This is a genomic window from Chryseobacterium ginsenosidimutans (genome assembly GCF_039536845.1).
Classification (GTDB): Bacteria; Bacteroidota; Bacteroidia; order Flavobacteriales; family Weeksellaceae; genus Chryseobacterium; species Chryseobacterium ginsenosidimutans_B.
Window position 1 is genome coordinate 57,672 of record NZ_BAAAZJ010000009.1, and the last position, 57,671, is coordinate 115,342.

Below are 57,671 nucleotides of genomic sequence, written 5' to 3' on the forward strand. Positions count from 1 at the left end.
ATCGAAGCGGTGTACATATTTCCGATTTCGGAAGATGCTCTTTGTGATTTTTCAATTTTATCATTAATAAATTGGATGTAATCTTCAGATTTTGCCACTGATTTTTGCTCTTCAGGAGTTTCATAAGAAAGTCCGTTTTCTAAGCTATAAATTTCCGTGAAAACCCTTTTCCCATGAAAAGCATACGGAAGGTGGAAAATAAGATATTTCCAAGCTTCGTAAGGCTTGTTTTTTCCTGTAATTTCTTTATAGTGATTGTACGCTTCCTTAATTCTGTCCTGATAACATTGGTTGGAATATTGTCCGTCAAAAACCGGTTCATCCGTAAAAACTTCAATTTTTTCAGGGAAATTTTCAGGAGCATCTGTTAAATTTTCTTTTTTGAAATGACGTCTTGGTTTGAAAAAATCAAAAACACTTTCTGTAGCAATCCCCCAATTGTTTTCAATTTCAATCAAGTCGGGTTTTGAAGAAACCAAAACAGCTACTGCTCCACCGCCTTGCGTATATTCACCTGAAGAAGCCAGTTCGTATTTTGCATAATCACTTGCAATGACAACCGCTTTTTTATCAGGATTTACTCTTACAAAATCCAACGAATTGTGAAGCCCATCAACTGCTCCGATACATGCAAAAGTAAGATCTACAACATCACAGTTTTTGAAACATCTTTCACCAAATTCTGCTTCCAAAACTTTCTCAACCATCTGCATAGCATAAGAAGCCGTGGGTTTTGCTGCATCGAGCGCACTTTCCGTTCCCAGATAAATCCTTGAAATTTCTTTTGGATTGAGTTTATAATCTTTAACCAGTTTTAACAAAACTTCTGCTGCAAAAGTTGCGGCATCTTCATGTACATCAGGAAATCCCATTTTATGCAATCCCAAACCTTTTTCCAGTTTTGCAGGCTCAATACCTCTTTTTTCTGCTAAATCCTTAATTTCCAAGTATAATGAAGGTACATAAAAGCTCGCTGCTTCAATTCCAAAAGTCATATTATTTTAATTTTAATACGAATTTAAAAAATGTAAACGTTTAATCATATATGATTTTTACCAAATTTTTACAATTTTTTATATTATGTTGATGCAATCAAAAAAGGTACCTCGTAAAGAGATACCTTGGTGTAAATTATTAATTGAAAGAAAAATCTAGACAAAAGGCTTTTAGTTCTTAATCACTTTAAATGTTTCTGTTCCTTTTTCAGTTTTGCCGGAAATGATGTACATTCCGTTATTCAGGGCAGAAACATCTATTTTTCCCTGATCTGAATTCGCTTTGTGAGATTGGACTATTTTACCGGCTGCATCATAGACAGTTATTTCCTGTACTTTTTCTTTACTTGTATAATGTAATACATCTTTCACAGGATTTGGATAATATTTAACTGATGATTTTGCAGGATTTAAAACATCATTAACACTTAAAACATCATTACTGATCGTAAAATTATCAACCAATGTAGAATATCCCTGAGCATTTTCACATTCGATAGCAATCTGATAGACGTTAGGCGGAAACCCAATATTTGCAAAAAAATACCATGAAGCGAAAGGCGGCTGGAAACCCATCATCATGTTCCAGGGATCTGTTGCAGAAAAGCGGTAATAAATTCTCACCCAGTTTGCATTTCCGTTTAATTGTGGATTGATGAGATAGAAACTCAGTTTAGGGGAAGAAAGTCCGGATGTATTCAATGGGGGACTTACCAGTTTTGTTTTGTCTGCAGTAGAAGAATTTGATGGAAAATTAGCAAATTTTGTTCCTGCAACAGCCGAAATACCTACACTTCCTGTGGTTGCGCTTGACGAAAAAGTCCAGTTCATGTTATTGGTTTCAAATATTTGTGTCCAACTCGATCTTGTGGGAGAGTTATCCTCAAAAGTTTCCGTCCATGGAAAGGTTGAAACCTGGGCTTTCATTCCCATTACAGAAAAAATTGCGATAATCGAAAAAAAATAACGATTTTTCATTTTTTCAAAAAGTAAATTTGTTTTCATTAGCAGTTAATTTAAAATATTAATTTGATAACAAAATTAAAATATAAAAACAAATAAATCAAATATTTTTTAAATATAATGAATAAAATTCAACAAAAATCGTTTAAGCAATAAAAATAACCGCTATAAAAATAACGGTTATCATATTTTTCAATAAATTATTTTGAGCTACAATTATTTAAAATCTTCTATCGCTTTATTAATTGCATCGATCTGTTTATTAATACTTGCAGCACTTTGAGGGTTTTGTTTCAAAACCTCCATTTTCTTACTCAAACCATCTTTCAGCATTTGGCTTATCATCATTTTCACCTGTGGATTATCTCCCATTTGCCCTTTTGCCTGGCTCACCATTTTTGTAATACTTTCTGTTGCTTTCAGGTTGTCAGAACTCATGATCCAGTTGTATCCTTCTTCTGCCGCTTTCCCTAATTCCGGATTCTGGAATTTAATGAAAGGATAAAACGCAGCAATCTGAGCAATATTCGACATTTGAGAAGTCACTTTATTTTTAACGATAATTGGTAACAACTTACTCAATAAATTTTCCGGAGCGCCTTCCAGATCAATTTTATCAGCTAAAGTATTCGCTCTTGAAGGATCAATTTCAATAATTGCACTTACAGAACTTCCTTTTACGGCATTTGAAACTGCACTCACTCCTTTTTCAAAAATCGGAAGATATTTCTTATCCTTTGTTTTTGCTAAAGCTGAAATTGCGGCTGCCTGAACCAATGTTTTTGGATCATTTGACGCCAGCTTTTCAACATCTGAACCTAACGCTTTGAATTGTTCCGGATTTGACAAATCCATTAACTGTAAAGCCTTGATTTTCGTTCTGAAGTATGGATCTTTCAACGCTGCTGCCAATAATTTTGTTGCTGCAGGATTTTTACCCACCTGATCTTTAATTCCGTTCAAAGCATTATATCTGCTTTTGAATTCCTTAGAACCTGTAAACTGCATTAAATACTGCTCAGGAGTTTTTGTATCGGTAATATCTGCAACCAGAATTCCGTCTGCATTGATATTTACTAAGTCTGCATTTTTAGAAACATCAAAATTGAACGTATTTTTTGCTTCTGCATTTACCCAGACATTATATCTTTTCGGTTTTCCGTTGTCATAAACATCGATTGCCAAAGGAAACTGGAATGGCTGATCCTGAGATTGCTCAATTGTAACAGCAACTTGTTTTTTAACAGGTTCGAAAGTATAAGAATATTTAATTTTAGGGTTTCCGCTTCCAAAATACCATTGATTAAAGAACCAATTCAAGTCTTTTCCTGAAACTTTTTCGAATGATAATCTTAACTGATGAGCTTCTCCGTTTTGATATTCATACGTTTTCAGATAATCATTCAATCCGGCGAAGAAAGCATCGTCACCAAGATAATTTCTCAACATATGAAGAATTCCTCCTCCTTTTTGGTAAGTTACCAAATCAAAAACATCTTCGCGGGAATCATAATCGAATCTCACTAAATCTTTCTTAAAATCACCGGGATTATGAATATAATTATTCACATCTTTCATCTGATGATAATCTGCCTGATCTTTTCCGTATTTGTATTCGTTCCAAAGGTATTCGGAATAGTTGGCAAAAGATTCATTTACAGTAAGGTTACTCCAGCTTTCTGCCGTTACCAGATCTCCAAACCATTGGTGGAATAATTCGTGAGCGATGGTATCTTCCCAAGTATTTTCGTCAATTAATTGTCCCGGTTTTTGTAAAATATCACTTCCGTGAAGCGTTGCCGTCGTATTTTCCATCGCACCACTCACGTAATCTCTTCCTGAAATCTGTGCATATTTTGCCCAAGGATAGTCGTAACCTAATTTTTTGGAGAAAAACTCGATCATTTCCGGAGTATTTCCGTAGATCTGTTTTGCATATGGTTCGTATTCTTTTTCGATATAATAATCAACAGGAATATTTCTCCATTTGTCTTTTACAATGGCATACTCACCTATTCCCATGAAGAAAAGATAGGTTGAGTGCCTTTTATCCATCACCCAATGATCTGTTCTCAAACCATTAGCTTCTTTTTGAGAATCTTTTAATAAGCCGTTGGAAAGCGTCACATATTTATCAGGAACCGTCATGTAAATTTCCTGAGTCGTTTTTTGATTGGATTTATCAATTGTCGGGAACCAGGCAGAAGAAGATTCTGTTTCACCCTGCGTCCAGATCTGAGTCGGCATATCCGGATCTTTTCCCTGAGCATTAATAAAATACAGACCTTTTGCATCATTAATGGCGGCACTTCCCTGCTGTTTCACTTCGTTAGGACGAGACGTATATTTGATGTAAACCGTATAATCCTGATTTTTCTGATATGTCTTATCTAAAGTAATTTTCAATACATCATCCTTATAATCGTATTTTAAAGGAGATTTTTTACCATTGATATCTAAAGCTACTTCATGAATCAACATTCCTTTTGCATCAAGCGTCAATTCGTTCGTAGGATAGAAAAAAGGAGCAGCAGTAAGCCATTCTTCTCCGTTCATCTGTTCCTTCTGATAATCGAAATTTACTTTAAGCTTCGTATGTTTTAGTTCCGTTACTTTCGTATGAGTGGCTCTGTAAACCTTTTCTCTTCCTGAAGTTTCGGTTTGTGCTGCTACATTTGCGGAAAATAAAATCCCACCCAAAATAGCAATCGATAAAATGGCTTTGTTCATTATTTTTTTGAATTGTTTTTTGTTAAAATGTCAAAAATATCATTGACTACCGTTTCATAATCGCCTTTTTTAAACTGTTCTTTTGTTTTATTAAAAGCTTTTTTCAGTTCACTTTCAGGATTTTCGTCGTCGATAATTTCTATAGATTCCACCCCTTTCATCTGAAGAATTGCATTTTTCAACGCTTCAAGATCGGTAGTTTCTTCGGTATTGATTTTTAAGTATTTCATTGTATTATTCTTTTGTAAAGGTGTTTTTTGTTCCTCCCTGAATGATTATAAACTGATTTTTTGCTGCAAAAAACTCAACAACAATTCCTGCTGTATCAAATTTAAATCTTGTATTCGAAGTTGCTTCCAAAGGAAATGCACCTTGCCCGGTTGCCTGCGCCATCAGTTTTTTATCCTTGATAAAGATATTGATTTTTAAAGGGATATCTTTACTGGAATATGTTCCTACATACTTCTGAAGCTCATTTTCCGGAACTTCAAGTGTTTTGAAACTTGGCATTTCAAAATCTTTTCCTATTGCAGTTTCAACCATTTTAATAGAAATTTCATTGGTATCCATATCCGATTGATCCGTACTGAAAGCTACCGCAACTTTCAAATCAGGGAAATAAAACAACGCCGAACCGAATTTATCAATTCCGCCTGTATGACCAAATCCCCAATATGTATCGAATGGAACTTTCACCAATCCATACCCATAATTATCAATAAAGTTTTTCATCTTTTCCAGACTTTCTTTCTTGATTAATTTTCCCTGTTCTACTCCAAGAATAAAGCTCAAAAGATCTCTTGGCGTTGAGATAATATTTCCCGCACCAATCGGAATACTCATGTCCGTTTCAGATGAAACTTCATATTTTCCGTTGGTATATTGGTAAGATTTTGCCTGATTTTTTGAGGTGTCAATTTTGCCTCCGACTTCCGTTAAAGTTAATTTTAAAGGTTTTGCAATTTTAGCTTTAAGTAATTCAGCATAAGATTTTTTGTAGATTTTTTCAAGAATAAAACCTAGTAAAATATAGTTTGAATTACTGTATTCATGTTTTGAACCGGGCTCAAAATCGCTATTATATTTTTTAATAATATTGACTAAGCTGCTTTCTGTCTGAGGTTTCGTATTGTATTGCCAATATTCTGCCTCATTGGTTAAATTATGAATTCCAGTTCTGTGCTGCAGCAAATTTTCAATAGTGATTTTATTTGCATTGGGAATTTCAGGATAGAAATCTGAAAGTTTTTTGTCTAAAGAAATCTTTCTCTCTTCCACAGCTTTCATAATCAAAACCGCTGTAAACGTCTTACTGATTGAACCAATTCGATATTGAGTTTCTACGTTTGCTTTTTGCTTTTTCTCGACATCCGAAAATCCAACCACTTTAATGAAAGTCGGCCGATTGTCTTCTGCAATGGCAAAACTTCCCATCACTTTATGGTGTACAAACAGGGAATCAAAGTAATTTCCGAGTTTTTCTTTTACATTTTGCTGAGAAAATGCAACACTCGAAACGCTGATCGTAGAGAGAAGAAGTAACTTTTTAAACATATTCTGAGATTTAACGAATAAGTTGAAAAATTTCGGGAGATGTTACAAAAAAAGTGAAGTTTTGAGCTTCACTTTTTAATTTATTTTTTGTTAAGAATATTTTTTAATTTTTCCGGATTCTGTTTACAATGCCAAAATAATTTAATAACAATCTCGTCTGTCTTGATTTCATAAATCAATTTAATTTGCCTCTTTCCAACAAGCACATACTTTACACTTGGAAATTTTTCAATAGACGGATGTTTTACAATACCATCAATTATTGTCTGTCTGAATTTTTTAATGTCATTCTCTAAAACAGCAATTTCTTTTGTAGTCCATTTAGCTTTTAGAAAATCTATAATTTCATCCAACGATATTCTCGCGGTTTCTGAAATTGTTATTTTCATTTTTTATTAAATATTTCATTCAATAAATCATCCGTCAGTTCCTGAGTTTTCCCGTTCTTGTAATCATTCTCACTTTGCTCCATCACTTTTGCAAAATATTCTGAATTTTCAATTTCTTCCCAAGAATATGTTTTATCATTTTCAGAAACTTCAATATTTGTAATGCCTTTTATTTGCGACAAAAGTTTCTTGATGAAAGGAACATCTGCATATTCGTCTAAACTGATTTTAATTTCCATAATTTCTGTATTTAAATCAAAGTTAATGAAATTATTACAAAAAAATTAAATCGCAACAGGTGCTTTAATTCCCGGATGCGGATCATAATTTTCCAATGTAAAATCTTCAAAATCAAAACCAAAAATATCTTTAATTTCAGGGTTTAATTTCATAGTCGGAAGCGGTCTCGTTTCTCTGGACAATTGCTTATTCACCTGCTCAAAATGATTATTATAGATATGAACATCACCAAAACTGTGAACATAATCTCCAACTTCCAGATCACAAACCTGCGCAACCATCATCAATAACAATGCATAACTCGCAATATTAAAAGGAACTCCCAAGAAAACATCCGCGCTTCTCTGGTACAATTGAAGCGACAATTTTCCATCCGCCACATAAAACTGGAATAACGCATGACAAGGCGCTAAAGCCATATTCGGAATTTCCGCAACGTTCCATGCAGAGACGATCAATCTTCTGGAATCCGGATTTTTTTTGATCTGGTCGATAACTTCAGTTATCTGATCAACAACTTTTCCGTCTGCACCGTTCCAGCTTCTCCATTGAGCTCCGTAAACCGGACCTAAATCTCCGTTTTCATTCGCCCATTCGTCCCAGATTGAAACGCCGTTGTCTTTTAAATATTTAATATTCGTATCACCTTTTAAAAACCAAAGCAATTCATAAATAATAGATTTCAGATGCACCTTTTTTGTCGTTACCAAAGGAAAACCTTTCGACAGATCATACCTCAGCTGATATCCGAAAACACTTCTTGTTCCCGTTCCCGTTCTGTCGGTTTTGTCTGTTCCGTTATCTAAAATATGTTGTAAAAGGTCTAAGTAATTTTGCATCTCCTTGAAATTTTATCGTTAAAAACCGCTGTTGATTTTTTGCAAAATAAAGGATTTTTAATTGAAAAAAGTTCTTTTATAATTGGAAAATAAAAATCTGTAACGATAGAAAAAAGCAATACTTCTATAAAATCGGGCTGTTCGTCTAATAGTTTTGATTTTCTTTCATAGATGCAGGAATTTTGTCACTGTAAATCAGAAGACAATGAAAAAATACATCACCATAGCGCTCTTCATCGGAATCCTAGCTCCGGCTCAAAAAGTATGGACGCTTCAGGATTGTCTTGATTATGCAGTAGAAAATAATATTACGGTAAAAAAGACCGTTCTCGACAAAACTACTGCCCAACTGAATTATCAGCAGCAGAAAAATAATAAACTTCCAACCATTTACGGTTCATCTTCATTGGGATTAACCAACGGTTCGAGTATAGACCCGATCACAAGCAGTTTCGTGAATCAGAATATTTTGTCAAATAGTTTCGGAATAAGCGGAAACATGACCATTTATCAGGGAAATAAACTGAATCTGCAGATTGAGCAGAATAAAATGATCTTGGATCAATCTTCTTTATATCAAAAACAGGCGGAAAACAATATTGTTCTGAATGTTCTGCAAACTTATTTACAATCATTATATTATTATGAAGGCATTGAAATTGCAAATTACACTGCCAATTCATCTGCCCAGGAACTGAAACTGACGCAGACCAAATATAAAAACGGAGCTATTTCAAAACTGGAACTGGCAGATGTAGAAACACAAAATGCGCAGAACCAATATACTGTTGTAAGCAGTCAAAATCTTTACAATCAGCAGGTTTTAAAATTAAAACAATTATTGGAACTCGATCCAAGTGTAGATTTTGAAATTGAAAAAACTTCGCTTCCTGATATTGAAGAAACCATTCCCGATAAGCAGCAGGTTTTTGCTCAGGCAACGGAAAATCTTCCTGATCTTAAAATTTATGATGCTCAGAATGAAATTTTAAATAAAGCCTTACAAATTACAAAAGCAGGATATAAACCCACACTTTCCGCAACAGCAGGCTTGAATACAGGTTTTACAAGCACTCAGGATTTTACTTATTTTAATCAGATTAAAAATAATTTCAATAAATCTGTCGGGCTTTCTCTTAATGTTCCTATTTTTTCAAAAAAACAGAACAATACCAACGTAGAACTTGCCAAAATAGACATTGAACAAAATCAATTAGATAAAATAAGTGCGGGAAAAACATTGTACTCAAGTATTGAAACGGCTTGGCAAAATGCGATCGCCAATCAGGCTCAGCAAAAATCTTCAAAAGTAGCCAGAGACAATGCCAAACTTTCTTACGATTTATCAAATAAGAAATTTGAATTCGGAGGATTAACAACAACAGAACTTTCCGTTAGCAGAAATACCTATCTCACCAACGAACAGACGTATTTACAATCAAAATACATGGCTGTTCTGTATACGCAATTACTGAATTTTTATCAGGGGAAAATACTAACGACGAACTAAAATAACAGGAAAATATCAATATTATGAATCCAAAATATAAAAAAACCTTCAGAAATTCAATTTTATTTTTGGTGGCTGTCATTGTGGTGGTTTTTACTTACCGATATTTTACGCAGAGTGAAGAACCGCAGATTACTGTTCAGACTGTAAAACTGACAAAACAGGATGTGACGACTTCTGTTACAGCGACAGGAACTGTAGAACCTGTCGACACCGTTCAAGTAGGAACACAGGTTTCAGGGCTTATCCGAAATATTTATGTTGATTATAATTCACAAGTTAAAAAAGGACAACTTCTCGCTGAAATCGATAAAACCAACCTTCAGGAATCGGTGAATGATGCCCAGGCACAATACAATTCAGCTTTGAATGAACTTAATTACCAACAGCAGAATTTTCAGCGTCAGAATAATATGTTCAAATCCGGTGTTATCAGCAGAGCAGACTATGAGCAGGCTTCTTATCAGGTGAAAAATGCACAGCAATCGGTAAATCAAAAGAAAACCGTTTTGGCGCAGTCAAGAACCAATCTAAGTTATGCCAATATTTACGCTCCGATTGATGGTATTATTTTAAGTAAAGAAGTGCAGGAAGGACAAACCGTTGCCGCAAGTATGACAACTCCTACCCTTTTCACGATAGCAAAAGATATTACGAAAATGCAGGTTCAGGCGAATGTGGATGAAGCAGACATCGGAAATGTTCAGGTTGCTCAGCGTGTAACTTTCACGGTAGATGCTTATCCTGAAACTGAGTTTAACGGAACCGTAAGAGAAATACGTCTGAGTCCGAAAACATCTTCAAATGTTGTGACTTATACCGTTTTGATTGATGCAGATAATTCTGAAGAGAAATTAAAACCCGGACTTACCGCAACCATCACCATTTACACTCAGGAATTAAAAGGAGCCAATACGATTCCGGCTTCGGCAATCAGTTTTAGTCCCGAAACTGAAATGATTCAAAAATATTATCAGAAAAATAATATCAAAGCAAAAATTCCGGAAATAAAAACCGCAAAAAGTAAAGAAAAATATGTCTGGATCAAAAATAACGACGGAAGCCTTTGGCAAAAGCAAATCATAATCGGAATTAACGACGGAATAAATGTAGAAGTAAAAAAAGGGCTTACTGGAAATGAACAGATCGTGACTTCACTGGACGAGCAAACGAGAAATATCACAAAATCCGACTCGGAAGGAAGCAGCCCATTCATGCCGAAAAGGCCGAATAGTAATAGTAAAAAATCATATTCAAAACCTTCTGGAAATTAATATTTAGTCGTTGGTTGATGGTTTATAGTTGATGGAATTTTAAATCGCTAAAAACCAACAACCGTCAACCAAAAACAATCAATATTAAACTTACAACAATGAAACCTATCATCAAAATAGAAAACCTGAAACGAGAATTCCGAATGGGTGATGAGATTGTTCATGCATTGAAAGGAATCAATTTAACCATCAATGAAGGTGAATTTGTAACGATTATGGGAACCAGCGGTTCGGGAAAATCTACTTTCCTCAATACGTTGGGATGTCTTGATCAGCCAACTTCCGGAACTTATGAACTGGATGGCGTCTTGGTAAAAGATTTAAACAAAAATCAGCTTGCCGAGATCAGAAATACCAAAATTGGATTCATTTTTCAGTCGTACAACCTTTTGGCAAGAACCAGTGCTTTGGAAAATGTAGAACTGCCTTTGCTTTATAATTCAACGATTTCTTCGGAAGAAAGAAGAGAAAGAGCGGTAAAAGCCTTACAACAGGTTGGTCTGGAAAGCAGAATGGGTCACGTTCCGAGCCAGCTTTCGGGAGGTCAGCAACAGAGAGTCGCGATTGCGAGAGCGTTGGTAAATCATCCTGTTATTTTATTAGCCGATGAAGCAACCGGAAACCTTGATACAAGAACGTCTTATGAAGTGATGAATCTTTTTCAACAACTTAATGACGAAGGAATCACGATAGGATTTGTAACTCACGAAGAAGATATTGCGAGATTCAGTAAACGAACGGTGATTCTTCGTGACGGAATAATTAAAGAAGATAAAATGGTAACAAACAGACTCCACGCCAAAGCCGAGCTGGAAAAATTACCAAAACCCGAATAACGTATATCAAATTATATTAGCTGTAATGAAGAGGATTTAATGCTGTTATCTTTTGCAAATCTGACATGAAGAGGATTTCTACGGAAGTGAAGTTGTTTTAGAGTGTTAATGTTGGACAGATTTGCAAAAGATTTTTTAACCAAAAAGAGACAATTATATTAGTTAGTTCCATAAATGAAGATGATTTGAATGCTGTAATCCTTTGTAAATCTGAGATGAAGTTGAGATTTTTTGTAATCATTTTTTTTTAGAGTGTTATTAGTTTAGTATAGGACAGATTTACAAAGGTTTTTTTTAACCAAAAATTGAAATTATGAATTTCTCAAACTTATTAAAAATAGCCTGGAAAGCCATTATCCTTAATAAAACCAGAGCCATGCTTACCATGCTCGGAATTATTATCGGTGTTGCTTCCGTAATTGCGATGCTTGCGATCGGAGAAGGTTCTAAAGAAAGCATCAAGAAAAATATTTCAAGTATGGGTGCGAATCTCATCACGATTCGTCCCGGAGCCGGAATGACGGGCGGGGTGCGTTCTGATCCTTCTGCGATGCAAACTTTAACTTTGGCAGATTACAATGCTTTGAAATCCCAGGTTAAATTAATCAAAGACGTTTCACCATTAGTCAACGGGAGCGGACAAAGTATTGCAGGTTCTAAAAACTGGCCTACTTCCATCTACGGTTCTTCACCGGAATATCTGAAAATCCGTGATTGGGGCGTTGAAAAAGGTTCTATGTTTACGGATGATGATGTGGAATCTTATGCAAAAGTAGCCGTTATCGGAAAAACCGTTCAGGAAAACCTTTTCCCGAATGAAGATCCGATCGGGAAAATGATCCGCTTCAAAAATATTCCGTTTAAAGTAATCGGTGTTTTAAAAGAGAAAGGTGAAAATACTTTCGGGCAGGATCAGGACGATATTATTATTGCGCCTTACACTTCGGTTCAGAAGAGAATTTTGGCAAAAACTTATCTCCAGTCGATTGTTGCTTCCTCTCTGAGTGAAGCAGACTCGGAAGCTGCGGTGAACGAAATTAAATCCGTCATGGAAAAACAGCATAAAATAAAACCTGATCAGGACAATGATTTCAACGTGTCTTCTCAACAGGAAATCATTTCCATGTTCAGCTCAACCAGCGAAATGTTGACGCTTTTATTGGTTGCCATCGCAAGTATTTCATTAATTGTCGGCGGAATCGGAATTATGAATATTATGTATGTTTCCGTGAAAGAAAGAACCAAAGAAATCGGTCTGAGAATGGCGATCGGAGCAAAAGACAGGGATATTCTGATGCAGTTTCTTATTGAATCTGTCCTGATAAGCATTACAGGAGGTGTTTTGGGCGTCATTATCGGAATTATCGCAACCTTTTGTATCAAATATTTTGCAGGATGGCCCGTTAATATTACAATGACTTCAATTGTCATTTCATTTGCAGTCTGTACGATAACAGGAGTATTTTTCGGATGGTATCCTGCGAGAAAAGCAGCTCAGGCAGACCCGATCAATGCTTTGAGATATGAGTAAAAATATTTAAAACCTTTTTTAATATTTTATCCTAAATAGTTGGGAATCGCAAAGGCGCAAGTTATATTATAAGACACTGTTTTTAAGGTGCAAGGATTTTATCTTCGATAAAATTTTATACTTTTTATTTTATAAATATTTGCTGAAAATCTTTGATTTTCTTGCGCCTTAAAAAATCGAAAACAGATAAACAACTTTGCGCCTTTGCGATTTCCAACAAAAGCTTTTTTGAAAAGAAATTACTTTATTAAAGAAAACAAAGACACTTCGTTTATATAAGTAAAACAAAGAAAATAAATTTAAGCAAGTTCAAAAAAAATGTAGGAGAAATGGTAGAAAAAATTCTAAATTCACTTCTTCAAAAGTTCCATCGATCAAGATTTTTTGAAGGGTTGAAAAAGTATAAATTTTAAAATTTAAGACTGTAAAAATGGTCAATCTAAAAAATAAAAACGTTGAAATCAGCCTGCATTTTTTGATCTGGCTGGTTTTATTCTTTCTTCCGGCGGCTTTTTCGGTCGGTTCGGATGCAGACTGGAAGGATCTTTTCCGCCATTTTTGGATTCAGCTTATCTTCCTTGCCGTTGTTTTTTATGCCAATTATACTTATCTCGTAAAATATCTTTTTGAGGATAAAAAAGTATGGTTTTTTGTGGTTAATTTATCATTGATTTTAACCTTAATATTCTTTAAAAATCAAATTTCCGACTGGCTTGAACCCAATCGGCACAGACCTTCAGACAGAAGGCCTCCTGCAGCGTTATTTTATTTTATGGATACGCTGATTTACATGATTCCTGTGGCATTTTCCATTGCTATTAATGCAGGAAAAAAAATCCAGAAAGCCGAGGAAATGAAAATTGAAGCCGATAACATCAAATTACAATCTGAGCTTCAGCATCTTAAATATCAGTTACAACCGCATTTTTTCTTTAATTCTTTAAATAATATTTATTCGTTAATCGATTTTGCGCCGGACAAAGCCAAACAAAGCATTCACAGTTTGAGCAAACTGATGCGACATTTGCTTTACAAAACTGATGTTCCGACCATAAGTCTTTCCGAGGAAGTAGAATTTTTAAATAAATATATCGAACTGATGTCACTGAGACTGACCGATAATACAAAAGTCTACACCAATTTTCCGAAAGTAATCCCTGAAATGAAAATTGCACCGCTGCTTTTTATTTCAATTGTTGAAAATGCTTTTAAACACGGAATTTCGGCAACACAACACTCTGATATTCATTTTAAAATGGAAATTATGGAAAAGGAGATTCATTTTACGGCTTCCAATTCTAATTTTCCGAAAACGGATGCCGACAAGAGCGGTTCGGGAATCGGTGTTGAAAATCTTAAAAAAAGACTTAATTTGCTGTATCCCGAAAAGCATGAATTTCATTCTCACCTCAACAACGGAATGTATATTGCGGAGATAAAAATCATAACAGATTAACATGAAAAAACTGACCTGCTTAATCGCCGACGACGAACCAATGGCGCTAAACTTAATTGAAAGCTATGTCCTGAAAACCCCTTTTCTGGAACTGAAAGCCAAATGCAGCAGTGCCATCGAAGCCATGCAAAAGCTGGAAGACGAAAAAGAAATCGATCTGTTTTTTCTTGATATTCAAATGCCGGATTTGACGGGACTGGAATTTTCTAAACTGCTTCCTCAAAAAAGTAAAGTCATTTTCACGACAGCGTTTGATCAATATGCGATTGACGGATATAAAGTGAATGCTTTGGATTATCTTTTAAAACCGTTCGATTATACAGAATTTTTGAACGCAGCAACGAAGGCAAGAAATTATTTTGAAACCCTCCAACCTGCGTCAGAAAAAACAGAAAAAAAACAGGAATTTTTCTTCGTAAAATCTGAATATAAACAAATCAAGATCAATTTTTCTGAAATTCTATTCATTGAAGGATTAAAAGATTATGTGAAAATATTTTTGAAAGATCAGCCAAAACCAATCTTAACTTTAATGAGCTTAAAGAAACTGGAAGAAGAACTTCCTTCTGAAAACTTCATGAGAATCCACCGTTCTTATATTATTGCTCTCGATAAAATTGAAGCCATTGAAAGAAATCATATCGTGATCGGAGAACAGCAAATCGCCATTGCTCCGAATTACAAAGATTCTTTAATGGAATATATTGGCGGGAAAAGTTTTTAAAAATAAAAAACGGGCTTCATAAAAACCCGTTTCTATCTTTAAATAAAATTTTCCTTGTTAAACCGCAGTATAACCTTCATCAACAAGATAATAACCTCCCGTCATGAATGAAGATTTGTCGGAACTTAAAAATAACACCAGTTCTGCAACTTCTTCCGGTCTTCCTGATCTTCTCATCGGATGTTTGCGATGAAAGCTTCTTTCTCAACCTATTGAATCAATACAGTTTATTTTTTGATAAGTTTTTTAAGCTCTTCATTTTCTTTTTTCAGATATTCGATCATACTGTCTTTTTGTTGTAGCAGTTCGGTGTAAAGATTTTTTATTTCTACTAAATTTTCAGTATTTTCAGTATATATATTTTCTACATAACCATTTCCGCTTGCATTTCCTGTCGCATTTTCTCCGTTACCAATATTAAATACATTTCCTTTATCAATTTCTAAAAGATCTATTATTTCTTTAGGCTCAATTCCTAATGCTTCCGGTAAAAGTTTCAGCTTATCTATTTCAAGATTTCTTTTTCCTGCTTCTACTCTTCCGTAGGTGGTAACATCCATTCCCAACATATCTGCAACCTCTTGCTTAGAAAGCTTTTTTGCTGTTCTTGTTGTTAATAATTTATCTGAAAGTTTCATTCTTTTTTTATTACAAATATAGTTTTTTAAATTATTCAAAAAACTTAAGCCTTTCGAAATCTGTTCAAAATTGAAGAGTATTTATTCAATTTTGATGGTTTACTTCGATCCCTTATCATATATATTTGCATTACAAACAATTTAAAAATTACACAATGAAAAAATTATTCGTTATCGGAGCTATTGCTATCGGTAGTATTGTAAGTGCTTTTCCTTTCAGGAGTTCATGTGGTACGGTTTTCCAGATCAATGACTGGACAACTTCACAGCTGACACAAGCTGAACTTAAAGACACTTTATCTGCATTAAATTTTAATGCCTGTGGAGTACATGCTAATATTATTATTTATTCTCATTAGCAAAAAATTTATTAAAATTAAGTTAGGCTATTTAAATTCTAAATAGCCATTTTTACATTATGAAAAAAAGAATTTTATTTTCAGTTTTCAGTCTTTTTACTTTATTAATACAGGCTCAGAAAAGTTTTAATTTACAGTATGAAGCTATGTATACTTTAGACTATAAAAATTTTAACCGTTCCAATGCAAAAGCACAACTTACCACATTCATCCTTATGATGAATGATAAAGAATCTTATTTTAAAAGTATGAATCTCTATGTAGAAGATTCTTTGAAATATTATAAAAAACTAAAAGAGACAGGAGATCCAATGACTGATTATGCAACTTTTTCTAAATTTGGTTGTGAATATCCCGAAAATATCGGAACAACTGCCGGAAAAATATATGTAACAGGACCTATTGCCACAGCTTATATATCTTATAATGAGCCTAATAATATCGATTGGAAGTTGGTCAACGAATTCAAAACCATTGGAAATGCAAAGTGTCAAAAAGCTACTACCACTAAATACGGGAGAAATTGGATCGCTTACTTTAACCCCAAAATTCCATTAAATTTCGGACCTTATAAGTTTAATAAATTACCCGGATTGATAGTAGAATTGTATGACGAAAAAGATGATTTTCATTATAAGCTTTACAAACTAAAAAAAAGAAATTGGGTTTGTAATTTCGCCAATATGTATAAAAATGTGAAACCTGCTAAAAAAGAGAAAGTTTATCAATGGAGAAAAGATTCTTTTCTTCAAAGAGATTACTCACAAATATTAGACGACGCAGACCCTGAATTTGTACGGAAACTCAATAGAGATTCCAGAAAAAATGGTGAACTGTATAATCCTATTGAACTTAGTCCGAATTAATTTATGTGAAGTATCATTCAAAACTCCCGCAAAATTGCAGGAGTTTTTTAGTTTTTATTCTCAACATGTAAAATTTTTATCACCAAACTTCTTCAATGGTCTGGTTTATATTATTGATAGAAAAATTTTGTCCTTTACTCAATCCTGTCATGGCTTTTACCAAAGGAGATTCTATGGAAACCGTCATTATTTTTTGATTTTCCAAGACAATTTCGCCGATTGAAGCAGAAATATAAAATAACCCTTTATTTGTTTTTACCAAAGCTCCGTTTTGCACTTTTGAAGAAAGTTCACCGGTTATTTTTTGAATTAATGCTTGTTGGTTCAAAGATTCGTTCAACTGTCTTTGTAAATTATTGATTTCCTGCTGTACCATTTCCCGGCTTGTTTCATATTTGTCACCCATCGAGCTTTTGGTTTCATTATTTGAAGCGCGGGTTTCTGCAATCAGGCTTTCAAATTTTTGAATTTTATCTATAAGTTTATTTTTAACGATTTCTACTATTTTTGATTTGTCCATTTATAAAAATCTATATTAAGTTTTCAAATGTATTAAATTAATTTTCTACACTCATAAAATTACGATATAAAGAAAAACGCAGATTAAAATCTGCGTTTTTCTTTATATCGTAAAAATGTTATTTATTATTTAAACAGAAGTAAAAAATTTGAATTCTATTTTTCAAAAACAGCATAATCACCAGGTTTGAAATTGAAATCCTTTCCCTGGCTGAAGTCTCTTTTTGTTTTATCAAAAACATTTTTGAAAGTTCCGGATAGATGCTCATCTTCGATTGTAAAATTTATCGCTTCCTTTGACATATTTAAAACAACTAAAACCTCATCATTCCCATTTTTTCTGATGTAAGACAGGATTTTATCATTGGCTGTTGTATTTAAAAGATAAGTTACAACATTCGAATCTCCTCCTCTTAAAGCCGGATTTGAAGATTTTAAATGTAATAAAGTTTTGTAAAAATCTGCCATCTGATAAGTGTTTGTCCACTTGATAACATCTTTTTCGAAGAACTCCAGACGTTTCATGTTGGGTAATTCCTGACCCGAATATAGCAGCGGAACGCCATTCCATGTTGCAGAAAATACAGCCATAGGTTTCGTAATGGCTCCATATTTTTCGTATTCTGTTCCGTTCCAGGAATTTTCGTCGTGATTTGTCGTAAACCAAGCTCTCATTGAGCTGTCACCAATTGCTGAATATTGTCTTAAAAGATCAGTCAATTCCTGAAGTGGTTCATTTTTTTTGTAATAATCTGCCGATTTATGCATCCATTTCCAGGAATAGCTTGCATCAAAAAATTTCCCATATTCCGGGCTTTCAAGCTCATCAAATTCTCCAAGCCAGAAAAGCGGTTTTATTTTTTCAACTTCCGGACGAGCCTGCTGCCAGAAATCCACTTTCACCCAGGAAGCCAAATCGCATCTGAAACCATCAATATTGGTTTCTTTTACCCAATATTTCATCGCCTCGATCATCGCCAAACGCATCTCCTGATTTTTGTAATCCAATTCAATGATGTCATCCATTCCCGAAGCGCGGTGAAAGCTTCCGTCGGGATCTTTTAAATAAAATTCAGGGTGAGTTTTTGTCCATACATGATCCCAACCCGTATGATTTGCCACCCAGTCGATAATGACTTTGAAACCCAATCTGTGGGCTTCATTTACCATATGTTTAAAATCATCCAGCGTTCCGAATTCCTGATTGATGGAAGTATAATCTGAAGCTGCATAAGGACTTCCGAGACTTCCTTTTTTATTTTCCTGAGCAATCGGAGTAATCGGCATAAACCAAAGCGTTTTCACTCCCATTGACTTCAGACGGGGCATTTCTTTTTCAAAAGCTTTGAAAGTTCCTTCCTGAGTATATTGTCTTACGTTTACTTCGTAGATATTTGTAGTGTGTTTCCAGTCTTTAGGTAAATCCGTCATGTTTTTTGTGGCGTTTTGCGTGGTACAGGAAACAATTCCCAGACCAATTACAGCAATTAAAATTAACTTTTTCATTAATTCTGTTTTAACAAATATAGGGAATGTGATTGAAAAGAGACAGTAATGAATGGCAATTTTTTGAAGGCAAAAAAGCTGAAAACTAAAATTTAATTACAAAAAAAAGCCCCGAATTTTCATTCAGGGCTGTATATTTTAAAATGTCGGTCGACTATCTTTCATCGTCGTTATCTTCTTCATCATCAAAAACATCGTCATCATAGTCTTCTTCTTCCTCATCATCAAAGTTGTCGTCATCTTCGTCTGCAAAGTTACTGCTTGCACCGAAATCATCTTCGAAACCAAAATCATCATCCATTAACGGCATTGCCGATTTCTTTTTAGATCCTCCAGCATTACCGCTTTTGCTTGGTGCTTTCAAAGGAACGTTTCCAAATCTGTAAACTGTAATCGGATAATTAACCCCTTTTGTTTCATCGATAATTTCTACCAATTCACAGAAAAATTCCCAAAGGTCAAGAAGACCGTACTGGAACTGAGCTTTATCTCCTATATTTTCGAAAGCCTCGTCAATATACACATCCGACATAATTTCGCCATCACCATCGTCGCTCATATCTTCCAACGGAACCCCTTTTACTATCGTTCCGTCTTCTTCCAGCAGATTAAAAGTAGAAAGCTCATCTCCCTGCAAGCTGAAAGCACTTTTAATGCCTAAATGTAAGTTCCATAGCGTCTGTTTTCCTTTAACTTCGATATCTCGGAAAATATCTTCTTTCGCATCTAATATTACGCGGATTTTGTAAACCATCAGTTTTTTAATTACTTTTTGCCTTTGTTATTATGATAAATCTCTATTGCAAATATAAAATAAATGAGATGTGACAAAAAAATATTTCGGGATTTTTTAAAATATTTTTTTTTCTTACATTTTGCAAAAATTATTTACTTTTTTCAAGCATAAAACTGAATTTCGTTCCTTCGAGATATACACTCTCTACGGTAATGTTTTCGTTGTGAGCTTCAAGAATATGCTTTACGATCGCCAAACCAAGCCCGGAACCTCCTTCTCTTCGGCTTCGGCTGGTTTCCACACGGTAGAATCTTTCGAAAATTCTTGGTAAACTTTCGGGTTTTATTCCCATTCCGTTGTCTATGACTTCTATTAAAACCTTATTTTTCAGAATGCTGGTCTTTACGACTACTCTTGCTTCCTGTCTATTGGCGTAATGAATAGCATTTGAAACTAAATTGATAAAAACCTGCGAAATTTTCTGTTTGTCTGCATCTACCCAAATTTGTGGCTGCAAAGTCTGAATCTGTAACGTTGTGTTGTGTTTTTCAGCTTCAAGATCAAGAAGATCAAAAATTTCCTTAATTAACAGATTGACATCAAATTTTGAAACGGTAAGGTTAATTTCTCCTGCTTCAAGCCTGTTGATCATATCCAGATCTGTGACAATCGCAATCAGTCTTTCAACCGATTTATCAATTCTGTCCAAATATTTATCACGGATTACGAGATTATCAACCCCGCCGTCCTGCAGAGTTTCAACATACCCCTGAATTGAAAACAATGGTGTTTTAAGCTCATGAGAAACATTTCCTATATATTCTTTACGATAGCTTTCCATCTCCTTCATCATATCAAGCTCGGTGACTTTCTGCTGATTAAGATCTGAAAATCGTTCCCCCAATTCTTTAATCGTAATATTTTCATCGTTATCGTGAACAATTTCCTGAGGTAATAATTGCGAAAGCCCGCGAACCTGCTTTTTACCATAATAATTAAACAGCAGTTCCAATACTACATAATTAATGATAAAAATAAAGATAAGGCAGATGAAAAGTCCTATTTTAAAGAAAGGGGTGTTGTAATAGATATCCTTTAGCGAATCGAAAATGATTACTAATAGAAACATCACCAATGTCAGAAGACAAGAGGCGACGAGGGTAAGTCTGTAAAATTTCAATTTTACAAAGATTTTATTGGTTTATATAAAGGTAAGAAATTGAAATTGAGTATTAAACAATAAGTTTATACCCAATTCCTTTTAGTGTCTGAATGGTATTAATACCAAGCTTTTCTCTCAATCTTCTGATGTGTACGTCGATGGTTCTTTCTCCTACAATTACATCATTCCCCCAAACTTTCTCCAGGATTTCTTCTCTTTTGAAAACTTTTTCTGTGTTTGAAGCTAATAAATACAACAAATCGAATTCTTTTTTCGGAAGCAAAAACTGCTGTCCTGCTTTGGAAACTCTGAAATTGTCTTTATCAATAACAAGATCACCGATTTCGATAAGTTTTGCATTATCCGAAACCTGAGATGTTAATTGCAATAAAGCATTAACTTTAGAAATAAGGATTTTCGGTTTAATAAGCTTAACGATGTAGTCGTTTGCACCAGCCTGAAAACCTGCTAATTGTGAGAACTCTTCGCTTCTTGCGGAAAGGAAAACGATTAATGTTTTCTGAAGTTCTTTAATTTTGCGAAGTTCCTGACAAGTTTCGATACCGTCTTTTTCGGGCATCATGACATCTAATAAGATAAGATCAGGGACAATTTCTTTAGCTTTATCGATACCTTCGTTACCGTTTGTGGCAGTATAAATATCGTAGCCTTCTTTTTCTAAGTTGTAAGACAGAATCTCTAAAATATCCAGTTCGTCGTCTATTAAGAGGATTTTCTTTTGGTTCATTTTCAATTTTTACGAGTCAAAGTTAATAATATTTTAATCACAGTTTAATAAAAGAGACATCGTTCACATAAAGTTAACAAAAATATCCATTTATTAATGTTTAGTTAAGAAAAAATTAAATTTCGCTAAACCATTTACCCCATCAATCTTTCATTCCTTTGCACCGAAAGAATATAGTAAGATAAAGTAAAATGAAAAAACAATTCCACAAGAGCATTATGCTACTTGCCTTGTTTTCTGCTGGTTTTGCATTTGCACAAAGTCAGGTATTAGAAGGTAGGGTATTGGATGAGAAAGACAATACTCCTATTGAAGGGGTAAAAGTAAAGGTAAATGATCAGGAAGTAACGACTGACATTTCCGGAAACTACTCTTTCAATCTTCCACCCGGAACCAACTACATTATAACGGTAACTTCCAACGGATACAATAGAAAAGAAATCAGTGAGGTTATTGTAAAAAATGATGCTAATACCCATCTTGATATCGTTTTGGATAAGCCATCCACCAAAGAAAAACAAATCGAAGGTGTTGTCATAAAATCCAATGCAAGAAAAGAAACCATTGCTTCTACCATCGGTTTACAAAGAAACTCTGGTGTAGTTTCTCAGGTTATCGGTGTTGAAGCTATTAAAAGAAGCCCGGACAGAAACACAGGAGAAGTTCTAAAAAGAGTATCGGGAGTAAGCTTGTTCGAGGGAAGATATATTGTTGTAAGAGGTTTATCAGACCGTTATAATCAGGCTATGCTGAATGGTATTCAATTATCAAGTACAGAGCCGGACAGAAAAACTTTCTCTTTCGATCTTTTTCCTGCAAACGTTATCGAAACACTTGTTATCAATAAAACTTTCATTCCTGAATACAGTGGTGAATGGGCAGGTGGATTGATCCAGGTAAATACTAAAGATATTCCAAATAAAAACTTTTTCAATGCGCAAGTGGGTGTAGGAGGAAACTCTATCACGATGGGGCATGAATTTAAAATGCAGAAAGGAGGAAAATGGGATTTCTTAGGAATTGACGATGGATCAAGAAAACTTCCTACCGGAATGCCTGCCAAAAATGCATTCAATATTCTGGACGACGCAGCTAAAACAGGATTTGGAAAACAATATGTAAAAAATTTAGGATATAATACGATCGGTTATCCTGAGAATGTCAATTTACAATTAGACGGAGGTTTCAATACAAAACTTTTCGGAAAAGATTTAGGAGTTATTGCGGTTTTAAACTATAGCAACAACAAAAGAAGAATTGAAACAGCAAACAGCTTCTTTACCATTAATGGACCTCTTGCTGATACAAACTTCGATTATTATACTGAAAAATATCAGAACGACGTTATTTTAGGAGGATTATTAAATCTTACTTTAAAACTTAATAACAACAACAAAATTTCCCTGAAAAACATCATTACCAACAATACGGTAAACCACATGTCTTTCAGAACAGGAAAAGATTTCGAATTTGATCCTGTAAACGGAACAAATATCATGGCAAGAGAGATTGGATTTAAAGAAACTACTTTCTATAATTCTACTCTAAACGGGACACACAAAATTGATGCTTTAGGAGGTCTTACTTTCAACTGGTACGGAAGTTTCGGTATTTTGGATCAGTATATTCCTTTATTACAACGTCTACAGTACAACCAATATCCTGATATCAACGGAAGCCCTTATTTAGCTTTGATTTCAAATGGTCTTTCTCAAAAATCAGGAAGTGTATTCTACTCTACTCTTAGTGATTATCTATATAACGCAGGTGGAGATTTATCCAAAACTTTTGAGATGTTTGGACAAAAGCAAACCATCAAAGGAGGATATTTATTCCAGGTGAAAGACAGGGTTTATAACTCAAGACCATTCTCTGTAAGATTGGAAGGATATAACCAAGGATTGCTTTCTCAACCTTTTGAAACGATTTTCAGTCCTGAAAACTTCGGAACGGACGGAACTAAATTTAGTTTCGACGAAATCTCAGGAGACCAGTACAGATATATCGCCAATACGATTCTTAATGCAGGATATTTGCAGATGGACAGCAACTTTACGCCTTGGTTCAGAGCTGTATATGGTTTAAGAGTTGAAAACTTCGATCAATTGGTTGGAAGCACAAAAAGAAGCGATGATCGTTTCGTAAATACGCGTGTTACAGACTTTTTACCAGCTTTAAACATGACATTCAAATTAACTAACAACATGAATTTACGTGTTGCAGGTTCGCAGACTGTTGTGAGACCGGAATTTAGAGAAGTTTCTCCGTTAGCATATTATGATTTTGATTTAGGAGCTACAGTTGTAGGTAACAAAAACATCCAAAGAACTAAAATTACCAATGCAGACGTTCGTTGGGAATGGTATCCAAGAAATGGAGAAATCCTTTCCGTAGCTGGTTTCTACAAAAACTTCAAAAATCCGATTGAATTATATTTTAATCAATCCGGTGCAGGAACAAGTAATACATTCAACTATTTAAATGTAGATAAAGCTGATGCTTACGGAGCTGAATTAGAATTCAGAAAAAAACTTGATTTCTTCAGTGCTCTTAAAAACTTCACTTTAGGCGGAAACTTCGCTTTAATCAAAAATAAAGTAACCGACGAAGCTACGAAGACCGACAGACCAATGCAGGGACAATCTCCTTACACGGTAAACGTAAGTCTTCAATACGATACTGAAAAAACAGGCTGGACTTCAACCGTCCTTTTCAACATGATCGGAAGAAGAATCCTTTATGTAGGAAACGATCAGGTTCCACCAATCTGGGAAAACCCTAGACCGCTTCTTGATTTTCAGGTTGCTAAAAAAATCTGGCAGAACAAAGGAGAAATTAAGCTAAACGTTTCAGACATCTTAAACCGTCACGCGAAATTCTACCACGACCTGAACAACAACAAAAAATATGACGGTGCAGATGCACTTGCTATAGATAGAGTAACGGGAACAAACATCAGTTTAACACTTGGCTATAGCTTTTAATTTTAATCAATATCTAATAAAAAATAATCTTTTATAACATGAAAAAATTTGTTTTATACTCTTTAATGCTTGGTACTTTAGCAACTACTGTAACAGCATGTAGAAACATAGAAGAAGACGGGCCAACTATAATTCAAAATGGAGGTTCAACAGGAGAAACTGAAAACCTAATTCTTTCAGGAAAAATCACATCAAGTCTTACGCTTAAAGCTAATAAAACTTATAAACTAAGAGGATTGGTATATGTAACCAATGGAGCTACGTTAACTATCGAGCCGGGAACAAAAATCGTTGGTGAGGCTGATAAAAACGGTTCATTAATTATTACAAGAGGAAGTAAGATCATGGCAGAAGGTACTGCTTCAAATCCTATTATCTTCACTTCAGAAAAACCAAGTCCTAAAAGAGGTGACTGGGCAGGTTTAGTAATCTTGGGAGCTGCTCCTACTAACGCTTCTTTCAACGGACAGGCTGGAATCGGAGAAATCGAAGGTGGTATCAACAACACTGAAGGTTTAGGTCTTTACGGAGGAACAAATGCTGCTGATAACAGCGGTGTATTAAAATATGTAAGAGTAGAATATGCAGGTTATGCATTCTTACCAGACAAGGAAATCAACGGAATTACATTCGGAGGTGTTGGTAACGGTACTACAGTAGATTATGTAGAAGTTGCTTATGCTAACGATGATAGTTTTGAGTGGTTCGGAGGAACGGTAAACTGTTCTCACCTTATTTCTTACAAAGGTCTTGATGACGATTTCGATACTGATAACGGTTTCTCAGGAAAAATCCAGTTCGGTATTGGGGTAAGAGATTCTCAGATTGCTGACGTTTCAGGTTCTAACGCATTTGAGTCTGATAATGATGCTAACGGTTCTTCTCTGACACCGCAAACAGGAGCAACATTCTCTAACATGACTATTATCGGGCCAATCAATTCAACAAGTACAGGTACAAACGTAAGTACAATCAATTCTTTGTTCCAGAATGCTTTACAGATCAGAAGAAACTCTTCAATCTCAGTATTTAACTCTGTTTTCACAGGATTCCCGGTTGGTTTATTTATTGATGCTACGAAAGGAGTACCTACAGATAACAACATTGTTGGTTCAAGCCTTGTTTTCCAGAATAATATTTTAGCAGGAAATGTAACTCCTTTAAAATTCGCAGGATCTACTACAACTCCTACCACTTTCACTTTGACAGATCTTACAAACTGGTTCAATACAGGAGGAAATTCTACTTTAACTTATACAGCTGATGCGAAATTCACAAACGCTTGGGCTCCTGCAGGAACAACTCCAAACTTCTCTCCTGCTGCCGGATCGGCTTTATTGACAGGTGGTGTATTCACTCACGCAAAATTAACAAGCTGGTTTACTCCGGTAACTTACAGAGGTGCTGTTAAAGATGCTACTGATACTTGGTACGCAGGTTGGACAAACTATAATTTATAATTTTACGCTAGTAATTAGTTTCTTCATATCAAATTGAAAAAAAACAGCATCGGAAAGTATTTTCCGATGCTGTTTGATTTATATCCATTCAAATCTATACAAAGTAAAATTTAACTATAAAAAAGCAACACATCATACTTTGAATTGGGAAAATAAGGAGAAAAATGGTAATTTGGTCTTCTCAAATAGAATAGCCTTAAAAAAAGTGTCTATTGTAGGTAAAATCTAAAATATTATGAAGAAAAATCACATAACGTCAATCATTTCAGCTCTCATTATAAGCTCTTCCTTTGCCCTGCATTCATGCAGTAAAGACGATGATGAGATCAATACAATTGCAGTTGTAGGAATCGCTCAGGACCCAACTAATTTTAAAGGTGATGTTACGAATGGACAAGTGGTAACTCTTGATGCAACGAAAGTGTATGTGCTTACCGGAGCTGTTAAAGTTAAAGATGGCGGAAAATTGGTAATTCCTGCAGGAACAAGAATTGTGGCAACAGCTGGAGCAGCTTCTTATGTTTTAGTAGAACAGGGCGGACAATTATATGCAAACGGAACTGTGAATTCTCCTGTTACATTCAGATCTTCTGAGGAAACTTCAGGAACTTGGGGAGGTGTTATTATTTGCGGAAAAGCTCCTATCAATACAGGAACAACAAGTTCTTCTGAAATCGGAAGCTCAACTTACGGAGGAACTTCTGCAACAGATAATTCCGGATCTTTAACCTATATGAGAATCGATAATGCAGGGATAGATTTTGTAACGGGTAAAAAATTCAACGGATTATCTTTATTCGGTGTAGGCAGCGAAACAAAAGTAGAAAATATAGCTCTAGTTAATGGTGCAGAAGACGGAATCCAGTTGTACGGCGGAACAGTAAATGTTTCCAATATTGTTTCCGTCGGTAATGAAGATGATGCTTTTGTCTGGACAGATGGCTGGATCGGAACAGGAAGTAATATTTACACCAAAAGAAAGACAAGCGGTACAGGAAATACGGGAATTAAAGGAATCAATAACGCTACAAATCCAGCTGCATCCCCAATATCAAACCCTACCATTAAAAATGTCACTCTGCTTGGCGGAACTACCGGAGAATCCAATGCAATAAGGCTTTATTCCGGAACATACGCTAATTTTGAAAATATAGTAACCTCCAATTGGGCAACAGGTTTCAATCTGGAAAGTGATGCTACGGTAACTTATATTAATGGTCAAAGTAAAATTAAAGATGCCTTCTTTGATACCAACGTTACCAATAAAATTACGGCTAAATCAACAGCCGGAACTAATGTAACTATACTGGCTAATACCTATACTGAAAAAGCCGATGCAATAGGTGCAGGAAACGGTACAGCAAGCCCGGCTTGGGCAATTGGCTGGTCTGGATTACAGTAAAATTAATTTTAAAAATAAAAACGGCATCTGATATATTTTCTGATGCCGTTTTTATTTATTTTCTTCGATAAGCCAGTGTAGTTTTTCAATATTTCTTTCTGCATATTCTATTGCTTCTTCAATAGATAAAAACGGTCGCGAACTGCTATGTGAAGAAATATTTCCATACTCATTAATAAAATATCTGCCGAAATACAGATAATACTCCAGCCCTTTTTTATTAATGTGTGGTAAAAGATTATTATATCCCTGCTCATAAAAATGATCCCAGTCCTGTTCAACCAGAAGAATCGGCAGATAAGTATTCCCGGAATACTTCCATTCTCCTCTTCTAATAATTTTTTGCATTCGGTAATTAGTTTAAATTCAATCAAATATATTTTATTTAAAAATTCCCAAATTGCTGTTTATATTAAATCTGATATTAATTTTCGTTCTTATTTCTGTTTAAATTAAAATAAAAAAGATGAAGCAAAAACCTCATCCTTAATTTTTTTTATGTTTAAAATTCTTTAAGAATACTCAAATTTTCTCACTGCTTCCAGTGTCATATCAATTTCTTTATCTTTAATTGCATCACTGATGAAATACGTTTCATAACCACTTGGCGGGAGATATACTCCATTTTGCAGCAATTGATGAAAGAAATTATTAAATAATGCATGATTGGCTTCCTGAGCTTCATCGAAATTCGAAACTCGATTAATATGGAAAAATACAGACATCATCGAACCTTTTCTGTTGATTTTATGAGCAATTCCTTTTTCATTTAAAATTTTTCCAATTTCAAAATCCAGGGTTTCTGTTGTCTTTGCTAGTCTGTTGAAAAATTCCGGATCGTTTTTAATGATCTGTAAAGTTTTTAAACCAGCTCTCATTGCCAAAGGATTTCCGCTCAAAGTTCCGGCTTGGTAAACACCGCCTTTTGGAGCTAAGTGATCCATAATTTCGTTTCTTCCTGCAAAAGCTCCGACAGGAAGTCCTCCTCCGATTACTTTTCCGTAAGTTACCAAATCTGCTTTCACATTATACAATTCCTGAGCTCCACCAAAAGCCAGTCTGAAACCCGTCATCACTTCATCAAAAATCAATAAAGCTCCGTTTTCGTCACATATTTTTCTTAATTTCTGAAGGAATTCATTTTCAGGAAGAACGCAGCCCATATTTCCGGCAACAGGTTCGATAATTACCGCAGCAATTTCACCCTGATTATGCCTGAACAGATCTTCAACCTGTTCAAAATCATTATATCTCGCCAGCAAAGTATCTTTTGCAGTTCCTGCAGTGACACCCGGAGAATTCGGATTTCCGAAAGTCGCAGCACCACTTCCCGCTTTAATCAAAAATGAATCTGAATGACCGTGATAACAACCTTCAAACTTTACAATTTTATCTCTTCCCGTAAAACCTCTTGCCAATCTTACAGCACTCATACAGGCTTCCGTTCCTGAAGAAACCATTCTGATCTGGTCAATATTCGGAACATTTTCTACGATGAATTTCGCAATTTCAGTTTCCAGTTCTGTCGGAGCTCCAAAAGAAAATCCTTTTTCCGCCTGAATTTTTAATTCTCCTAAAACTTCAGGATGAGTGTGACCTAAAATTGCAGGTCCCCAAGAATTAATGTAATCGATATAAGTATTGTCATCGGCATCCGTAAGATAAGCGCCCTTTGCAGATTTCATAAAAACCGGCACTCCCCCTACTGATTTGAATGCACGAACAGGAGAATTTACCCCTCCCGGAATGTATTTGTAAGCTTCTTCGAATAAAGCTGAACTTCTTTGGTATTTCATATGTAGTTGTTGGTTGACCGTTTATAGTTGTTTGTTGATTGTTAAATTAACAACTATAAACTGTCAGCAAAAATTAATTTCTGGGCTTTTTATCAATTAAATAAATCAATTGTCCGGCAGAAGGTTTTTGCCCTTCATCCATTCTGTTTTTTGCGTATAATTTATTTAATTTGATTCCGAATTTTTGAGCGATATCGTGCATATCTTCGCCAGATTCGGCTTTGTAAGTTGCGGTATTTCCGTCAGAATTTTTAGATTCAAGGAAGACGATCTCATTTTTTTGAAGAACGTCATTTTCCAGCTCGTTCCATTTAATCAGCTTGCTTTCACTGATTTTGAATTTTTTAGCAATGAATTGTACATTGGTGTCTTCCGGAATGATAATGTATTTTAAACCGTCATTCGGATGACTTTTAATCAAAATTGAATTTAGAATCTCTGCTTTTGTTTTAATTCTTTCTACTCTTTTCTGTTGCTGAGCATAAGAAGTGGCTTTGTAAGGAACCTCAACCGTAATAGGATCTTTCGCTTTTTTTGTATACTTTTCAGGTTCTAATTGTGCCATGAAAGATCTGTCGTCTTTCAAATTAGGATACATTTTCAGAACGGCGTACAGAACTTCTTTAGAATTGGTATCGTCAAATTCATACAGCTTATATCTTTCGATTTTACCTATTAAAATAGAAGCATAACGTGGATTTGTGGCATAACCAGCTTTTTTAAGTCCATTTGCCCAAGCTTTATAATCCTTCATATCAAGATTGAAAAGACCTGTATAATATTTTCTTGTTGATAAAAATATCGAGTGATCTTCATAAGACTGCCTCGGATCATCATACACACGGAAACACTCATTGGGAGCATCATCGGTGTGTTTCATGGTTTTCCCTGTCCAGTCTTCTTTACACTTAATTCCAAAATGGTTTTTGCCTTCCTGAGCCAATATACTTTGTCCTCCTCCGGTTTCCAAGAGTCCCTGTGCAAGAGTGATAGAAGCAGGAATCTTGTATTTTTCCATTTCCTCTACCGCATATTTTGCAAAGTTTTGGATATATTGGTCTTCAGTTGCCCAAGTCTGGGCTGAGAATTTTGATAAAACTAAAAGGCTTACGAGTAAGAAAAGTCTTTTCATGTTTTTCAATTTTACTTTATATAATTAAATTTCTATTCTGTTTTTCTAAAAGCAAATTTGCCCCTTCAATTCCTTGTAATCCACCAGTATGAAAGCACAACACTTTGCTGTTCTCAGGAAAATACTCTTTATCAATCAGTTCGAAAACTTTCTGCATCATCTTTCCTGTATAAATCGGTTCCAACGGAATCCCGTATTTCTCTTTAAAATCATTGATAAAACGAATATTTTCATCTTTTATTTTACCATAACCTCCAAAAGCTGAATCTATTAGATTAAAATTTTTCTGTAAGGTTAATTCAAAGATTTTATTTTCAAGCGAATCATCCTCAACTACCTTAAAACCGATAACTTTCTGATTTTCTTCACAATATTTCGAAATCCCAGCAATCGTTCCTCCCGTTCCGACTGCGGTGCAAAGATAATCAAAATCTTTTGTTTCGTTATTCAGCATCATTTTTATGCCCGTTATAGCATCTTCATTGGTTCCACCTTCCGGAACGATCAAAGCATTTGGAAATTCTTTCTGTAAAAATTCGGTTAATTTTCCTTTGTATTGATATTCTTTGCGTGTTACGAACTGCAAATTCATTCCGTTTCTTTTTGCAAAAAGTAACGTCGGATTATCACGCCATTTGTCTTTCAACTCCTCTCCTCTTATAATTCCCAATGTTGGAATTCCTGTAAAATTTCCGACCGCGGAAACCGCAGAAATATGATTTGAAAAAGCTCCGCCAAAGGTAATAATATAAGGAATTTGAGGATTTTTTTGTAAATAATTATTAATGTTAAAAAATAACTTCCAATATTTATTTCCTGAAATTTGAGGGTGAATTAAATCTTCCCTTTTCATGAAAAGTTTTACATTTTTATTGATTGGGATCTCCTGAATTGGGAGTTTTTCTGTCGGAAGTTGTAATAGCATGTTTTTTATTGCCTAGATCGAAAGATTTTATTTAACAAAAATAATGTTTTTTATGTTCTTAATTACACTTCAGAATTTCATTCATCGTAATATTTACTGGAAATATTTGCATCATTTTATAATAAATAGTAAGAAAAGCACCTCTCAATCGAGAAGCGCTTTTAGTAAACAATTTAAATTCAAAAAAATTATTTTGCAATCGGCAAATGTGTGCTGATTCCTATTCGGTTCCATGCATTGATTGTGATGATCGCCATAATGATTTGTGCAATAGTAGCTTCGTCAAAAACCTGTTTTGCTTTGTAATATGTCTCTTCTGTTAAACCTTTTTGACTGATCAAAGTGATCTCCTCGGTCATTTCCAAAATCACCTGTTCTTCTTCTGTGAAAAGTTCTTTTGCTTCTCTCCAGGCGTTCAAAAGGAAGATTCTTTGTGGAGTTTCACCATATTTCATCGCATCTTTCGTGTGCATATCCAAACAGAAAGCACATCCGTTGATCTGTGAAGCTCTGATTTTAATTAATTCTTTCTGAATGTGATTTAACGAAATATTCTGAAGATATCCTTCTAATCCCAATAATGCTTTGTATGCAGCTTTATCTGTCGTAGCCATGTCGAATCTTGTACTCATACTATTTTATATTTCTTAGTCAAATTATCTATCGTTAATGAATATTTTTCCTGAACCGCCAATAAAAAAGCGCCTGCACTTCCCACCCAGACCGAATAATCCAAAGGAGCTTTTGCACCTAAAGCAATCGTCATCGATAAAGCAAAAATTAATAATAAGAATCCTGCTCCGTAAGCTGCAATCTTAGTTTTAAATCCAAATAACAGCATTAATGGAAAAAGTATTTCGAAAAAAGTTGCTGAATAGGCAGAAAAAACGCTTAAACCTTCGGGAAGAAAAGAGGTAATTTGTCTCGTATATTTTTCAAAATTCTCCCAGTTTCCCCAGGTTGAATTTTTGCCCCAGAATCCGAATCTGTCGGCAACCGCAGAAAGCATCGTCACTGAAATGGCCAGTCTTAAAAATAACTGTGGAAATACACTTTTTTTGTCTGTCATGATATTGGTTTTTTATTACATGACAAAGTTGCGATTTATAGATTGTAAAAATCTTAAACTGGTTTAAGAACGTAATTTTGCTCTGATTTCGCTCAAATATTCAGGAGTGAAACCTAAAAAAGAAGCAATCAGATATTGCGGAATTCTCTGGATAAATTCGGGATATTGCGTGCTGAAATGCACATACAATTCTTCCCTGCTCATTTCGTATAAATAACGGATTCTCCTTTCAGAAGCGGCATAAGCTCTTTGATAAATCATTCTGAAATATCGCTCCATCACTGGATGTTTTTTTAATAATTCTTCCTGAGTCTGAAGATCAATCACTAAAATTGTGGAACGCTCAACCGCTTGGATACAAAAATCTGACTTTATTTGTCTTTCATAAGCAAAAGTATCAGTAATCCACCAGTTTTCTATGGCAAATTCCGTGGTGTGTTCTACACCTTTTTCATTAATGAAAAATTTTCTGAGACATCCTTTTGCAACGAAATAGATAGATTTACAAATTTCGCCATCAAACATCAGATTATGTTTTTTTTTCACATCCAATATTTGAAAAAAAGAGAGAACAGAGCTATATTCTTCTTCACTGATATTGATAAATTTATCTAAATGTTCCTTAAAAGTATCCATTTTTGAAATTGTGTAATCAAACTTAACTTTATTTTTTTAGTTTTACAATGAGAAAACAGTAAATCATGGAAATCGTTGCAAAAATTTTGATCGCATTAGTCGCCATAGAGCACATCTACATTCTTTGGATGGAAATGTTTGCGTGGGAAACAAAAGGAAAGGAGGTTTTCAAAGCAGCCTTACCCGCAGAAATGTTCAAACCCACAAAAGGTTTAGCAGCCAATCAGGGACTTTACAATGGTTTTCTGGCTGCAGGATTGATCTGGTCTTTTTTAATTGAAGATCCGAAATGGCAAACCAATGTTGCTCTATTTTTCTTGAGCTGTGTAGCCATTGCAGGAATTTATGGTGCAATTTCCGCGACGAAAAAAATATTTTTTGTTCAGGCTTTACCGGCGATTTTGGCGATTGTTGCTGTTTTGTTGAAATAATTTTTCTCATCTGTAAAAAATCTATCCTCTCTTTGTCATTCCGTAGGAATCTCAATAATGTATCAAAACTTAGTCTAGATTCTTACGGAATGACAAACTTTATGGATATTTTGCCAACTTTAAACAAAACTACAAAGCAGAAATCTCCAACAATTTCTCCTTCATTTTTTCAGGTTTAAATTGCCCTTCATGAAAATAAACTAAATTCTGATTCTTATCTAATATAATCCACAACGGATAAACAGGCTGATTTTTATTTTTAGATAAAGCTAAAGCCAGCTCATGAATTCCGGAATTTCCATTGGGTAAATAATCAAATTCCTGTCCTTGAAAATTGATTTTCTCTTTTGTTTTTTCCGCTTCAAAATTGATGAAATAAAAATCTTCATTAATCATATTAACCAATTCTTTATTCTTATTTAATTGAAAAGATTCCATCTTGCAGACCGAACACCAATCTGTGTAAAGATGAATAATAACGGGCTTTTGTTGTTCTTTTTGTAAATTTTCAAGGTCAGAAAAAGTGCCTGTTTTCATCTGTGAAAGACAAAAACAAGGCACTAACATTAAAAATAAAATTATCGTTATAAGTTTCATTTTCATTAATTTTTGTTTTTAAATATTTATTACTTTAAAAATGTTTTTTTAAACGCAAAGTTTTAATTTTCTCTATTTAATAAAAGTGAGCAAAGATGAATCAACAAGTTGATTTGATGAAGCTGTTGCCCTAGCTTCGTGAAGCAAATTTATTTGCCTTTGCTTTCTAAATAAATGTATTTTAATTATAAATCTTTGCGTCAAAAATCTTATTTTAAGGTATATTTCACACCCATAAAACCTCTGATTTTCTGCATCGGAGCAAAGCCGTAAGTCGTATCAAAAGTATAATGATTCGGATTGTTAATAGGATCATTAACGTGTTGGTCAAACGGATCAAAAGGTCGCATCAATGGATCTTTCGGAGTAAAATTGAACAGATTTTTAATTCCGCAATACACTTCAAATCCTGATTTGAAACTTTTTGAAAACTGAATATTCGCTAACGAATAAAACGGAGAATATTCTGGTCGATAATCATTCGGTAACACAGGCAATCGCATCGGTCCGTAAAACTGTCCTGTAAAATCTACCGTCAGATTTTTTGGAAATTTATAGGTCAAACTGTACGTTCCGCTCCATTTTGGGGCGTGAAGTTGTTGAACTTTTTCATTTTCACCATCAAATTTCTGATACACATCAAGATAAGTCACGCCTAAATTAATACTCAAAGGAAAACTAAAATTGTAATCCACATTCATTGAAGCTCCTCTCGAAATTCCATATCCGTGAAGATTATCGTAAATAATTTTCTCAGGATCCGTATCAAAATCTCCGACAATTTTATTGCTGAAATACGTGTAAAACGCAGAAGCATCCAAATTAATCAAACGATCTCCGACAGGGATTTTCCAGACATAATTCAAATTTCCGTTGACGGATTTTTCAGGTTTTAAATTCGATTTAATCACCACTTCTCGAGAACCCGTCAACGCTGCGTGATCTTCTGTAAATAAATTCACCACCCTGAAACCTGTCCCAAAATTAAATCGCAACGTATGATAAGGATTCGGAGAAAATTTCCATGCAAAACGCGGTGAGTGAACAGAATGATGGATTTTATCATAATCAAATCTGTAGCCCAACAACAATGTATTTTTTTCGTTAATTTCCCATTGATCCTGAATAAATGCTCCGAAAATCGGGGATTTCATCGGTTCGTTTGTGAATCCGTCTGCCGATAAAGTTCCAGGCGTATTATCATCATAAAAAGTTTTCTTGTAAGTAATTCCTGAAATCAAATCGTGTTTTCCGAGTTTTTTATCCCAGTACGTTTGTACAAAAGCCACTTTCTGTGTCGCATTAAACGGATTACTCCCATAAAATGAATTCTGATCATGAAAATTATAGGAAAATTGAGTAATAATATTTTCTTTCACCGGCCACTGATACATCCCGAAAGCCTCTACTCTATTGGTATAAATGCTTTCTCCATACACTTCATTGCTTCCACGATATGATTTATTCCACTGCATTTCGCCGCCGAAACGGTCTTCATATAAATATCTCAATGCAAAACTTGCCAATCGGTTTTCTTTTCTCTGGAAATTCCATTTATTGAAGACTGAAACTCTGTTTTGTAATGCTGCATCCGTGAAATTATCTTTATTCTCATCGAATCTTTTTTCATAATTAAAATAATTTAAGCTTAATAATGAAGCGACATTTTTTCCAAAGTTAAATTTGGTTGACAGATCCACATTATTTTCAGCCCAGGTTGTTGTCATAAGGTCAATACTTAATTTTGGGGCGGTCAAGGCGTTTTTAGTGATAATATTAATGACTCCACCCATCGCTTCAGAACCGTAAAGAGACGAAGCAGGACCTTTTACAACTTCAATTCTGTCAATCAAACTATTAGGAATTCCACTTAATCCATAAACAGTGGAAAGCGAACTTACAATCGGCATTCCGTCGATCAAAATCATGGTGTAAGGTCCTTCCAATCCGTTGATGTGAATATCTCCCGTATTACAAACCGAGCAATTTAATTGAGGTTTCACACCATTTACCATTGCAATTGCTTCAAAAATATTGGGAGTCGGGTTTTTCTGGAAAAATTTTTGACTGTAAATTTCAACCGCAACCGGACTTTTCGATCTGCTGATCGGTTTTATCGTTCCGGTAATGACAATATCATCGATAAGTTTGGTTTTCATCTCTTTTTTGCCTGAAATGTTAACCGAATCAAGTTTTTTTGATGGGTTTACATTCAAACTATCCACTTCCTGTGAGAAACAATAACCTGAAAAAAAGATGGCAGAAAATAATATTCGCTTCATGAAATTAAAATTGTTAGACAAAACTAACAATTATTTTTAGAACAGCAAAACTATATGAGAATCTTTATTAAATTCAATTCGTGAAAATTTATTAAATTTGAGAATCTAGATATAAAAGTAAAATGAGATATCATCAGTCGGGAAATATCCCACCAAAAAGACATACGATTTTCAAATCTCCGGAAGATAAATTCTATTACGAACAGCTTTTCGGGACGGAAGGTTTTCACGGAATTTCTTCCCTGTTGTACCATATTCACCGTCCGACTCAGATAAAATCTATCGGTGAAGCAAAAGATGTAACACCGAAAATTGCTGTTGATAAAAACGTTACGCCAAGAATGTTTAAAGGAATGAACGTCACTCCTGAAGACGATTTTATGGACAGCCGAAAGTTTTTGATGGTAAACAATGACCTGAAAATGGGATTGTCGAAACCTAGAAAATCAATGGATTATTTCTACAAAAATGCTGAATGTGACGAACTTTTATATGTTCACAACGGAAGCGGGATTTTAAAAACTTTCGTTGGAAATCTTGAGTTTTCCGTTGGTGATTATTTAATTATCCCGAGAGGTACGATTTATCAGGTTGAATTAAAATCTGACGACACCGTTTTCTTCGTGGTAGAAAGTCATTCTCCGATTTACACTCCGAAGAGATACAGAAACGAATTCGGGCAGCTTTTAGAGCATTCTCCGTTCTGCGAAAGAGATATCATCGCGCCGACATTTGTTGAACCAAAAGACGAAAAAGGAGAATTTTTAATTAAAGTAAAAAAAGAAAATCAAATCACAGATTTCATTTACGCAACGCACCCTTTCGATGTTGTAGGTTGGGACGGGTATTTTTATCCTTATAAATTTAATATCAAAAATTTCGAACCGATTACAGGTAGAATTCACCAACCGCCGCCGGTTCACCAGACTTTTGAAGCGCATAATTTCGTGGTTTGCTCGTTCTGTGCAAGAATGTATGACTATCATCCGATGGCAATTCCTGCGCCTTATAATCACTCAAATATTGATTCTGATGAAGTTTTATTCTACACAGAAGGTGATTTCATGAGCCGTAATCATATTGATTTGATGGATTTTACGCTTCACCCGGGAGGAATCGTTCACGGACCTCACCCGGGAGCAATGGAAAGAAGTATCGGTAAAAAATTCACTGAGGAATATGCGGTGATGGTTGATCCTTTCCGTCCATTAAAACTTACCGAAGAAGCATTAAAAGTTGAAGATCCTTCTTACAAAACTTCTTGGCTAGAAGAACAGGATAAAACAATGGAAGACCGTTCTCAGGAATAAAAAATAATTTAAAAATAACAGAAAGGGCTGAATGTACTGCATTTAGCCCTTTTTATTTATTAGATTTAACTAAAACATGACAAATATCTGAGAATATTTGGACTTCATAAAAACAATATAAACTATCTTTAAAACTAAGAAAAATTCATAAAAAATTTCAATATGCATAATTACATCAGCGCAGAAGAAGCTATTTATACCATCAAAAGCGGAAACCGTGTTTTCTTTCACGGAAGCGCGTGCACTCCGAATTATTTAATTGACGAATTAGCAAGACAGTCTCACCGATTGGATAATGTAGAAATGGTTTCTATTACCCAACAGGGAAATGTGGAAATTGCCAAACCTGAATATAAAGATAAATTTTTTGTTAACTCATTATTTGTTTCTACACCCGTTCGTGATGCGGTGAATTCTGATCGAGGCGATTTCGTGCCTGTATTTTTAAGTGAAATTCCGATTTTATTCAGAAAAAATATTTTACCGTTGGATGTGGCTTTAATCACCGTTTCACCACCTGACAAACACGGATTTTGTACATTGGGAACTTCGGTTGATGTAGCAAGATCTGCGGTGGACACTGCAAAAATTATTGTGGCAATTGTTAATCCTTTAATGCCAAGAACTCACGGTGACGGAATGATTCACATCAGCAGAATCAATAAATTGGTTTGGCATGAAGAAGAACTTCCGACGATCGATTATGGAGCAAAAGTCGGTCCTGAAGAAATGTTGGTTGGTAAAAATGTTGCAGAACTTATCGAAGACAAATCAACATTACAAATGGGAATCGGAACCATTCCCGATGCGGTTTTAAAATGTCTGAATAATCATAAAGACTTAGGCGTTCACACAGAAATGTTGAGTGACGGAGTGATTGATTTGATTCAAAATGATGTCATCAATAATAAATACAAAGGCTACAACGATAATAAAACGGTCACAAGTTTCTGTTTTGGAACGAGAAAACTTTATGATTACGTTGATGATAACACGGTTTTCTCATTTAATGATGTAGGAACGGTCAACTTTCCGATTAATATTATGAAAAACAAAAAAGTGGTCGCTATTAATTCTGCCATTGAAATTGATCTCACAGGACAGGTCTGTGCAGATTCCATCGGAACGATTCAATATAGCGGAATTGGCGGTCAGATGGACTTCATGCGAGGTGCAGCTTTGAGTGAAGACGGAAAACCCATTATTGCCATTACTTCAAGAACGAAAAAGGGAGTTTCCAGAATTGTTCCTTATCTTAAACAGGGAGCCGGAGTTGTGACAACAAGAGGTCACATTCATTGGGTTGTTACAGAATATGGAACCGCTTATTTATATGGAAAAAACCTTCGTCAGAGAGCTCAGGAGTTAATCAGCATTGCACATCCTGATGACAGAGAAATGCTGGAAAAAGCTGCCTATGAAAGATTTAAACATTAGATCCTATTTTAAATCTTTTCATGTTTATTTCTTATTTAATCTAAAAAAAACGTATCTTCAATTTAACATAATGAAATAGTAAAAAATACTCAATCATTTGGCAGTATATTTGCAAAAAAGCTTTTTAAACATAGGAAATTGAAAACTATATATAATTCAATAAGAGAAGAGGTTATAAAGCATTCTAAGGTGAAGAATTCGGTTCTGGGGAATGTAGATGAATGGAAGAGAAGCCATTATATTATTCTTTCCGAAATCATTAAAGATGAATTATCCGAAGCTGAAGAACTAAAAGGAGGAAAAAAATTTGAGATAGGAAATACTATTTCACATGTTACCTTACAACGTTTTTTCGAAAATGATTATCAGGATAAAACACATAACGATCTCAGATTTTTAAAAACCTTGGATAAAATCTGTATTTTCTTAGGATATAAAGACTTAAACGCTTACATACAATTTGTAAAGGAGAAAAAGCAGGAAAACGACGACAGTAATAATCAGAAATTCCTTCAGATCGTATACGATTACTGTTCAACTGTTTTTGAATTTTATAAACAATTTCCGAATCACAAAACTGAATTTTTCAAAGAGTTGGTTTTCGACGAATCTCCGTTTTTGGAAAGAGCTTCACAATTCAGCAAAGAATTATGTGACCGGGATTTTCAATTGGTTACCAAAAACAACCGTTCGAATTATGAAGTTTTTGATATTCATATTGTTACCGACGAACCTGATAAAAAAATCCTTGAATCTCAGGAATTCTGGAATCTCCTATTCAAAGTCGGAGAAACCGGGCAAGAACATTTTGTCAATCAGCTAAATACTCAGATTTATTTCATCCGTAAAATTAATAACGTCTGGAAAATTTGGGATAATTACAATCCCAATGCAGGAAGACTTAATAATATTAAATAAAAGAAAGCCGTAGGAAAATTCCTGCGGCTTTCGTGTTTCGAAGTTATTTTTTTTTCACTTGTCGTGACTACAAAAATACAAATCTTAACAGCAACATAATAAACTTAAGCATACTTAAATGAACTCTTCTTTAAGCATTTATTAAACTTGCCTAACGTTTGTTTGTTTATATTTTTCGTATTAGTAAGAAATTCGTAATTTGCATACCCATAAATATAAAAGTAAAAATAGAAAATATGTCAACACTTACATTTGCCGAAAAAATAGCTCAAGCAGAGAATTTTTTGCCGATTAATGGTACAGATTACATTGAGTTTTATGTAGGAAATGCTAAACAGTCTGCTCATTTTTATAAAACCGCTTTTGGTTTTCAGTCTGTAGCATACGCTGGTCCTGAAACAGGAGTAAGAGACCGTGCATCTTATGTTCTTCAACAAGGAAAAATAAGATTGATCTTAACAACCGGTCTTAAATCTGATTCACCAATCAGCGAGCACGTAAAAAAACACGGTGATGGAGTGAAAATTTTGGCACTTTGGGTAGATGATGCTTATCAGGCTTTCGAAGAAACAACAAAAAGAGGCGGAAAACCTTATTTGGAGCCGGTAACTTTGACAGACGAACACGGTGAAGTAAGAATGTCCGGAATCTATACTTACGGAGAAACTGTTCACATGTTTATTGAAAGAAAAAACTATACAGGACCTTTCATGCCTGGTTATGAAAAATGGGAAAGCTCTTATCAGCCTGAAGATGCAGGTTTATTATATGTTGACCACTGCGTAGGAAATGTAGGTTGGGACAGAATGATCCCAACGGTTGAATGGTATGAAAAAGTAATGGGATTTGTAAACATCCTTTCTTTTGACGACAAACAGATCAACACAGAATATTCTGCTTTGATGTCTAAAGTAATGTCAAACGGAAACGGATTCGCAAAATTCCCTATCAATGAGCCTGCAGAAGGTAAAAAGAAATCTCAGGTAGAAGAATATCTTGATTTCTATGAAGGTGAAGGTGTACAGCACATTGCCGTTGCTACAAAAGACATCATTCACACAGTAACCGAGCTTAAAAAACGTGGTGTAGAATTCCTTTCTGCTCCACCTGAAGCTTATTATGACATGGTTCCTGAAAGAGTTGGTCACATCGATGAAGATCTAAAGAAATTACAAGATCTTGGCATCTTAATTGATCATGATGAGGAAGGTTATTTATTACAGATCTTTACGAAGCCTGTAGAAGACCGTCCTACTCTTTTCTTTGAAATTATTGAAAGACACGGTGCTCAAAGTTTCGGTGCAGGTAACTTCAAAGCATTGTTCGAAGCATTGGAAAGAGAACAGGAAAAAAGAGGAAATCTTTAATTTTAAATACAATACAAAGTTTTGTCAGGATGAAAAGTCTTGACAAAACTTTTTTATAAAACACATTATTTATGAAGAAAATTTTCGTTGGAATTTTATTTTTTGGAGCAACATTTGGATTAAAAGCTCAATACGGTTCATTAAATGATATTCTTACCCGACTTGAAGAAAGAAAAGGAGTAAATCAACATCTGGAAACTGTAAATATTGATAACAAGAAATTTGTTTTCATTAAAGACGAAACAGACCACACGGAAAGGGATTTTATTGTTATTAAAGGAAACAAAGTTACTTATGTAGAAGTTTTCGATGACAAAACTACGGGAGAAACAAGCTCCAATGTTTTTTCGGGCGATATTGTCAGAAACAAAAAAAACATTATTTCTTTGAGAGCAGATATGCTGGAAAACCAAAAAGTTCCGATTCCGGTTACCAAAACTTTATTATTGACAAGACAGGATGATATTCTGTATCTTATCGATATTAATACAAGAGCCAGATGGATTGACGAAGAATCTTTTTCTAAAACAAAGGCTAAGGCTAAAAAATAAATATTTTGATACGTCACTACAAATAAGGTGAAAATCTGCAAAGATGATTCGGTAGCGGCAAAGCGATTTATTAATAATTTCAATTAAACATTCGAAATATTTTAAAACTAAAATTTTAACGGATTTTCATTTAATCCAAATCAAATTCAAAAATTATGAAATCATTTGTAGAGTATTCATCAAATTCAGATTTTTCAATACATAATATTCCGTTCGGAGTAGCGGTTTTCAACAAAGAATATATCGCATGTTGTACAAGAATCGGAGATCAGATTGTTGATCTTGCTGCACTGTTCGACCTTGGTTATTTTGAAGAAATAGAAGGTCTTGACGATAATTTTTTCGAAGCTTATACCTTAAATGAATTCATCGAACTGGGGAAACCAATTACGAATGCCGTTCGTTTGAAAATTCAGGAATTATTACTGGAGGGTTCAATTTTGTCTAAAGACGAAAAAACAATAGAAGATGCTTTTTATGACTTGGATCAAGTAAAAATGATGATGCCTGTTCATATTCCTAATTACACGGATTTTTACAGCAGCATCGAACACGCAACCAATGTTGGAAAAATGTTCAGAGATCCTGCAAATGCATTATTACCAAACTGGAAACATTTGCCTGTAGGCTATCATGGTAGAGCTTCATCGATCGTAGTTTCAGGAACAGATATTATTCGTCCGAAAGGTCAGACAAAACCTGCAGATGTAGAAAAACCTGTTTTCGGACCTTCAAAACAATTGGATTTTGAACTGGAAATGGCCTTTATCATTAATCAGAATACAGAAATGGGTGAAAGTATTTCTACAAAAGAAGCTGAAGGCGCAATTTTCGGAATGGTGGTTTTCAACGACTGGTCTGCAAGAGATATTCAGTCTTGGGAATATGTTCCGTTAGGACCATTTTTAGGTAAAAATTTCGGTTCATCAGTTTCTCCTTGGGTTGTTACTCTTGAGGCTTTAGAACCATTCAGAACAGCTTCTCCTGTACAAGATCCTGAAGTTTTAGATTATTTGAAATTTGAGGGAGATAAAAATTATGATATTAATTTAGAAGTTTACTTACAGCCTGAAAACGGTGAAGAAAATTTAATTTCCGAAAGCAATTACAAACATATGTACTGGAATATGACTCAGCAATTGGCTCATCACACAGTAAATGGCTGCAACGTTGAAGTTGGTGATATGTACGCAAGTGGAACGATTTCAGGAAGTGATCCAAAATCTTTCGGTTCTATGCTTGAATTAACTTGGAGAGGTCAGAATCCGATCCAATTAAGCAACGGACAGGAAAGAAAATTCATCGATGACAATGACACGGTAACTATGAAAGCCTGGGCTGAAAAAGACGGTGTAAGAGTTGGTTTCGGTGAAGTTTCCGGTAAAATTGTTCCTGCAAAATAAATCTTTAAACTTTAAATAATAATATTAGATGCTTCGACAGGCTCAGCATGACATCGCTACAAATTTACTGCTAAAATTAAGACAGTTAGTGTCAGAAATGTCATGCTGAGCCTGTCGAAGCATTTTTAATATTATAAATATTTAAATAACTTTTGTGGTTAAATAAAAAATGAAAACAGTAATCCCATCCGAAATAACCCCTGTACAACTACAACTTGTCATGCAAACTGCCGTTTCACCGCGTCCGATTGCTTTGGCTTCAACGGTTGATAAAGAAGGAAACAGCAATTTATCGCCATTCAGCTTTTTCAATATGTTCAGTACAGTTCCACCTATTTTGATTTTTTCACCATCGAGAAGAGTTCGTGACAATACAACAAAACATACGTTGGAAAACGTTTTGGAAACTTCTGAAGTCGTAATCGGAACAGTTAATTTCCCAATTGTACAGCAGATTTCTTTGGCCTCAACAGAATATGGAGATGGTGTAAACGAATTTATCAAGTCTGGATTAACAATGAAAGATGCTGATTTGGTTAAGCCTAAATTAATCGAGGAATGCCCTGTAAACTTTGAATGTAAAGTTTTAGAAGTAAAACATTTGGGAGATCAGGGCGGTGCCGGAAATCTGGTAATTTGTGAAGTTCAGAAAATTCATATCAGAGAAGAATATTTGGATGAGCAAGGTAATCTGGATCAGGCAAAATTGGATATGGTGGCTCGTTTAGGCGGAAACTGGTATTCCAGAAATAACGAAAATAACCTTTTTGAAGTGCCAAAACCTTTGGTGACAAAAGGAATTGGTTTTGATCTTCTTCCTGATGCCATAAAATACAGTAAAGTCTTCACCGGAAATGATTTAGGAATGCTTGCAAATGTTGAGGTTTTGCCCACAGGAGATTATCATGCAGATGAAAATATTCATTTGGAAGCTCAAAAATTATTATTGGAAAGTAAAATTAACGAAGCCTGGAAAATTTTAATTAAATAATATTTAAACCATTAAGATATTTGTTAAGGAGTTAAGAGTATTAAGCTTTTTCTTTAAAATTTAAGTTTCACAGTAATTGTTCTTAATAAAACTTAACAACTTAATTTTCCTTAATAGTTCAAATTAAAAATAAAAGGAGTGAAAAATTTTCACTCCTTTCTTTATTCGTTGACAATTTTTTTATTTATAAATTCAATACAATTTTCAGTTAGGATATTCAAATCTTTTGGTAATTCACTTTCTTCCCAAGGCTCTTTTGCACCAAAAGTATGATTCGCATTTTCGATTAAAAATAACTCAGAATTCGGGTTCAAAATATGAAGATGTTCTGCATTTTTCACGCTCACACTTTCATCATTTGCCCCATGAATAATCAAAACATGAGCTTTTGCCATTTCAGTCGCTCTTTCTACATCAAATCGATGTTCGTCTTTCTCAAAATCTTCATAAAACTGGTAATAATGAGGCATTTCCTGTTTCGTCCGTCCGTTTGTGACATAATAAACACCTGCTTCTTTCCATTTTTCAAAAGCATCATTTTTAGGAAAACGATCTAAAGTGTCAACACTTGCCAACGTAATCAAACCATTGATTCTTTCGTCTTCATACGTTTTAATAATAGAAATCCCTCCTCCTCTACTATGACCGATTAAAACTATCTTCTGATCATCAACTTTAGAATCCTTAACAAAATAATCAATCACAGCTCCCAAATCCGAAAGTTCTTTAGAATAATTGTTATTCCCGAAAGCTTCCAGATCAGCAAAATTGTGAGGATCTTCAATCGTCGTTCCGTTATGAGAAAAATTAAACTTAATAAAGAAAAACCCAGCTTCTGCAAACTTTTCTGCCATCACATTCCAGGCTCCCCAATCTTTATAACCTTTATACCCATGAACGAAAATGACTAATGGCAATTTTTCACCTGTCTCAGGATAAAATGCATCGGCAAGAAAATCTCTGGTTTCAGGATTTGAAATGATAATATTTTGTTTTTTGATGATATCCATATTTTGTTTTATGTATATTAAATAACCATATTTCTTTGTCATTCCGTAGGAATCTCGGCAATACCAACTTTAAAAATAATGTCTAGATTCCTACGGAATGACAAAAGGGATGTTTAAAAACCTTTATTAAATTTGATTTTTCACTTAAAAATATTAAAAATAGAATTAAACACAAAGGAAAACCTTATTTTTGCTCTATGTTGGATTTAAGAACGGTAACCGTAATGCGTTACATTCTGCCGCTTCGTGAGGGAGGTTCTCTTCCGGCTTTGGCAGAAGCTGATGATGATTTTAAATATGTTTTAAAATTCCGTGGCGCAGGACATGGAGTTAAAATGCTGATTTCCGAATTATTAGGAGGAAAAATCACCGAAGCTTTAGGATTAAAAATTCCTGAACTGGTATTGGCAAATCTTGATGTAGATTTTGGAAGAACAGAAGCTGACGAAGAAATTCAGGATCTGTTGAAGTTTTCTGAAGGCTTAAATTTAGGTCTGCATTATCTTTCCGGGTCGATCACTTATGATCCGAGTGTGAAAATTGATCCACTTTTAGCTTCAAAAATTGTCTGGCTGGATGCGTTTATTACCAATATTGACCGTACTTTCAAAAACACCAATCTTTTGATGTGGAATAAAGAATTATGGGTAATCGATAACGGTGCTTCTTTTTATTTCCATCATTCGTGGCAGAATTTTGATACGGCAGCAAAAACGCCGTTCAAATATGTGAAAGATCACGTCCTGCTTCCGCAGGCTACAAAATTGAACGAAGCCGATACATTTGCAAAAGAAATTTTGAATGAAACTCTATTCCGGGAAATTGTAAATTTAATTCCTGAAAACTGGCTTCACTGGAATGATGCAGACGAAACTCCTGAAGAAATCCGTGAAATCTATTTCAACTTCCTGAAAACCCGATTAGAAAATTCTGAAATCTTTTTAAACGAAGCCAAAAATGCAAGAGGATAAAATTTACGAATACGCTGTAATACGCTTGGTTCCGAAGGTTGAAAGAGAAGAGTTTTTCAACATAGGATTGGTGATGTTTTCTAAGAGAGAGAAATTCATTAAAGCTCAATTTTATTTATGCCCTGATAAATTCAGGTTAATGCACAGCAAACTGGATTACGATGACATTATTCAGAATCTGGAAAGTTTCAAGAAAATCGCAGAAGGGACCAAAGATGGCGGACCGATTGCCCAGCTCGAAATTCCTGAACGTTTCCGTTGGCTGACGGCAGTCCGAAGCTCTGTCGTTCAGACATCAAGACCTCATCCCGGAAAATCCAAGGATCTGGAAAAGACTTTTGGTAAACTTTTTGAGGAATTAGTAAAATAACACTCCTCAAAATAATATTTCTATGAAATCATTTAATCACAGTATAATTTACAGGTTTTCTTTAAACCTGTTTTTTATTTTACTTTTAAATTTATTCAGCCTAAGTTATTCTCAATCTCCAATTAATGAATCCCAACTTCCTCCAAGCACCACTCTTCCTGAGAAAACAACTTTTTTAAAAAATATTTCCTATAAAAACGACTATGCAGGAAATCCTGTTCTTTTAGATATTTACGAACCAAAAAATTCTATCACTGAAAAACTTCCGGTAGTTATTTATGTTCACGGCGGAGCATGGGCAAAAGGTGATAAAACTGTAAGAGCCGACAGTTATATTGAAAGTTTTATTTTAAAATTAGTAGAAAAAAATTACGCTGTTATCAGTATTGATAATACTTTGGTGAGTGAAACGGTTCATTTTCCATTGCCTGTTCAGGATACAAAAGATGCCGTAAGATGGGTAAGAAAAAATGCGGAAAAATATCATTTTGATGCCAATAATATCGGTTATTTCGGAGCTTCATCGGGTGCTCATTTATCGATGCTTGCAGCCTATTCCAATGATAATGACTATATCGGAAGTCCCGAGCTCTCATCTTATTCAGGAAAGGTAAATTATGTGGTAAGTAATTTCGGACCGACAGATTTAAATAAACTTTTACATACAAGATTAGGCAAGATTCCTGTATCTATTGTCGGACTTTTTTTTAAACCAATTGTTGAAATCAGACAAAAGTTAGTATTTGGAATTTCAGGATATGATATTAAAAAAGATAAAAGAAAAGCGGTTGAGTATTTAAAAACAGTTTCTCCTATAAATTGTGTCCAAGATGCTGTTCCAACCTTTATTCTTCACGGAGATAAAGATAAAATTGCTCCTATCAATCATTCAAAAAGGCTGGTAAAAAAACTCAAAAAGCAAAATATTGAAACTTCATTAATTGTCATAAAAGATGGAGCTCATGGTTTTGGAACAACTGATAAAGCCTATATGAATCAACTTAATGATGAAATGGTCAATTTCATCGTTTCACACAAAAAATGATTTTTAAAATGAGTTGAATTGTATTTTTTAGTAAATATTTAAAATTAAACTTGATTTAACATTTAGAATTTAACTAATTAAAGTTTTGTGTATCTAAAAATCACAATTCAAACTAATTCCGAATGAAAATAAAAAATCTACTTTCAATTTCCATATTTTGTGTTATTGCAATGTCCTGCAGTTCTGATGATTCTACGGAGCAACCAACGCCAACCGACAATACATCAACAGAAGCCATGTATTTCCCGCCATCAGACAGTGATGCCTGGGAAACAAAATCTATTTCCAATTTAGGATGGCATCAGGATAAAGTTCAGGATTTGCTGACTTATCTTGATACAAAACATTCAAAAAGCTTTATGATTCTTCAAAACGGAAGAATTGTGATGGAAAATTATTTTTCGGGACATACTTCTACAACTCCGTGGTATTGGGCAAGTGCAGGAAAAACATTAACCTCAACCATGACCGGAATTGCAGAACAGGAAGGATTTTTAAATATCAATACTAAAGTTTCAACGTACATCGGAACTGGCTGGACGAGCGAACCTCTAGCTAAAGAAAACCTTATCACCTGCAAAAATTTATTAACCATGACTTCAGGTTTAGATGACAGTTTGGGTGATGATGTAACTCCTGCAAACCTACAATATAAAGCCGATGCAGGAACAAGATGGGCATATCACAATGTGTATGTAAAACTTCAGGATGTTGTTGCAGCTGCAACAGGACAAACCTGGTCACAATATTTCAACACAAAACTGAGGGATAAAATCGGTATGACCGGAAACTGGATCCAAAGTGGAGACAACAGCGTGTATTGGAGTACGACGAGAAGTATGGCACGTTTCGGATTAATGGCTTTAAATAACGGAAACTGGAATGGAACACAAATCATTAACACCAATTATTTTCAAAGCGCTACAACGACTTCCCAAAACATCAATCTTGCTTACGGATATTTGTGGTGGCTGAACGGAAAAACAAGCTATCATATGCCACAGACACAGTTTCAGTTCAATGGAAAACTGATTCCGAGTGCGCCGGATGATATGTTCTGTGCTTTGGGGAAAAATGATCAGAAAATCTATGTTGTTCCAAGCAAAAAACTGGTTATTATCAGAATGGGAGACGCGGCAGACAATGTGAATCTTGCCCTTTCGGATTTCGATGATGTTTTATGGCAAAAAATAAATGCAGTGATTAATTAATTTGATTGTAATTAAAAAACAAATTCACCTATCAACCAGCAATTATAAACCATCAACCGACTTTAATTAATCGGCTCATCATACAACTGGCTTCCCCAAAACTGAATATCTCTTTCGGGCAAACCTGAATGATAAAAGATTTCTTTCACTTCCCCTATAATTTTAGCAACTGCAACAGGGTCGGAAGTTCTGATTCTTGTTTCATGATTATCTTTTACTCCACTTCCCGTAAAGTTAAGAGAACCGAGATAAGCAATCTCATCATCAATAATGTAAATTTTACTGTGAATAAAGGTTTTATTAGTAGAATTTCCGCTATTGGGTGAGACAAAAACTTTAAACGGAAAAAGCTGTTTATAGGTATAATGATAAACTCTCGTTCTTTTAATTTTTTTCACAATAGAATCCCTTACAAAAAACATCAAAACAACGATGATAAATCCAAAGGCAAATTTAAAATTGTTTAAAAGATACATTAACGGAAGCAAAACCACACCCAATCCGATCATTGCAAAAAGTAATGTTCCGGACAGGCTGATAAGATTATCTCTTGTCTGTTTTGCCTTCTCATCAATACGTCTATGCTGAATGATAAGCTTGTGAATATTTTTATCATATCCATAAAAATCTTCAATTTCATCCGTGGTAATCAATCTGATTTTTATTCCTCTTGAATGAAGGTAAATGAGTTCTTTAATCAAAAAAGGTGAAAGATAAGGCGAAACAATCTTCACATTTTTCTGAGCATTTCTGATGTCCTGCATCATCTTTACACCAGCACTTTTTCCTATATAAATATCGCAGACGGCATTGTTATAAAACATATTTTCGAAATCCTTTAATTCACTTTAAAATAAAAGCTTCGCAAGATAAAACCTGCAAAGCAATTATTAAATAGAATTTATAATATTTATTAAAATTATTTTCCCTTTTTCAGCTTTTCAATCCTTTTGATTTCGTTGATTAATAAAGGAAATGCAGGTTGCGCCATTCCGCCGTGATCAAAACCCTGAAGTTCATATAAAGTTGTTTCTTTGTGACCTTTCAGTTTCATCATTCGCGCCATATAAGCGTTTTCCTCATATCTTCCCAGTAATTCTTTTTCTCGATCTCCCGTTATCAGAAGCAAAGGCGGTGCATCGGCTCTGATAAAATGAAGCGGTGCAAAATCATCAATTCTTGCATCCAGCTCATCGATTCCTTTTTCTTTTCTGATAGTAAAATGTGAAATCATCTGTCCGCTGAAAGGAATAATTCCTGCAAATTTATTAGCATCAATTCCATATTTATTCAAATAAGATTTGTCTAAACCAACCATAATGGCAAGATAACCTCCTGTAGAATGGCCTGAAATAAAGATTAAATCTTCACTTCCTCCATAATTTTTAATATTTTTAAAAACCCATGCTGTTGCTGCGGCTGCATCTTCAATATATTTTGGAGCATTTACTTTCGGTGAAAGCCTGTAATTAACTCCAATAATAGCGATTCCTTTATTTTTTAATCCTTCCGGAATTTCTTTTTGTCCACCAGTTAAACCTCCACCATGAAACCAAATAACCGTCGGAAAATTTTTCACATTTTTCGGAATATAAATGTCTAATACACATCTTTCATTGATGTAGGCATCGGATTTATTGGTATTTTCATCGTAATAATGAATGTTATTTTCTGTACGATATTCTTGAGAGAAAAGGGGATTTGAAAATATCGTTAGAATTAAAAATATCAGAATCCTGTTCATTGTAAGCTTTTAATATTTAAATATACAAAATTTACATTGTCTCATTTTGATAAATAAATATTTATTTGATTTCTTAAATTAAAATTCCCACAGATTTCACGGATTAAGATTTATGAAATTTGTGGGAAATATTTGAGATTGCTTTATTTCGACAAGCTCAGTATAAACTTGCTATCACTCCTCGCAATGACTTAAATCTTCGTCAGTTTAGCATACTTCAGAATTAGATTTTTCTCGCCTTCGTGCATGAAAATTACTTTTGCTTTTATATTTTGAGGATCGGTTCCGTCAAGGAAAGAAACTTCCCCGATTCCAAAACGGTCGTGTCTTACTTTGTCACCTACTTCAATATCTTGTGAAGATGCCCCGCTTGGGTTGATAATTTTTGCAGTAGCTACAGGCTTCAGTTTTCTTGGTTCAGCAATTGGTTTTGAACCTTCTGCTCTTTCAATCGTTTTCTTTTCAACTCTTTTGAAGCCTTTCAGTTCAGAAGGATGTTCGTCGAAAATATTTGATTTTACGCCTGAATTATTAATAAAACGCTTTTCAATTGCAGGATTTACGAACTCAATGAACTCATCATCGATTTCACTTAAAAATCTTGAAGGTTCCGCATCGGTAATTTTCCCCCACTGAAAACGGGAAATTGCATATGAGAAAAATGCCTGTTTTTCGGCTCTCGTTAAAGCAACATAAAACAAACGTCTTTCTTCTTCCAGATCTTCTCTGGTTGTAGAGCTCATGAAACTTGGGAAAAGATTTTCTTCCAGACCAACCAAGTGAACAACGGGAAATTCCAGACCTTTTGACAAGTGAATGGTCATTAATGAAACCATTTCTTCCTCATCATCTTTATTTTGAGTATCTGCTGAAAGAGCAATGTTTTCAAGGAAATTCGGTAAGCTCGGATCTCCGTCTTCCAACTGCATCTGTTCTTCGATGAATCCCTGCATGGAGTTCATTAATTCCTGAACGTTTTCTACACGCGAAATGCCTTCCGGAGTCTGGTCGTCTTTTAAGAATTTGATTAATCCGCTTCGTTTTGCAACTTCCATGGCAACGCTGTACGCCGTTTCTGTTTTAAGCAATACCTGAAACGCTTTGATCATCGACCAAAAATCATTCAATTTATTTAAAACTCCATTATTGAAGCCCAATTGTGGAGCATACATCGGAAGACTGTCTAAAACTTTTGAAACTGCTACATTATGAGAATCTGCAAAAACGATCAGTTTATTCTGAGTTGTTTCACCAATTCCTCTTGTCGGATAATTAATGATTCTCATCAAGGCTTCCGAGTCGTTTTCATTCACCAAAAGTCTCAGATAAGCGATCAGATCTTTCACTTCTTTTCTTTGGTAGAAAGATAAACCTCCGTAAACTTTGTATGGAATATTTTTACGTCTCAACGCATCTTCAAAAGCACGGGTCTGAGAGTTTGTTCTATATAAAATGGCGAAATCGCTGTATTTTCTCTGTTCCCTGTTTCTGGTTTCCCAGATATTTCCGGCGACAAAATTGGCTTCATCCGCATCGGAAAGTGAACGGTAGACTTTAATTTTTTCCCCTTCTTCATTTTCACTGAAAACATTTTTCTTGAATTGCTGAAGGTTTTTTGCGATTACAGCATTGGCAGCATTTACAATGTTCTGGGTAGAACGGTAATTCTGCTCCAAAGAAACTGTAATTGCATCCGGATAATCTTTTTTGAAGTTTAAAATATTATAGATATTCGCACCACGGAAAGAGTAAATCGACTGTGCATCATCCCCTACCACGCAAATATTTTCAAATTTTGAAGCTAATGCTTTTACGATCAAATACTGTGAATGGTTTGTATCCTGGTACTCATCCACCAGAATATATCTGAATCTGTCCTGATATTTTGCTAAAACTTCCGGAAAACGGGTTAACAATTCATTGGTTTTCAACAATAAATCATCGAAATCCATCGCTCCGTTTTTGAAGCACTGCTCTACATATTTCTGATAAATCTGCCCGATGAATTTCATGTTGGCTTTTTCGTCTGCTTCCATTAATTCAGGATTGTTGAAATATGCTTTTACAGTGATCAGGTTGTTTTTATACGTCGAAATTCTTGACTGAACTTTTTTAGGCTTATAAAGATCAGCATCGATATTCATATCTTTAATCACTTTTCTGATGACATTCAATGCATCCTGCTGATCGTAAATGGTAAAATTGGACGGATAGCCCAAGTAATGCCCCTCACTTCTCAGTATCCTTGCAAAAACGGAGTGAAAAGTTCCCATCCAAAGACTTCTTGCATTGCTTTGTCCAACCACTTTTGCAATACGCTCTTTCATTTCTTTCGCCGCTTTATTGGTAAAAGTAAGAGCCAGAATATTGAAAGGATCTACTCCATTTGTGATCAAATGAGCGATACGCATTGTCAATACACGTGTCTTTCCGGAACCCGCTCCTGCAAGAACCATTAATGGTCCCTGTAATGTGGTAACGGCTTCAAATTGTGATTCATTCAGTCCTTTCAAATAATCCTCCATGCTGCAAAAAAATTAGGAATACAAAATTAGTGTATTATATGGAGAATTCAAATTTTGAAGAGACCTTCATTAAAAAGAGGCTACCTAAAAAGGCAGCCTCTATAATTAGTTATTAATAAAAAAAATAGTACTTTGATGTAATATGTTCCCTGAAAAGGATCTAACAGATTATTCATATCTTTTTTGTAATAATCATAATATGTATTATTTGGATTAGAGTACCTATTATCTCGAATATCAATAATAGTCTGTGATTCTAAGACACTAAAAATCAGCATGAATAATATTAGATAAATATCCTTCATCACTGTTTAGTCATGGTAAATTCTCCTATTGGCAAAGTAAAAGGAAGTTGAGGAGAACTGGGGTTAACTGTATCTATTGTCTTACTACTTATATTTTGTATTTTTATTTGTATTACGTCTTTTCCATTAATAATTGTTTTTCGTAATAATAAATCAGCTATCCGATCAGATAATTTATCTTCTATAATAAGACTCAATCTTTTTTCATTAGGGTTACATTGTGGGCATTTCCATTGTCTATTATTAATATTTCCAATTATACCATTTCCTACAATATTATGTTTAAAAAATTGGTCAGGATATATTATATCAATATTCGATAAAGTATTAATTTTCTCAATACCGTTTTCTATATATTGATATTCTCCGATAATTATATCTTCAAAATGCAAACCTATTTGCTGTTTTATCATTTTCTTTAATACGATTTTAAAACTGGTATTTCCACTGGTATAAATGTATGTTCCTTGAAAAGGGTTTAGTAAATTATTAAGATCTTTTTTGTAATAATCATAATAAGTATTCGATAGATAAGAATATTTAGTATCTCGAATATCAATAATAGTTTGTGATTTTGTAATAATTGAGAAAAGTATAGTTACTATTATATATATATTTTTCATTACTGTTTTATCATCGTAAATTCTCCAAATGGTAAAGAAAAAGCTTGTGGATTTGTAGTCCCATAGTCTGGCAAAATATCAGTTACTTTTACCTGTAGAACTTCTTGTCCATTTACCGTAGTTCTTCTCATAAATATAGTTGCATGTCTATCTGTACTTCTATCAATTATTTTTGCGCGTAATCTTTTTTCATTAGCATTACATTGCGGGCATTTCCATTCCCTGTTATTATTATTTATTATGGAATTTCCGGCAATTGCATGTTTGCTATATTGATTATTATAAATTATATTAATGTTTGAAATTGTATTTGTTTTTTCAATACCATTTTCTATGTATTGGTATTCTCCAATAATCAAATCTTCAAAATGTAAGCTTTGTGATTGTTTAATCATTTTTTGCAATACAATTTTAAAACTTATATTTCCATTAGTATAAATATATGTTCCTTGAAAGGGATCTAACAGATTGTTTAGATCTTTTTTATAATAATCATAATAAGTGTTATTGGGATTAGAGTAACTATTATCTCGAATATCTATAATTGTCTGTGATTTTGCCACAATGGAGAGCAGTGTGAGTAATATTAAATATTTCATAGTTTTATTTTTAATTACAATTAATAGAATCTACAATTGCTGTGTCAGAATTTTCAGTAATGTAAAGTTTTTTCCAGTTTGTTAAGTCTTCATTTGCTTTGTATAAGCCAATATTATTCCCAAATACGAATTGTAAAAATACACGTTCATAATTTGGGCTATCTTTATCGGATTCATCATCACATTTAGCTTTTAAATCTTTAAATAATTCATCTATAATATCTTTTATAGGACGTCCATTATATACGGGATTATTCCAAACTTCTTGTATGGGCTGTCCATTAATTTCAAAAGCAAGCGCATAAGTCTGCTTTACACCTGCATCGTCTTCGCATACCATCACTAAAGATGCTTGACCCTCATTATGTACACCAGTATTATGATCCAGTAAATATAAGCTATAGATATCTTTATAAGATAATATAGGATAGGTAGTTTTAGGATGAGTATGAACTCCGGAATAATAATTAGGTCCAGTAGGTGTTGGCAATTCATTATTTGTTGAAGTAGAAGGAGCAGATAATTCGGTACTGATATTCCCGTTAGGATCTTTTTTTATAAAAACCCCAGTTTCACCCGGGCTGTTATCATTAATATAAGAATACATATTATTGGTAATAAGCGGTTTTAAGTTTGCTTTCATGGGATTTAAAAGTTTTTTCAAATTATTACAGGGATCTGTCACATCATCCAGTTCCGGCAGATTGGGATTAAGACCGCCGCCACCGCCAATAGGAGTTGTTCCGCCACCGCTATTATTACCCGGTGTAAATCCGCCCCCACCGCCACCGCAGATATCAACAGATCCGTAAGAAATCTCATAGGTATAATATCCCGGTGTAGGAGGATACCCATTTATATTACTTCCATAATTACATTCAGAAATATGTGCAAAATCATGTTCTCCTGTATAGCACATCGTTCCGCCTACCTGCACCCAGCTGGACGCAACGGGCATCATTACCTGGCAAGGATCAGCATTATATTTTCCGAAAATTTCTATGACTGTTTTTGTTCCCAATGGAGTAAAGGTAATGTGATTTTTCAGGTCACTCTGGGCAATGTTTCCCAAATTCTCTACCGCCATCTGATCATACTTCGAAATATAAGCCATATATTCCGAATTACCGGCCTGTTTCAGGACAAGATTTTCCAGAAACCCTGAACTGCCATTATTCCTTTCTATTTTGAAGGTGTAGGTCTTGTTACCGTTAGCATCTTCTACATAGATGGCTTTTTCGGTGTCTATGGAAAAGCCGTTTTCGGTATCGGTGTAGATTTTTCCGTTGACAGAAAATCTTTTGGCAGAAATCTTATCTATTTTACTTAGAAGCTGTGGGTCTTTTTTCTCTAGTTGAACGCGCTGTATTTGCTGAATGGTAGATTGTTGAGATTTCTGGGAGTAATCCTGCTCGGTCTGCAGAAGTTCCTGTTGGCAGGACCAGAGTAAGGTCAGCGAGACTATCGATATCGACAGTCTGAGATAATTTCTCTTCATAGTTTTGTGTTGTTTTTATGGGTTAAATATACTCTTTTATACTATAGATGTATTTTTTTGTCTTTGGGTTGGAAATAGATGAACTTTTTTGATAAATAAGTTTGTGTTGTTCACCCTTGAACAAAAATATTTGGAAAAAGTAAAACCGTTGATATACTTTAGTAATAATTTTTATTACTTTAGTGATTATTTTATAAATGGATATGACAACATTAGGAACTAAGCTAAGAAAACTAAGAGATGACAAAAAGATGTCTCAATCTGAGATTGCTAATATGTTAGGAGTTTCGCAGTCTGCTTACAATAAATGGGAAGCGGATCAGGCGAAACCCAATTTAGATAATTTGTTAAAAATTAGCAGCTTTCATGAAATAGATCCTAGTGATTTGTTAGAGGAAAAACCGAGCATTAACTATTCAAATAATGAATTTAATGATTCCAATGTTTTTAATCACATATTCAATCATAATCAGACGGTCAATTTACAATCACCCGAACTTCTTAAAAGTGTTATCAATAACCAAGAACAAATTTCGAAACTTATAGAGACACAAACACGTCTTATCGAGAGCCTCCTCAAAAAATGATGAACCCATAAACATTATAAAACTTATTGAATAGTAAGAAGTAAAGAATAAGAAAAAAAAGCTGAAGGAGAATAATGTCTCTTCAGCCTTTTGGAAATTTTCCTGAATCTCTATTAAAAATTCAGGAAAATCAGGAAATATAATGAAAGATTATACTTTTATAATCCTACCGTTAAAAACACCTGCAATAGATTTCTCATATGCTTTTGCTACTTTCCATGCCTCAACAGGAATAAATCCCGGGAAAAACGGGTGATAATCTTTGGCTTCCAATAAAACCGTCGGACTGATGCAATTTATTCTGATATTACGCGGTAATTCATAGGAACTTGCCTTTACGAAACCTTCAACCGCGCCGTTCACTGTTGTTCCGATAATTCCTCCGGAAATAGGTTCGTCCGTTAAAATCCCTGAAATCAAAGTAAACGAACCGTTATCATTAATAAAAGGCAGTGCGGTACGAACGATATTGATCTGTCCCATTAATTTACTTCCTAAAGAAAATTCAAAATCCTGATCTGTAAAATTTTCCAAAGACCCGAACTTCACATCTCCGGCAGCGTTTGCCACCGCATCAAAATTTCCAACAGATCTGAAAAGCTTTTCCAGGCTGTTTTTATCCTGAATATCGGCGTTAAAATCTCCTGAACTTCTGGAAACACGAATGACTTCATGCCCGCTTTGTTCCAGACTTTTTGAAACTTCTTTTCCGATGGTTCCGCTTGAACCGATGACAATAATTTTTAATTTTTTAGAGTCCATATTGATATAAGATTTGGTTTAATTAATTTAAATTTCTGTATGATTTTGGAGACATTCCCGTCTTATTTTTAAACAGTTTTGTGAAATGAGAAGGATGTTCAAAACCCAGATCATACGCTATTCCGCTAATGGATTCATCGGTGCTCCACAGCAAT

Annotated in this window: 56 protein-coding genes and 1 pseudogene (2 of these 57 cut by a window edge); 24 read left to right on the forward strand and 33 right to left on the reverse strand. The window is 34.5% G+C overall.

The window, feature by feature from the left end:
• From ABD745_RS10300 to ABD745_RS10335, 8 genes are all read right to left on the reverse strand, one after another.
• Window positions 1–995 carry the 5' portion of a hydroxymethylglutaryl-CoA synthase family protein gene (locus ABD745_RS10300; RefSeq protein WP_344828933.1) on the reverse strand. It extends 334 nt beyond the left edge of the window, so 995 of the gene's 1,329 nt are visible here — the first part of the coding sequence; its start codon is at window positions 993–995; the stop codon falls past the left edge of the window.
• A 171-nt stretch (window positions 996–1,166) separates the two neighbouring features.
• Window positions 1,167–2,000, reverse strand: coding sequence for a T9SS type A sorting domain-containing protein (locus ABD745_RS10305; protein ID WP_344828935.1), 834 nt, complete (start codon window positions 1,998–2,000; stop codon window positions 1,167–1,169).
• 174 nt (window positions 2,001–2,174) lie between these two features.
• Complete coding sequence (locus tag ABD745_RS10310; RefSeq protein WP_344828937.1) at window positions 2,175–4,688, reverse strand: M1 family metallopeptidase; 2,514 nt, start codon at window positions 4,686–4,688, stop codon at window positions 2,175–2,177.
• Window positions 4,688–4,918, reverse strand: coding sequence for a hypothetical protein (locus tag ABD745_RS10315; protein ID WP_344828939.1), 231 nt, complete (start codon window positions 4,916–4,918; stop codon window positions 4,688–4,690). Before ABD745_RS10315 ends, ABD745_RS10310 begins: the two co-directional genes overlap by 1 nt.
• 4 nt (window positions 4,919–4,922) lie before the next feature.
• Entirely contained in the window at window positions 4,923–6,242 is a 1,320-nt protein-coding gene (locus tag ABD745_RS10320) for a serine hydrolase domain-containing protein (protein ID WP_344828941.1), read from the reverse strand.
• A gap of 80 nt (window positions 6,243–6,322) precedes the next feature.
• Window positions 6,323–6,631 carry a type II toxin-antitoxin system RelE/ParE family toxin gene (locus ABD745_RS10325; protein WP_344828942.1) on the reverse strand — a complete coding sequence of 103 codons (309 nt, stop codon included), beginning with the start codon at window positions 6,629–6,631 and terminating at the stop codon, window positions 6,323–6,325.
• The gene (locus tag ABD745_RS10330) at window positions 6,628–6,870 is read right to left on the reverse strand and encodes a hypothetical protein (RefSeq protein ID WP_344828944.1); all 243 of its coding nucleotides are present in this window, start codon (window positions 6,868–6,870) and stop codon (window positions 6,628–6,630) included. The genes ABD745_RS10325 and ABD745_RS10330 overlap by 4 nt, the downstream gene beginning before the upstream one ends.
• A 45-nt stretch (window positions 6,871–6,915) precedes the next feature.
• Window positions 6,916–7,710, reverse strand: a complete 795-nt coding sequence (locus tag ABD745_RS10335; RefSeq protein ID WP_259112141.1) for a thymidylate synthase — start codon at window positions 7,708–7,710, stop codon at window positions 6,916–6,918.
• 205 nt (window positions 7,711–7,915) lie between these two features.
• On the opposite strand from ABD745_RS10335, the gene ABD745_RS10340 reads away from it, so the two are divergent.
• From ABD745_RS10340 to ABD745_RS10365, 6 genes are all read left to right on the forward strand, one after another.
• The gene (locus tag ABD745_RS10340) at window positions 7,916–9,220 is read left to right on the forward strand and encodes a TolC family protein (RefSeq protein ID WP_344828947.1); all 1,305 of its coding nucleotides are present in this window, start codon (window positions 7,916–7,918) and stop codon (window positions 9,218–9,220) included.
• A gap of 23 nt (window positions 9,221–9,243) precedes the next feature.
• Window positions 9,244–10,494: an efflux RND transporter periplasmic adaptor subunit gene (locus tag ABD745_RS10345; protein WP_344828949.1), complete on the forward strand. Its 1,251-nt coding sequence runs from the start codon at window positions 9,244–9,246 to the stop codon at window positions 10,492–10,494.
• A 98-nt stretch (window positions 10,495–10,592) separates the two neighbouring features.
• Window positions 10,593–11,330 (forward strand): ABC transporter ATP-binding protein, encoded by a 738-nt coding sequence (locus tag ABD745_RS10350; RefSeq protein ID WP_344828951.1) that lies wholly within the window; start codon window positions 10,593–10,595, stop codon window positions 11,328–11,330.
• Window positions 11,331–11,643: 313 nt separating this feature from the next.
• Complete coding sequence (locus ABD745_RS10355; RefSeq protein WP_344828953.1) at window positions 11,644–12,861, forward strand: ABC transporter permease; 1,218 nt, start codon at window positions 11,644–11,646, stop codon at window positions 12,859–12,861.
• A gap of 430 nt (window positions 12,862–13,291) precedes the next feature.
• Window positions 13,292–14,317, forward strand: a complete 1,026-nt coding sequence (locus ABD745_RS10360) for a sensor histidine kinase (RefSeq protein ID WP_344828955.1) — start codon at window positions 13,292–13,294, stop codon at window positions 14,315–14,317.
• A 1-nt stretch (window position 14,318) separates the two neighbouring features.
• Window positions 14,319–15,041 carry a LytR/AlgR family response regulator transcription factor gene (locus ABD745_RS10365; protein ID WP_344828957.1) on the forward strand — a complete coding sequence of 241 codons (723 nt, stop codon included), beginning with the start codon at window positions 14,319–14,321 and terminating at the stop codon, window positions 15,039–15,041.
• A gap of 57 nt (window positions 15,042–15,098) precedes the next feature.
• On the opposite strand, the pseudogene ABD745_RS10370 reads toward ABD745_RS10365, so the two are convergent.
• Together ABD745_RS10370 and ABD745_RS10375 are read right to left on the reverse strand one after the other, a co-directional pair.
• Window positions 15,099–15,227, reverse strand: a pseudogene (locus ABD745_RS10370) (SDR family oxidoreductase); the annotation flags it as partial.
• Window positions 15,228–15,268: 41 nt separating this feature from the next.
• The gene (locus ABD745_RS10375) at window positions 15,269–15,679 is read right to left on the reverse strand and encodes a helix-turn-helix domain-containing protein (protein WP_344828959.1); all 411 of its coding nucleotides are present in this window, start codon (window positions 15,677–15,679) and stop codon (window positions 15,269–15,271) included.
• Window positions 15,680–15,834: 155 nt separating this feature from the next.
• Between ABD745_RS10375 and ABD745_RS10380 the strand changes: the two genes are divergently transcribed.
• Both ABD745_RS10380 and ABD745_RS10385 read left to right on the forward strand, forming a co-directional pair.
• Window positions 15,835–16,038 (forward strand): hypothetical protein, encoded by a 204-nt coding sequence (locus ABD745_RS10380; RefSeq protein ID WP_344828960.1) that lies wholly within the window; start codon window positions 15,835–15,837, stop codon window positions 16,036–16,038.
• A 59-nt stretch (window positions 16,039–16,097) separates the two neighbouring features.
• On the forward strand, window positions 16,098–16,904 hold the full coding sequence (locus ABD745_RS10385; protein ID WP_344828962.1) for a GLPGLI family protein: 807 nt from the start codon (window positions 16,098–16,100) through the stop codon (window positions 16,902–16,904).
• Between the two features lie 79 nt (window positions 16,905–16,983).
• Here ABD745_RS10385 and ABD745_RS10390 read toward each other — a convergent pair whose 3' ends face one another.
• The 5 genes from ABD745_RS10390 to ABD745_RS10410 all read right to left on the reverse strand — a co-directional run bounded on the left by ABD745_RS10390 (window position 16,984) and on the right by ABD745_RS10410 (window position 21,575).
• Entirely contained in the window at window positions 16,984–17,424 is a 441-nt protein-coding gene (locus ABD745_RS10390) for a hypothetical protein (protein ID WP_344828964.1), read from the reverse strand.
• 155 nt (window positions 17,425–17,579) lie between these two features.
• Window positions 17,580–18,929 carry an alpha-amylase family glycosyl hydrolase gene (locus ABD745_RS10395; protein ID WP_344828965.1) on the reverse strand — a complete coding sequence of 450 codons (1,350 nt, stop codon included), beginning with the start codon at window positions 18,927–18,929 and terminating at the stop codon, window positions 17,580–17,582.
• 154 nt (window positions 18,930–19,083) lie between these two features.
• The gene (locus tag ABD745_RS10400; RefSeq protein ID WP_344828967.1) at window positions 19,084–19,683 is read right to left on the reverse strand and encodes an IS1096 element passenger TnpR family protein; all 600 of its coding nucleotides are present in this window, start codon (window positions 19,681–19,683) and stop codon (window positions 19,084–19,086) included.
• Window positions 19,684–19,813: 130 nt separating this feature from the next.
• Window positions 19,814–20,845, reverse strand: coding sequence for a sensor histidine kinase (locus ABD745_RS10405; RefSeq protein ID WP_344828969.1), 1,032 nt, complete (start codon window positions 20,843–20,845; stop codon window positions 19,814–19,816).
• Window positions 20,846–20,897: 52 nt separating this feature from the next.
• A complete protein-coding gene (locus ABD745_RS10410; RefSeq protein ID WP_047397759.1) occupies window positions 20,898–21,575 on the reverse strand; it encodes a response regulator transcription factor in 678 nt (225 codons plus the stop codon).
• Between the two features lie 191 nt (window positions 21,576–21,766).
• Between ABD745_RS10410 and ABD745_RS10415 the strand changes: the two genes are divergently transcribed.
• From ABD745_RS10415 to ABD745_RS10425, 3 genes are all read left to right on the forward strand, one after another.
• Complete coding sequence (locus tag ABD745_RS10415; protein ID WP_344828971.1) at window positions 21,767–24,559, forward strand: TonB-dependent receptor; 2,793 nt, start codon at window positions 21,767–21,769, stop codon at window positions 24,557–24,559.
• A gap of 38 nt (window positions 24,560–24,597) precedes the next feature.
• Complete coding sequence (locus ABD745_RS10420; protein ID WP_047397757.1) at window positions 24,598–26,019, forward strand: hypothetical protein; 1,422 nt, start codon at window positions 24,598–24,600, stop codon at window positions 26,017–26,019.
• A 235-nt stretch (window positions 26,020–26,254) separates the two neighbouring features.
• The gene (locus tag ABD745_RS10425; protein WP_344828975.1) at window positions 26,255–27,421 is read left to right on the forward strand and encodes a hypothetical protein; all 1,167 of its coding nucleotides are present in this window, start codon (window positions 26,255–26,257) and stop codon (window positions 27,419–27,421) included.
• Between the two features lie 51 nt (window positions 27,422–27,472).
• On the opposite strand, the gene ABD745_RS10430 is transcribed toward ABD745_RS10425, so the two are convergent.
• From ABD745_RS10430 to ABD745_RS10460, 7 genes are all read right to left on the reverse strand, one after another.
• Window positions 27,473–27,769, reverse strand: coding sequence for a hypothetical protein (locus ABD745_RS10430; protein WP_344828977.1), 297 nt, complete (start codon window positions 27,767–27,769; stop codon window positions 27,473–27,475).
• Window positions 27,770–27,933: 164 nt separating this feature from the next.
• On the reverse strand, window positions 27,934–29,217 hold the full coding sequence (hemL, locus tag ABD745_RS10435) for a glutamate-1-semialdehyde 2,1-aminomutase (protein WP_344828979.1): 1,284 nt from the start codon (window positions 29,215–29,217) through the stop codon (window positions 27,934–27,936).
• 73 nt (window positions 29,218–29,290) lie between these two features.
• Window positions 29,291–30,349 carry a glucosaminidase domain-containing protein gene (locus tag ABD745_RS10440; protein WP_344828981.1) on the reverse strand — a complete coding sequence of 353 codons (1,059 nt, stop codon included), beginning with the start codon at window positions 30,347–30,349 and terminating at the stop codon, window positions 29,291–29,293.
• A gap of 16 nt (window positions 30,350–30,365) precedes the next feature.
• Window positions 30,366–31,274 (reverse strand): 1-aminocyclopropane-1-carboxylate deaminase/D-cysteine desulfhydrase, encoded by a 909-nt coding sequence (locus ABD745_RS10445; protein ID WP_344828983.1) that lies wholly within the window; start codon window positions 31,272–31,274, stop codon window positions 30,366–30,368.
• A gap of 188 nt (window positions 31,275–31,462) precedes the next feature.
• A complete protein-coding gene (locus tag ABD745_RS10450) occupies window positions 31,463–31,906 on the reverse strand; it encodes a carboxymuconolactone decarboxylase family protein (RefSeq protein ID WP_344828985.1) in 444 nt (147 codons plus the stop codon).
• On the reverse strand, window positions 31,903–32,343 hold the full coding sequence (locus tag ABD745_RS10455) for a DoxX family protein (RefSeq protein ID WP_344828987.1): 441 nt from the start codon (window positions 32,341–32,343) through the stop codon (window positions 31,903–31,905). The genes ABD745_RS10450 and ABD745_RS10455 overlap by 4 nt, the downstream gene beginning before the upstream one ends.
• 63 nt (window positions 32,344–32,406) lie before the next feature.
• Window positions 32,407–32,979 (reverse strand): Crp/Fnr family transcriptional regulator, encoded by a 573-nt coding sequence (locus ABD745_RS10460; RefSeq protein ID WP_344828988.1) that lies wholly within the window; start codon window positions 32,977–32,979, stop codon window positions 32,407–32,409.
• Between the two features lie 65 nt (window positions 32,980–33,044).
• Between ABD745_RS10460 and ABD745_RS10465 the strand changes: the two genes are divergently transcribed.
• Window positions 33,045–33,410 carry a DUF1304 domain-containing protein gene (locus ABD745_RS10465; protein WP_344828990.1) on the forward strand — a complete coding sequence of 122 codons (366 nt, stop codon included), beginning with the start codon at window positions 33,045–33,047 and terminating at the stop codon, window positions 33,408–33,410.
• A gap of 129 nt (window positions 33,411–33,539) precedes the next feature.
• Here ABD745_RS10465 and ABD745_RS10470 read toward each other — a convergent pair whose 3' ends face one another.
• Together ABD745_RS10470 and ABD745_RS10475 are read right to left on the reverse strand one after the other, a co-directional pair.
• Window positions 33,540–33,947 carry a thioredoxin fold domain-containing protein gene (locus ABD745_RS10470; protein WP_344828992.1) on the reverse strand — a complete coding sequence of 136 codons (408 nt, stop codon included), beginning with the start codon at window positions 33,945–33,947 and terminating at the stop codon, window positions 33,540–33,542.
• Between the two features lie 269 nt (window positions 33,948–34,216).
• Window positions 34,217–36,289, reverse strand: a complete 2,073-nt coding sequence (locus ABD745_RS10475) for a TonB-dependent receptor plug domain-containing protein (RefSeq protein ID WP_344828994.1) — start codon at window positions 36,287–36,289, stop codon at window positions 34,217–34,219.
• A gap of 122 nt (window positions 36,290–36,411) precedes the next feature.
• Between ABD745_RS10475 and ABD745_RS10480 the strand changes: the two genes are divergently transcribed.
• The 7 genes from ABD745_RS10480 (at window position 36,412) to ABD745_RS10510 (ending at window position 44,266) form a co-directional block, all read left to right on the forward strand.
• Window positions 36,412–37,599, forward strand: coding sequence for a homogentisate 1,2-dioxygenase (locus tag ABD745_RS10480; protein WP_344828996.1), 1,188 nt, complete (start codon window positions 36,412–36,414; stop codon window positions 37,597–37,599).
• Window positions 37,600–37,761: 162 nt separating this feature from the next.
• Complete coding sequence (locus ABD745_RS10485) at window positions 37,762–39,036, forward strand: acetyl-CoA hydrolase/transferase family protein (protein ID WP_344828998.1); 1,275 nt, start codon at window positions 37,762–37,764, stop codon at window positions 39,034–39,036.
• A gap of 138 nt (window positions 39,037–39,174) precedes the next feature.
• Window positions 39,175–39,954: a hypothetical protein gene (locus ABD745_RS10490; protein WP_344829000.1), complete on the forward strand. Its 780-nt coding sequence runs from the start codon at window positions 39,175–39,177 to the stop codon at window positions 39,952–39,954.
• A 236-nt stretch (window positions 39,955–40,190) separates the two neighbouring features.
• On the forward strand, window positions 40,191–41,321 hold the full coding sequence (hppD, locus tag ABD745_RS10495) for a 4-hydroxyphenylpyruvate dioxygenase (protein ID WP_344829002.1): 1,131 nt from the start codon (window positions 40,191–40,193) through the stop codon (window positions 41,319–41,321).
• A gap of 71 nt (window positions 41,322–41,392) precedes the next feature.
• On the forward strand, window positions 41,393–41,872 hold the full coding sequence (locus ABD745_RS10500) for a hypothetical protein (RefSeq protein ID WP_344829004.1): 480 nt from the start codon (window positions 41,393–41,395) through the stop codon (window positions 41,870–41,872).
• Between the two features lie 155 nt (window positions 41,873–42,027).
• Entirely contained in the window at window positions 42,028–43,275 is a 1,248-nt protein-coding gene (fahA, locus tag ABD745_RS10505; protein ID WP_344829006.1) for a fumarylacetoacetase, read from the forward strand.
• 169 nt (window positions 43,276–43,444) lie between these two features.
• Window positions 43,445–44,266 carry a flavin reductase family protein gene (locus ABD745_RS10510; RefSeq protein WP_344829008.1) on the forward strand — a complete coding sequence of 274 codons (822 nt, stop codon included), beginning with the start codon at window positions 43,445–43,447 and terminating at the stop codon, window positions 44,264–44,266.
• Between the two features lie 161 nt (window positions 44,267–44,427).
• Here the strand turns inward: ABD745_RS10510 and ABD745_RS10515 are convergent, their stop codons facing one another.
• Complete coding sequence (locus ABD745_RS10515) at window positions 44,428–45,276, reverse strand: alpha/beta hydrolase family protein (protein WP_344829010.1); 849 nt, start codon at window positions 45,274–45,276, stop codon at window positions 44,428–44,430.
• Window positions 45,277–45,473: 197 nt separating this feature from the next.
• Between ABD745_RS10515 and ABD745_RS10520 the strand changes: the two genes are divergently transcribed.
• From ABD745_RS10520 to ABD745_RS10535, 4 genes are all read left to right on the forward strand, one after another.
• Entirely contained in the window at window positions 45,474–46,247 is a 774-nt protein-coding gene (locus ABD745_RS10520) for a HipA family kinase (protein WP_344829012.1), read from the forward strand.
• Entirely contained in the window at window positions 46,234–46,617 is a 384-nt protein-coding gene (locus ABD745_RS10525) for a DUF3037 domain-containing protein (protein WP_344829014.1), read from the forward strand. The genes ABD745_RS10520 and ABD745_RS10525 overlap by 14 nt, the downstream gene beginning before the upstream one ends.
• 22 nt (window positions 46,618–46,639) lie before the next feature.
• Window positions 46,640–47,662: a prolyl oligopeptidase family serine peptidase gene (locus ABD745_RS10530; protein WP_344829016.1), complete on the forward strand. Its 1,023-nt coding sequence runs from the start codon at window positions 46,640–46,642 to the stop codon at window positions 47,660–47,662.
• Window positions 47,663–47,784: 122 nt separating this feature from the next.
• Complete coding sequence (locus ABD745_RS10535; protein ID WP_344829018.1) at window positions 47,785–48,873, forward strand: serine hydrolase domain-containing protein; 1,089 nt, start codon at window positions 47,785–47,787, stop codon at window positions 48,871–48,873.
• Between the two features lie 62 nt (window positions 48,874–48,935).
• Here the strand turns inward: ABD745_RS10535 and ABD745_RS10540 are convergent, their stop codons facing one another.
• The 6 genes from ABD745_RS10540 to ABD745_RS10565 form a co-directional block, all read right to left on the reverse strand.
• Window positions 48,936–49,697, reverse strand: coding sequence for a phospholipase D-like domain-containing protein (locus ABD745_RS10540; protein WP_344829020.1), 762 nt, complete (start codon window positions 49,695–49,697; stop codon window positions 48,936–48,938).
• 95 nt (window positions 49,698–49,792) lie between these two features.
• Window positions 49,793–50,617 (reverse strand): alpha/beta hydrolase, encoded by an 825-nt coding sequence (locus tag ABD745_RS10545; protein WP_344829022.1) that lies wholly within the window; start codon window positions 50,615–50,617, stop codon window positions 49,793–49,795.
• Between the two features lie 191 nt (window positions 50,618–50,808).
• Window positions 50,809–53,142, reverse strand: coding sequence for an ATP-dependent helicase (locus tag ABD745_RS10550; protein WP_344829023.1), 2,334 nt, complete (start codon window positions 53,140–53,142; stop codon window positions 50,809–50,811).
• 304 nt (window positions 53,143–53,446) lie between these two features.
• Window positions 53,447–54,070 (reverse strand): DUF6705 family protein, encoded by a 624-nt coding sequence (locus tag ABD745_RS10555; RefSeq protein WP_344829025.1) that lies wholly within the window; start codon window positions 54,068–54,070, stop codon window positions 53,447–53,449.
• Window positions 54,070–54,669: a DUF6705 family protein gene (locus ABD745_RS10560; RefSeq protein ID WP_344829027.1), complete on the reverse strand. Its 600-nt coding sequence runs from the start codon at window positions 54,667–54,669 to the stop codon at window positions 54,070–54,072. The genes ABD745_RS10555 and ABD745_RS10560 overlap by 1 nt, the downstream gene beginning before the upstream one ends.
• Before the next feature lie 10 nt (window positions 54,670–54,679).
• On the reverse strand, window positions 54,680–56,167 hold the full coding sequence (locus ABD745_RS10565) for a hypothetical protein (RefSeq protein ID WP_344829029.1): 1,488 nt from the start codon (window positions 56,165–56,167) through the stop codon (window positions 54,680–54,682).
• 203 nt (window positions 56,168–56,370) lie between these two features.
• Between ABD745_RS10565 and ABD745_RS10570 the strand changes: the two genes are divergently transcribed.
• Entirely contained in the window at window positions 56,371–56,754 is a 384-nt protein-coding gene (locus ABD745_RS10570) for a helix-turn-helix domain-containing protein (protein WP_047398502.1), read from the forward strand.
• A 150-nt stretch (window positions 56,755–56,904) separates the two neighbouring features.
• Here ABD745_RS10570 and ABD745_RS10575 read toward each other — a convergent pair whose 3' ends face one another.
• The gene (locus ABD745_RS10575) at window positions 56,905–57,516 is read right to left on the reverse strand and encodes a short chain dehydrogenase (RefSeq protein WP_344829033.1); all 612 of its coding nucleotides are present in this window, start codon (window positions 57,514–57,516) and stop codon (window positions 56,905–56,907) included.
• Between the two features lie 22 nt (window positions 57,517–57,538).
• Window positions 57,539–57,671 carry the 3' portion of a helix-turn-helix domain-containing protein gene (locus tag ABD745_RS10580; protein ID WP_344829035.1) on the reverse strand. 761 nt of this gene lie beyond the right edge of the window, so 133 of the gene's 894 nt are visible here — the last part of the coding sequence; its start codon lies off the right edge, out of view; its stop codon occupies window positions 57,539–57,541.

Coding starts and splice junctions, on each gene's coding strand:
- ABD745_RS10375 (WP_344828959.1), bottom strand. CDS start 15,679: ATGAAACTTTCAGATAAATTATTAACAACAAGAACAGCAAAAAAGCTT.
- ABD745_RS10425 (WP_344828975.1), top strand. CDS start 26,255: ATGAAGAAAAATCACATAACGTCAATCATTTCAGCTCTCATTATAAGC.
- ABD745_RS10500 (WP_344829004.1), top strand. CDS start 41,393: ATGAAGAAAATTTTCGTTGGAATTTTATTTTTTGGAGCAACATTTGGA.
- ABD745_RS10345 (WP_344828949.1), top strand. CDS start 9,244: ATGAATCCAAAATATAAAAAAACCTTCAGAAATTCAATTTTATTTTTG.
- ABD745_RS10455 (WP_344828987.1), bottom strand. CDS start 32,343: ATGACAGACAAAAAAAGTGTATTTCCACAGTTATTTTTAAGACTGGCC.
- ABD745_RS10445 (WP_344828983.1), bottom strand. CDS start 31,274: ATGCTATTACAACTTCCGACAGAAAAACTCCCAATTCAGGAGATCCCA.
- ABD745_RS10450 (WP_344828985.1), bottom strand. CDS start 31,906: ATGAGTACAAGATTCGACATGGCTACGACAGATAAAGCTGCATACAAA.
- hppD (WP_344829002.1), top strand. CDS start 40,191: ATGTCAACACTTACATTTGCCGAAAAAATAGCTCAAGCAGAGAATTTT.
- ABD745_RS10570 (WP_047398502.1), top strand. CDS start 56,371: ATGACAACATTAGGAACTAAGCTAAGAAAACTAAGAGATGACAAAAAG.
- ABD745_RS10525 (WP_344829014.1), top strand. CDS start 46,234: ATGCAAGAGGATAAAATTTACGAATACGCTGTAATACGCTTGGTTCCG.
- ABD745_RS10575 (WP_344829033.1), bottom strand. CDS start 57,516: ATGGACTCTAAAAAATTAAAAATTATTGTCATCGGTTCAAGCGGAACC.
- ABD745_RS10395 (WP_344828965.1), bottom strand. CDS start 18,929: ATGAAAAAGTTAATTTTAATTGCTGTAATTGGTCTGGGAATTGTTTCC.
- ABD745_RS10310 (WP_344828937.1), bottom strand. CDS start 4,688: ATGAACAAAGCCATTTTATCGATTGCTATTTTGGGTGGGATTTTATTT.
- ABD745_RS10390 (WP_344828964.1), bottom strand. CDS start 17,424: ATGGACAAATCAAAAATAGTAGAAATCGTTAAAAATAAACTTATAGAT.
- ABD745_RS10350 (WP_344828951.1), top strand. CDS start 10,593: ATGAAACCTATCATCAAAATAGAAAACCTGAAACGAGAATTCCGAATG.
- ABD745_RS10460 (WP_344828988.1), bottom strand. CDS start 32,979: ATGGATACTTTTAAGGAACATTTAGATAAATTTATCAATATCAGTGAA.
- ABD745_RS10355 (WP_344828953.1), top strand. CDS start 11,644: ATGAATTTCTCAAACTTATTAAAAATAGCCTGGAAAGCCATTATCCTT.
- hemL (WP_344828979.1), bottom strand. CDS start 29,217: ATGAAATACCAAAGAAGTTCAGCTTTATTCGAAGAAGCTTACAAATAC.
- ABD745_RS10430 (WP_344828977.1), bottom strand. CDS start 27,769: ATGCAAAAAATTATTAGAAGAGGAGAATGGAAGTATTCCGGGAATACT.
- ABD745_RS10315 (WP_344828939.1), bottom strand. CDS start 4,918: ATGAAATACTTAAAAATCAATACCGAAGAAACTACCGATCTTGAAGCG.
- ABD745_RS10305 (WP_344828935.1), bottom strand. CDS start 2,000: ATGAAAACAAATTTACTTTTTGAAAAAATGAAAAATCGTTATTTTTTT.
- ABD745_RS10410 (WP_047397759.1), bottom strand. CDS start 21,575: ATGAACCAAAAGAAAATCCTCTTAATAGACGACGAACTGGATATTTTA.
- ABD745_RS10545 (WP_344829022.1), bottom strand. CDS start 50,617: ATGAACAGGATTCTGATATTTTTAATTCTAACGATATTTTCAAATCCC.
- ABD745_RS10420 (WP_047397757.1), top strand. CDS start 24,598: ATGAAAAAATTTGTTTTATACTCTTTAATGCTTGGTACTTTAGCAACT.
- ABD745_RS10365 (WP_344828957.1), top strand. CDS start 14,319: ATGAAAAAACTGACCTGCTTAATCGCCGACGACGAACCAATGGCGCTA.
- ABD745_RS10520 (WP_344829012.1), top strand. CDS start 45,474: ATGTTGGATTTAAGAACGGTAACCGTAATGCGTTACATTCTGCCGCTT.
- ABD745_RS10535 (WP_344829018.1), top strand. CDS start 47,785: ATGAAAATAAAAAATCTACTTTCAATTTCCATATTTTGTGTTATTGCA.
- ABD745_RS10565 (WP_344829029.1), bottom strand. CDS start 56,167: ATGAAGAGAAATTATCTCAGACTGTCGATATCGATAGTCTCGCTGACC.
- ABD745_RS10330 (WP_344828944.1), bottom strand. CDS start 6,870: ATGGAAATTAAAATCAGTTTAGACGAATATGCAGATGTTCCTTTCATC.
- ABD745_RS10515 (WP_344829010.1), bottom strand. CDS start 45,276: ATGGATATCATCAAAAAACAAAATATTATCATTTCAAATCCTGAAACC.
- ABD745_RS10325 (WP_344828942.1), bottom strand. CDS start 6,631: ATGAAAATAACAATTTCAGAAACCGCGAGAATATCGTTGGATGAAATT.
- ABD745_RS10380 (WP_344828960.1), top strand. CDS start 15,835: ATGAAAAAATTATTCGTTATCGGAGCTATTGCTATCGGTAGTATTGTA.
- ABD745_RS10480 (WP_344828996.1), top strand. CDS start 36,412: ATGAGATATCATCAGTCGGGAAATATCCCACCAAAAAGACATACGATT.
- ABD745_RS10510 (WP_344829008.1), top strand. CDS start 43,445: ATGAAAACAGTAATCCCATCCGAAATAACCCCTGTACAACTACAACTT.
- ABD745_RS10485 (WP_344828998.1), top strand. CDS start 37,762: ATGCATAATTACATCAGCGCAGAAGAAGCTATTTATACCATCAAAAGC.
- ABD745_RS10415 (WP_344828971.1), top strand. CDS start 21,767: ATGAAAAAACAATTCCACAAGAGCATTATGCTACTTGCCTTGTTTTCT.
- ABD745_RS10555 (WP_344829025.1), bottom strand. CDS start 54,070: ATGAAAAATATATATATAATAGTAACTATACTTTTCTCAATTATTACA.
- ABD745_RS10385 (WP_344828962.1), top strand. CDS start 16,098: ATGAAAAAAAGAATTTTATTTTCAGTTTTCAGTCTTTTTACTTTATTA.
- ABD745_RS10560 (WP_344829027.1), bottom strand. CDS start 54,669: ATGAAATATTTAATATTACTCACACTGCTCTCCATTGTGGCAAAATCA.
- ABD745_RS10530 (WP_344829016.1), top strand. CDS start 46,640: ATGAAATCATTTAATCACAGTATAATTTACAGGTTTTCTTTAAACCTG.
- ABD745_RS10470 (WP_344828992.1), bottom strand. CDS start 33,947: ATGAAAACAGGCACTTTTTCTGACCTTGAAAATTTACAAAAAGAACAA.
- ABD745_RS10320 (WP_344828941.1), bottom strand. CDS start 6,242: ATGTTTAAAAAGTTACTTCTTCTCTCTACGATCAGCGTTTCGAGTGTT.
- ABD745_RS10540 (WP_344829020.1), bottom strand. CDS start 49,697: ATGTTTTATAACAATGCCGTCTGCGATATTTATATAGGAAAAAGTGCT.
- ABD745_RS10335 (WP_259112141.1), bottom strand. CDS start 7,710: ATGCAAAATTACTTAGACCTTTTACAACATATTTTAGATAACGGAACA.
- ABD745_RS10475 (WP_344828994.1), bottom strand. CDS start 36,289: ATGAAGCGAATATTATTTTCTGCCATCTTTTTTTCAGGTTATTGTTTC.
- fahA (WP_344829006.1), top strand. CDS start 42,028: ATGAAATCATTTGTAGAGTATTCATCAAATTCAGATTTTTCAATACAT.
- ABD745_RS10550 (WP_344829023.1), bottom strand. CDS start 53,142: ATGGAGGATTATTTGAAAGGACTGAATGAATCACAATTTGAAGCCGTT.
- ABD745_RS10360 (WP_344828955.1), top strand. CDS start 13,292: ATGGTCAATCTAAAAAATAAAAACGTTGAAATCAGCCTGCATTTTTTG.
- ABD745_RS10465 (WP_344828990.1), top strand. CDS start 33,045: ATGGAAATCGTTGCAAAAATTTTGATCGCATTAGTCGCCATAGAGCAC.
- ABD745_RS10440 (WP_344828981.1), bottom strand. CDS start 30,349: ATGAAAAGACTTTTCTTACTCGTAAGCCTTTTAGTTTTATCAAAATTC.
- ABD745_RS10340 (WP_344828947.1), top strand. CDS start 7,916: ATGAAAAAATACATCACCATAGCGCTCTTCATCGGAATCCTAGCTCCG.
- ABD745_RS10400 (WP_344828967.1), bottom strand. CDS start 19,683: ATGGTTTACAAAATCCGCGTAATATTAGATGCGAAAGAAGATATTTTC.